Raw genomic sequence first — 55,524 nt, forward strand, 5'->3', positions numbered from 1 at the left:
GCCCCGGTGCTTCCGTCGGTCGTCGCTGTCATGGCTTCCCCTTCGTGCAGTCCTGCAAGGCTTGCGTCTGCTGTGGGTCCGCCGTCGGCCGGCGCCGCGCACGGGTGCGCTGCGCCGGCCGGCGACTACGCGAGGGCTATTCGACCGATAGTGATCATCTCTTTCGTACGACGACGAAGTCCGCGAGCGCCGCGAACCGGTCCCGGACCGGGGCGGGCATGTCCACGGCGTCGAGGGCTTCGATGGCGATGGTGTGCTGGCGTCGTGCTTCCTCGGCGGTCCAGTCGCGGCCGCCGGCCTCCTCGATGAGGGCGGCGCGGGCGGCGAACTCCTCCTCGGAGAAGTTCTCGAACTCGCTGCTCTTGGCGTCGGCGGCGAGCAGGTCGGCGAGCCGCTCGGAGGCGGGGCCGCCCGCGGCGAGCGCGGCGACGACCGGCAGGGACTTCTTGCGCTGGCGCAGGTCGCTCCAGGTCCGCTTGCCGGTGGCCGCCGGGTCGCCCCAGATGCCGAGCAGGTCGTCGACGGCCTGGAAGGCGAGGCCGAGGTGATAGCCGTACTTCTCCAGGGCGTCGGCGGTACGGTCGTCCGCGCCGCCGAGCACGGCGCCGATGGAGCTGGCGCAGGCCAGCAGGGCGCCGGTCTTGTTGCCCTCCATCTCCAGGCACTCCTCGACGCTGACGCGGTCGCGGTGCTCGTAGGAGATGTCCTGGGCCTGGCCGTCGATCAGGGCGCGGGTGGCGGTGGCGAGCCGGCGGGTGGCGCGGCCGGCGTCGATGGTGCCCAGCTCCAGCAGCAGCTCGTTGGCCAGGGCGAACATGGCGTCGCCGACCAGGATCGCCTGGGCGGGGCCGTGCACCTTCCAGACGGTGTCGCGGTGGCGGCGCTGTTCGTCGCCGTCCATCAGGTCGTCGTGCAGCAGGGAGAAGTTGTGCACCAGCTCTACGGCGACCGCGCCGGGCACGCCGGTCTCCGGCGGGGCGCCGGCGACCTCGGCGGAGAGCACCGCGAGGGCCGGGCGCACGGCCTTGCCGCCGTCGCCGTCGGCGGGGTTGCCCAGGGCGTCGATCCAGCCCAGGTGGTAGGCGGCGACCGTGTCCATGGGGGGCGCCAGGCGGTCGACGGCCGCCCGGAGCACCGGGGTGGCCAGGGTCCGGCCGCGCTCCAGAAGCGCGGTCACGTCCACCGTGGTCCGTCGAGCGGCCTCCGGGGCCGGGGGCACAGTGGGCACAGTCTCTCCTCTTGTTGCGGTACCGGAAGTGCGGGCGCCCGCCGCCGTGCCGTGGGGGTGGGACATCAGGCGGCCTCCTCGACATCGAAGAGGTGCCGCGGGCGGGGCCGGCCGAGGGCACGCAGCGCGGCGTCAGCCGCTCCGATACCGCTGCGGACCGCACTTTCCATGGTCGCGGGCCACCCTGTGGCGGTCCACGCTCCGGCCAGGTACAGGCCGGGGGCCTTGGTGCGGGCGCCGGGCCTGAGCCGTCCGACGCCGGGGGCGGGGGCGAACGTGGCCGTGCGCTCCCTGGTCACGAAGAAGTCCTTCACCTCGGCGCCGCGGGTGAGCGGGAGCAGACGCCGCAGTTCGGGCAGGTAGCGTGCGCGCAGCGCGGCCACGGGCGCGTCGATCTCGTCGTGGGCGGCGGACTGCGACAGCGCCAGGTACTGGCCGGCCCGCAGTCCGGAGGCCTCGGTGCGGTCGAAGACCCACTGCACCGGGGTGCCGAGCGCGGCGAGGAAGGGCGTGGCGAGGACCTTGCGGTCGTAGACGACGTGGACGTTGAGGATCGGCGCGACCCCGATCTCCAGGAGCCGGCCGGGGTGGTCGAGGGCGCCGTCGGGCAGCAGGTCGTGCGTCTCGCGCTGCGGTACGGCGAGGACGACCGCGTCCGCCTCGACGCTCTCGCCGGTGGTCCGCACGTCCCAGCGGCCGTCGTCGGCGCGGGAGACGGAGGTGACACGGGCGCGGGTGCGCACGCGCACACCTGCGGCGTCGAGCGCCCGGCGGGCGAGGGCGTCGTGCAGTTCGCCCAGCGGGACGCTCGCCCAGCCGATGTCGGCGGCGCCCGGCTCGGACAGCAGACCGGTCTTGAACACCATCGCGGCGAGCGCCAGCGAGGCGTCGCCCGCGACAGCGTTCAGCGTGGCCACGCCGACCAGGTCCCACAGGGCCGCGACGGCGCGCGGCGACTGGCCGTGCGCCGCCAGCCAGCCGCCGAAGTCCCGCTCGTCCAGGGCGGGGTCGGCGAGGTCGAGGCCCTTGAGGGCGAGCGCGGCCCGGCCGACGCGGGCGCGGTCGGCGAGGGAGAGGTGCGGGTACGCCGCCAGGCTGCGCCCGAGGTGGAGCGGGACCGGCAGCGGGTCGCGCCGCAGCCGGCCGAGCCGCCGTCCCTCGGGCCGGGTGACGTCGACGACGGGCACGTCGAGGCGGCGCTGCAGCGGGGCCAGGTCCGTGCCGCCGATCCGGTCGAGGAACCAGCGGTAGGCGGTGCAGCAGCGCAGGTACACGTGCTGTCCGTTGTCGACGGTCAGCTCGCCGCGGCGGAAGGAGAAGGCCAGTCCGCCCAGGCGCGGGCGGCCTTCGAGGAGGGTGACGCGCACCCCGGCGTCGGCGAGGGCGAGCGCCGCGGTGACGCCGGCGAGGCCGCCGCCGACCACGACGGCGTCGCGGGCCGCCCCGGAACGTGCGGGTCCGCCGGCGGGCGGCCGTGCGGACGGTGTCGCGTCGCTCATCGTGCCCCTTCCCCCGGGCGCCGGCCGCGGTGGGCCGTCACGGTCCGGTGCGCGGCCCCCCGGCGCTCCCCTCCGGTGACGGCGCCCGCAAGCATCATGCCCATCAGGTGCGCCCCCTGATGCTCCGTCGGCTCAGGTTCCGGGCGTCCAGACCGGACAGGCCGCGCACGGCGACGTAGGCCTTCTCGTGTCCGGGCAGCGAGACCCGGCCGCGCAGCACGGCGTGCGGGTCGCGCTCGATGCGGTCCAGCAGCCGGCGGTAGATGCCGGCCATGGCGGCCACGCAGGCGCCGCTGCGCCGGTCGAGCAGGGGCAGGAGCTGGTAACCCTCGGCGAACAGGGCGCGGGCGCGGCGGACCTCGAAGTGGACGAGGCCGGCGAAGTCGGCGCCCTCCGGCGGGTGGGGACCGTCGAACCCGGCCGAGCAGCCGAACTTGGCGAGGTCGTCGGCGGGCAGGTACACGCGCCCGCCCTCGGCGTCCTCGCGGACGTCCCGCAGGATGTTGGTCAGCTGGAGCGCGAGGCCGAGCGTGTCGGCGTACTCCGGCGCTCGCTCGACGCCGCGCGCCCCCGGTGCGGTGCCGAACACGCCGAGCGAGAGCCGGCCGATGGCGCCGGCCACACAGCGGCAGTACGCCTTCAGGTCGTCCCAGGTCTCGTAGGTCTTGCCGCGTACGTCCATCAGGACGCCGTCGATCAGCTCGTCCAGGCCGTCGAGCGGGATGGGGAAGCGCCGGGCGGCGTCGGCGAGGGCCACCCCGACCGGGTCGGTGTCGTCCTCGGCGACGGCGTCCTCGCGGACCCGGGCGAGCAGGGCGCGGGTCTCCTCCAGCCGGGCGGTCTTCACGTCCGGGCCGAGCGCGCCGTCGCCGATGTCGTCGACGCGCCGGGAGAAGGCGTACAGGGCCGACATCGCGCGCCGCTTGGGCGTGGGCAGCAGCCGGATGCCGTAGGCGAAGTTGCGCGCCTGCTGTCCGGTGACGGTCTCGCAGTAGCCGTAGGCGGCGATCACCGGCGCGGACGGCTGGGGCGCGAAGTCCACGGTCCCGATCACCTTTCTCCTCGCAGGGTCACGCCCACCTGGCGCAGCAACCGGAGCCTGCCGGGCCGGGGCGGGCCGGGCAGCACGTCGAAACCGGCGGCGGCTACGGCGTCGAGCGCCGCGCGCCCGCCCCCCACGAACCCGGCGAGCAGCAGCCGCAGCCGGCCGCTCACGCTCGCCACCAGCGGCGCGCCCTCGGCCAGCAGGCCACGGGCGCGCCGGGCCTCGAAGGCGATGAGCGCGCGCACCGACGCGCCGGCGGTGGGCCGGGCGAGGTCGGCCTCGGTCACGTGAAAGCGTTTCATGTCCTCGGCGGGCAGATACACGCGGTCGCGGGCGAGGTCCTCGGCCACGTCCTGGAGGTGCTCCACGATCTGCAGGGCGGTGCAGACCGCGTCCGAGCGGCGGACCCGCTCGGGGGTGCTGGTGCCGGTGACGGCGAGGACGAGCCTGCCGACCGGGTTGGCCGACAGTTCGCAGTACGCGAGGAGGTCGTCGTAGGTCTCGTAGCGGCCGACGAGCTGGTCGCGGCGGTTGGCGGCGATCAGGCCGAGGAACGGCTCGGGGGTCAGCGCGCGGCGGCGGACCGTGGGCTGGAGGCGGCGCAGCAGGGGGTGGCGCGGGGTGGAGTCGAAGACGCGGCGCAGGTCCGCCTCGAAGGCGTCCAGCAGGACCAGCCGGTCCTCGGCGTCCGCGGGCGACACGCCGAGCAGCCGCGCGTCGGCGCCGCCGGGGGCCAGGTCGCCGTCGCCGATGTCGTCGACCAGGCGGGCGAAGCCGTAGACGGCCATGAGGTCGTCGCGCCAGGCCCTGGGCAGGAAGAACGGGGCCACCGGGAAGTTCTCGGCGGCGGCCTTGTCGAGCGTGGCGCGCTCCGGGTCGCCGGGGCGCGCCTGGGCGGTTCGCGTCACCGTTTGCTGCCCGGGGCGGGGACGGCGCATGCCTCTCGGAGCCGGGGAGTTTCCGTAGCCATAGCCGTCATGTCTCCCGTTCTACACTGTTGACTCAAAACGCACTATTTCGGACACGCCGCCCGCGCTCCCCACAGCGGCTCCGGTGAAGGGTGTCGCGCGTTATCGCCCCACTTGCCGTGATTCGGCACCGGTACAGCTTACGTTGTGCAGCGCGCCCCGGACCGTGGGGGTGTCCGGGGCATCACAAGAAAGCACCGATTGGCGTGAAGAGTCCTGCGGGCGACCGCAGTTGACATTCTCTTCGCGGGCGCGACGGCCCTGCGGGAGTTCCGGCGGGAAGGGGCCCTAACGGCTCGTGAACTTCTCGTACTCCTTGAGGACCTCGTCGGTGGGGCCGTCCAGGCGCAGTTCGCCGCGCTCCAGCCACAGGACGCGGTCGCAGGTGTCGCGGATGGACTTGTTGTTGTGGCTGACCAGGAACACCGTGCCCGCCTGCTTGCGCAGCTCGCGGATGCGTTCTTCGGAGCGCTTCTGGAACTTGCGGTCGCCGGTGGCGAGCGCCTCGTCGATCATGAGGACGTCGTGGTCCTTGGCGGCGGCGATGGAGAACCGCAGCCGGGCCGCCATGCCGGAGGAGTAGGTGCGCATCGGCAGGGTGATGAAGTCGCCCTTCTCGTTGATGCCCGAGAAGTCGACGATCTCCTGGTAGCGCTCCTTGATCTGCTCGCGGGACATGCCCATGGCGAGGCCGCCCAATATGACGTTGCGCTCCCCGGTCAGGTCGTTCATCAGGGCAGCGTTGACGCCGAGCAGCGAGGGCTGGCCGTTGGTGTAGACCTTGCCCCGCTCGGCCGGGAGCAGGCCCGCGATGGCCCGCAGCAGGGTCGACTTGCCGGAGCCGTTGGAGCCGATGAGCCCGATGGCCTCGCCGCGGTGGGCGACGAACGACACGCCGCGCACGGCGTGCACCTGGCGCACCCCGCGTTCCTCACCGCGCCGCAGGATGCGGCTGAGGGCGGCGGTGGCGCTGCCCTTGCCGGTGCGGGTGCCGTTGACGCGGTAGACGATGTGCAGGTCGTCGGCGATGACGGTGGGGATCGGGGCCCCGGGGGTCGTGTCAGCCACGGCCGTACCTCTCCTCGGCCTTCCAGAAGTAGACGAAACCGCCGACCGCGAAGAGCACGGCCCAGCCGGCGGCGATGGCCCAGACGTGGTCCGGGAGGTTCTTGGAGCCGTACCCGTCGATCAGGGCGAAGCGCATCAGGTCCATGTAGATCGCCGCCGGGTTCCACTGGAGGATGTTCCCGATCCAGGCCGGCTTGTCGGCCAGCATGATCGGGATGGAGTACATCACGCCGGAGGCGTACATCCAGGTGCGCATCACGAACGGCATCAGCTGCGCGAGGTCCGGGGTCTTGGCGCCCGCGCGGGCCATGATCAGGGCCAGCCCGGTGTTGAACAGGAACTGCAGCGCCAGCACCGGCACGATCAAGGCCCAGGACAGATCGGGGTAGCTGCCGAAGCCCCAGGTCACGGCGAACAGCACGATCATCGAGAACAGCAGTTGCTGGAGCTGCTGGAGCGCGAAGGAGATCGGCAGCGAGGCACGCGGGAAGTGCAGCGCGCGGACCAGGCCGAGGTTGCCGGAGATCGCGCGCACGCCCGCCATCACCGAGCTCTGCGTGAAGGTGAACACGAACACGCCGGTGACGAGGAAGGGGATGTACACCTCGCGGGGCATCCCGCGGTCCGCCTCCAGGATGACGCCGAAGACGAAGAAGTAGACGGCGGCGTTCAGCAGCGGCGTGACCACCTGCCACAGCTGGCCCAGCTTGGCCTGGCTGTACTGGGCGGTCAGCTTCGCCCGGGAGAAGGCGATGATGAAGTGCCGGCGGCCCCAGAGCCGGCGGACGTACTCGACGACGGAGGGCCGGGCGCCGCTCACGGTCAGGCCGTACTTGGCGGCCAGCTCCGCCGCGGTCAGCCCCTCGTCGGGTGACGGGGCCGCGGTCACCGCGACCGTGCCGTCGTCGTGCGTTGTCTCACTCACAAGCGGAAACTTTCGTCTTCGGGATGCGCGGCCGGCGCGGGCCGGCCAGGCGCCGAGCCGAGCGTTACGCCCGCATGCTCTCAGGACCGAGCTTGTCAGATGACAGGAGGGCGTCCCAGTCGGGTCAGCCGCCACACCGTACGCCACTTCATGGGGCGGCGCGGACCGCACGGTGTCGTCCAGCCTTCCCGGAAGCCGCCGAACCACGCCCGCAGCGCCGGCCGCGAGGGCCGGCGGGCCAGGGTGAGCAGCAGCCAGCAGCCGAGGTAGGCCGGGACCAGGGCGGCGGGCAGGTTGCGGCGGGCCAGCCAGACCCGGTTGCGGGCGACCATGCGGTGGTAGACCGCGTGCCGGGAGGGCGCGGTCGTCGGGTGGTACAGCACCATGTCCGACCGGTAGTCGATCAGCCAGCCCGCGTCCAGGGCCCGCCAGGCCAGGTCGGTCTCCTCGTGGGCGTAGAAGAACGCGTCCGGCAGGCCGCCGACCTCGGCGAAGACCCGGGTGCGCACGGCGTTGGCGCCGCCGAGGAAGGTGGTGACCCGCGAGGAGCGCATCGGGTCGGAGGCGCGCAGCCTCGGGACGTGGCGGCGCTGGGTGAGGCCGGTGTCCGGGTCGGCGATGCGGAAGCTGATGATGCCGAGCCTCGGGTCGGCGGCGAAGGCCTCGCGGCACAGCTCGGCGGTGTCGGTGCGGGCGAGCAGTCCGTCGTCGTCCAGGAAGAGCAGGATGTCCACGTCCCGGCCGCTGGGGCCGAAGGCCTCGATGCCGACGTTGCGGCCACCGGGTATGCCGAGGTTCTCGGGCAGCTCCACGGTGCGCACGCCCTCGGGGACCTCGGGCACGGGCGAGCCGTTGCCGACGACGACCACGGATATCGGGTCGCCGTCCTGCTTGGCCACCGACTCCAGCAGGGCGCGCAGTTCGTCGGGGCGGTTGCCCATGGTGATGATCACCGCGCCGACCTTCAGCGGGGAAGCGGTCACGGCGCTCACCGCAGCCGGCTGGAGACGAGGACGGACACCAGGTGCAGCACCGTCTGGAGCAGGGCGATGCCGGCCAGCACCGCGACGCCGAGCCGGGAGAAGAACAGGTCGCCGCGGGCGGCGTCGGCGAGCGCGAGGACCAGGATCAGCAGGGACGCCTCGATGCCGAGGATCAGCCGGTGGAACTTCAGCGCGGCGGCGGCGCGGCGGGCCAGCGCCATGCCGGACGAGCGGGGCTCGGACGCCGACTCCTGCACCGGCGGCAGCCCGCCCTGGTGCCGGGCGACGCCGACCAGGTCGGTCTCGGCCTTGATCAGGATCGCGCCGAGGGCGGCGAGGGTGCCGAGGAAGGCCCACAGCCAGTCGATCCGCCCGCTCCCCCACAGGTCGGCGGCGCGCAGCCCGAAGCCGGTGAGCACGGCGGCGTCGGTGAGGTAGGCGCCGACCCGGTCCAGGTAGACGCCGCCGAGCGAGTACTGCTTCTTCCAGCGGGCGATCTCGCCGTCGACGCAGTCGAGCAGCAGGTACAGCTGGACCATGACAACGCCGAGCACGGCGCCCCAGATCCCCGGCACCAGCAGGGCCGGGGCGGCGAGTACGCCGCAGACGGTCATCAGGTACGTGAGCTGGTTCGGCGTCACCCTGGTGTTCACCAGGTAGCGGTCCACCCGCAGGGACACCTCGCGCATGTAGAGGCGTCCCATCCAGTGCTCACCGCTGCGCCGGTCCTTGACCCCCGCGGGGTGGACGACCGGGCGGAGTTCAGCTACCGATGGCCTTGACATAGTCGGCGTAGACGTCCTTGATCTGGTGGGTTTGCAGGTCGAGGTGTTCGAGGATCGTGTAGCGGCCGGGCCGGGTCCGCGGGGCGAACTCCACGACGCGGACGAACTCGTCCGGGGTGAAGCCGATCTCCTCCGGCAGCACCGGCAGCCCGTGCCGGCGCAGCACCTCGGCCATGTACGCCGACTCCTCGTGGGCCCCGCGCAGGTACATGGCGAAGGCCGCGCCGAGGCCGCACTGCTCGCCGTGGGCGGCGGCGCGCTTCGGGTACAGCAGGTCGAAGGCGTGGTTGATCTCGTGGCAGGCGCCGGAGGAGGGGCGGGAGTCGCCCGAGACGGACATGGCGATGCCGCTGAGGACCAGGGCCTCGGCGAGCACCTGGAGGAAGTCGTTGTCGCCGACGCCGCCGGGGTGGCGCAGCACGGCCTCGCCGGCCTGGCGGGCCATGGCGGCGGCCAGGCCGTCGATCTTCTCGCCCTTGACCCGGTGGGCCAGCTCCCAGTCGCGGATCGCGGAGACGTTGGAGACGGCGTCGCCGATGCCGGCCCGGACGTAGCGGACCGGGGCCTCGCGGACGACGTCGAGGTCGATGACGACGCCGATGGGGTTCGGGACGCCGTACGAGCCGCGGCCGGCGTCGTTGTCGAGGGTGGCGACGGGCGAGCACAGGCCGTCGTGCGCGAGGTTGGTCGGCACGGCGACCAGCGGCAGGCCGACGCGGGCGGCGGCGAACTTGGCGCAGTCGATGATCTTGCCGCCGCCGAGTCCGACGAGGGCGTCGAAGTGGCCCGCCCGTATGTCGGTGGCGAGCCGGACGGCGTCGTCGAGGGTGCCGCCGCCGACCTCGTACCAGGTGGCGCCGGGCAGCTGGGGGCCGACGCGGTCGCGCAGCCGGGCGCCGGAGCCGCCGCTGACGGCCACGGCGAGCTTGCCGGAGTGCGAGATCCGCTCGTCGGCGAGCACGCCGGCCAGGTCGTCGAGGGCGCCGGGGCGGATGTCGACGACGACCGGGGAGGGTATGAGCCTGGTCAGTACCGGCACGCGATCTCCCGTCCCCGGGCGAGATCCTCGTGGTTGTCGATCTCCACCCAGTCGACCTCGCCGATGGGCGCGACGTCGATGCGGAAGCCCCGGTGGACCAGTTCCTGGTAGCCGTGCTCGTAGAACTGCTGCGGGTCGGTCTCCCAGACCGTCTTCAGCGCGTCGGCGAGGTCCGGGGCGGCGTCGCCCTCGATGAGCGTGACGCCGATGTACTCGCCGGTGGCCTCGGCCGGGTCCATCAGCTTGGTGATCCTCTCGACGCCGCCCTCGGCGCCGACGACGACCTTCATCTCCTCGTCGGCCAGGGACTTCACGGTGTCCAGGGCGAGGATGATCTTCTTGCCGTCGCCGCGGGCGGCGAGGAGGGTCCGCTCGACGGAGACCGGGTGGACGGTGTCGCCGTTGGCGAGGATCACGCCGTCCTTGAGGGCGTCCCGGCCGCACCACAGGGAGTAGGCGTTGTTCCACTCCTCGGCCCGGTCGTTGTCGATCATGGTGAGCTTGAGGCCGTACGTCTTCTCCAGGGCCTCCTTGCGCGCGTACACGGCCTCCTTGCGGTAGCCGACGATGATCGCGGCCTCGGTCAGGCCGATCTCGGCGAAGTTGCCGAGGGTGAGGTCGAGAACCGTGGGGCCGTCCTCGGTGCCCGCGGGCCCCACCGGCACCAGCGCCTTGGGCAGGGTGTCGGTGTAGGGGCGCAGACGCCGTCCGGCGCCGGCCGCCAGCACGAGGCCGATCATGCGGGTTCTCCTTCGTCGTGTACGGCGGGTGCTCCGGCCCGGTGGGCCAGGACCCAGAAGCGGATGCTCTCGGCGAGCACCACCACGGCGACGGCCACGGCGAGCACCGTGAGCGCGGCCTCGAACTGCGCGGCGGTCGGCAGGACGGCGAGCGCGGCGACCGCGAGCGTCCGGCCCTCCTGGCCGCCGATCGTCCGCACCAGCCACTGCGGGGGAGCACCCGCGTCGCCGCGGATGCGATAAACCGTGTCGTAGTGATGGTAGGCGACGGCGGCCACCAGGCCGAAAGCCGCCGGAAGCACTCCGTTCACCCCCGCTTTGATTCCGAGGGTCAGAACGGTGCCGTACTCGGCGGCACGCAGCAGCGGCGGGACGAGCCAGTCGAGACCGCCCTTGAGCGGGCGGGCGACCGCGAGGCCCGAGGTCACGGCGTAGAAGAGGGCGGCGGCGACCGGCCAGGGGCCGCCGAAGCCGGTGAGCGCGGCAGTGAGGATCATCACGGCGCCGCCGAGGAACGCGACGGCGGGGGCGGTGAAGCCGGGGAGGCGGCGCGCGGTGCCGCGGAACGCCGCCGCGAAGCCCTGCGCGAGCGGGCCGCCGTCCGCGAGGTCGGCGAGCGCCCGCGCGGCGCGGTCGGTCCTGCTCGCCCGGCGCGTCACCGAGCGCAGCACACGGCCCGCCGTGGTGTACGTCGCGGCGAAGGCGCAGCCGATGAGCAGGGCGTAGAAGGTGACGCGAGGCGTGGTGGCGGCGGTGAGGACGGCGATCATCGCCCAGCGCTCGCCGATCGGCAGCACGATCATGCGCCGCGCCCACACCGTCCAGCCGACGCCGTCGAGGCGGCCGGAGAGAGCGGCGGTGGGGCTGGTGTTGGCCACGGCGTCGTGGTTCGCCTCGTTGAAGGAGAAGTCCACGACGTGCCGGCAGGTCTGGAGCACCATCGCACCGAGCGCCAGCGCCCAGACGTCGTCGCCGCCGCGGGCGGCGCCGAGGGCGAGTCCGGCGTAGTAGGCGTACTCCTTGGCCCGGTCGAAGGTGGCGTCGAGCCAGGCGCCGAGGGTGGAGTACTGCAGGGAGTAGCGGGCGAGCTGGCCGTCGGTGCAGTCCAGCACGAAGGAGGCGATGAGCAGCACGCCGGCCGCGACGAAGCCGCCGCGGGTGCCGGTGGCCGCGCAGGCCGCCGCGATCAGGGCGGTGAGCAGCGAGGCGGTGGTGACCTGGTTGGGGGTCAGTCCGCGGCGGGCGCACCAGCGGGCGAGGTGGCGGGAGTACGGGCTGACGCAGAAGGTGGTGAAGAAGCCGTCGCGGGCCTTGACGGCCGACTTCAGGCGTACGGCCTCGTCGTCGACGGCGGCGACGGCCTGGCGCGCCTCGTTGCGGGCCTGCGGATCGGCGGGCACGACGGCGACGAGGCTGCCGAGGTCGGGGCGGTGCACGGCGGCGCCGTCGGCGTCGAGCGCGGCGGCGACACGGTCGGCGAGTGGGGCGCCGGAGTGCTCGTCGGCAGAGTTCTCGCGGGCCATGGCACGGGTCAGGGCCCCGCGGCCGGCCGGCTGGGCGGTGACGGCGCCGGGGATCGCGGCGAGCGGGAAGCGGGGGTCGGTGAGGCCGAGGCGCAGGGCGTGCGGGTGACCGACGAAACCGGCGTCCACCACCGCGACCCGTTCGTCGCCGGGCGTCCCGGCGAGGAGGGTCTCCGTCTCGGCGGCGTCGGCGGCGGTGCGCACATCGAAGCCGAGGGAGCGCAGATCGCCCTCGAGCGGCGATCCGGGCACCGGCGTTCCGGTGAGGATGGCGGTCGGCAACCGAACTCACTCCCTGGAGGCCGACGCGTGCACGCCGGTCGTGTACATGGTGGGGGCGCCCTCGGCTGCGGCAGGGCCCGTGCACGACCGGCACTCGACCGCACCCGGCGGGCGGCATGTCGGCAGAGGTTATCGGATGACGGGACCCTTGCGTTCACCGGCCGTTCATGGAGTGGTCGGTGGGGCTTGCGCGTGGCGTTGCCGGGGGGCGGGGGCGTCGGGGGCGGCGGGCCGGGCCCCGTGAACCGCTTAGGGTGGGCTGCCATGACGTGGGTGATCACTGGTGGGGCCGGGTACATCGGGGCGCATGTGGCGCGGGTCATGGGCGATGCCGGGGAGCGGGTCGTCGCGCTGGACGATCTGTCGGCCGGTGTGGCCGGGCGGCTGCCCGAGGGCGTGCCGCTCGTGCGGGGCTCCTCCGCGGACGCGGGGCTGCTGCGGCGGGTGTTCGCCGAGTACGACGTGACCGGCGTGGTGCACCTGGCCGCCCGCAAGCAGGTGGCGCAGTCCGTGGCGCGGCCGGAGCTGTACTACCGGGAGAACGTGGGCGGCCTCGCGACGCTGCTGGAGGCCGTGGCCGAGGCCGGGATCGGGCGGTTCCTGTTCTCCTCCTCCGCCGCCGTCTACGGCAACCCCGATGTGGACCTCATCACCGAGGACACCCCCTGCGCCCCGGTGAACCCGTACGGCGAGACCAAGCTCGCCGGCGAGTGGCTGGTCCGGGCGGCGGGCCGGGCGCACGGCATCCGCACGGCGTGCCTGCGCTACTTCAACGTGGCGGGGGCGGCGGCGCCGCAGCTCGCGGACACCGGTGTCTTCAACATCGTGCCGATGGTCTTCGACCGGCTCACCCGGGGCGAGGCCCCGCGGATCTTCGGCGACGACTATCCGACGCCGGACGGCACCTGCGTGCGCGACTACATCCATGTCGCCGACCTCGCCGAGGCCCATCTCGCGGCGGCCCGACGGCTCTGCGGCCCCGGCGGGCCGGACGACCTCACGGTGAACATCGGACGCGGCGAGGGCGTCTCCGTACGGGAGCTGGTCTCGCTGATCGGCGAGGTGACCGGGGACCGGCGGGCGGCCGTGGTGGAGGGGCGCCGCCCCGGGGACGCACCGCGTGCCGTCGCCTCCGCCGCGCGGGCCGCCGAGGAGCTGGGCTGGACGGCCCGCCGGGGGGTGCGGGAGATGGTGGAGTCGGCGTGGGCCGGGTGGCGGCTGCACCACGCCGGGTAAGGGCCGCCCGCCGCTGACCTGCGGTTCGTTTCCGCAGGTCAGCGCATATGACAACGGTGTTCAGTGCCGCGTTGCCCGCCGCCGCCCGCACGTAGTTCACTGTGAGCCGGACCGATCGGGAAGGACGGCTCTCATGGGGGCTGGGCACGGCCACGGGCACGGTCATGCGCATGGTCACGGACACGGGCACGCGCACGGCGCGCCGGTCACCGGCACGGCCGCAGGGGCGTACCGCGGCCGGCTGCGGGTCGCTCTCGCCATCACGCTCACGGTGATGGTGGTCGAGATCGTCGGCGGCGTCCTCGCGGACTCCCTCGCGCTGATCGCGGACGCCGCGCACATGGCGACGGACGCGCTGGGGCTCGGCATGGCGCTGCTGGCGATCCACTTCGCCAACCTGCCCGCGAGCGCCAACCGCACCTTCGGCTACGCCCGCGCCGAGATCCTCGCCGCGCTGGCCAACTGCCTTCTGCTGCTCGGCGTCGGCGGTTACGTCCTGTTCGAGGCGGTCCAGCGGTTCATGACGCCGGCGGGGACCGAGGGCGGGCTCACCGCCGTGTTCGCGCTGATCGGTCTGGCCGCGAACATGATCTCCCTCACACTGCTGATGCGCGGCCAGCGGGAGAGCCTCAATGTGCGCGGCGCGTTCCTGGAGGTCGCGGCCGACGCCCTGGGCTCGGTCGCGGTGCTGATCGCGGCGGTGGTGATCGTCACCACGGGCTGGCAGGCGGCCGATCCGATCGCCTCGCTGGTGATCGGTCTGATGATCGTGCCGCGCACGCTGAAGCTGTTGCGCGAGACCCTCGACGTCCTGCTGGAGGCCGCCCCCAAGGGCGTCGACATGGCCGAGGTCCGGGCGCACATCCTCGCTCTGGACGGCGTCGAGGACGTCCACGACCTGCACGCCTGGACGATCACCTCGGGCCTGCCGGTACTGTCCGCGCACGTCGTCGTCAGCTCCGACGTCCTGAACGCCATAGGGCACGAGAAGATGCTGCACGAACTCCAGGGCTGTCTGGGCGGCCACTTCGACGTGGAGCACTGCACCTTCCAGCTGGAGCCCGGCGGCCACGCCGAGCACGAGGCGCATCTGTGCCACTGAACCGGGAGCGGGCGGTTCCGCCCGGCACGGCCGGGCATGATCACCCACTGGCCCCGCCCGCGCGCGGCGCGGGACATGCGGGCACCCCGCAAGCGCCCGCAGGACCGTACGGGTACGGCAGACTGGGGCGAGGAACGAGGCGAAGGATGGGTATGCCGATCACACCTGCCACCACGACGGACGGTTCGTCGAGCGGCGCCGCGGAAGCGATCTTGCTGGAACTCGTCGACGAGGACGGCAGGACGATCGGCACCGCGGAGAAACTCTCCGCGCACCGGGCTCCGGGGCGGCTGCACCGCGCGTTCTCGGTCTTCCTCTTCGACCACCACGGCCGGCTGCTGCTCCAGCAGCGGGCGCTGGGCAAGTACCACTCCCCCGGTGTGTGGTCCAACACCTGCTGCGGCCACCCCTACCCGGGCGAGGCCCCGTTCGCGGCGGCGGCCCGGCGCACGCACGAGGAGCTGGGAGTCTCGCCGGCGCTGCTCGCCGAGGCCGGCACCGTCCGCTACAACCACCCGGACCCGGCCTCGGGCCTGGTGGAGCAGGAGTACAACCACCTCTTCGTCGGCCTGGTGCAGACCGCTCCCGGGCCCGACCCGCAGGAGGTGCACGACACGGCGTTCGTGACCGCCGCGGAGCTGGCCGAGCGGCACGCGCGCGACCCGTTCTCCGCCTGGTTCATGACGGTGCTCGACGCCGCCCGTCCGGCGATCAGGGAACTGACGGGACCGTCGGCCGGCTGGTGATCCTCACGGCCGGCGCGCCGTGCCGAGCGGCAGGGCGGTCCAGATCACCTTGCCGCCGCCCGCCGTGTGCTCGACGTCGCACACCCCGCCCGCCTCGCGGGTGATCTCCCGCACCAGCAGCAGCCCCCGCCCGCCCGTCCGGCCGTGGTCCGCCTCCAGGGCGGTCGGGCGGTAGGGGTGGTTGTCCTCGACGGACAGCCGCAGCCACTCCGCGCCGACGGCGACCTCCACGGCCAGCATCGGCGAGAGCAGCGCGGCGTGCCGTACGGCGTTCGTGACCAGCTCCGAGACGATCACCAGCAGGCCCTGGAGCAGGTCGTCCGAGACCGGCACGCCCTGGCGCCGCAGCAGGTCGCGGACCGCGTGCCGGGCCTGCGGGACCGAGGCGTCGACGGCGGGGGCGGTGAACCGCCAGACGCCCTCGAACGGCAGCGGTTCGCGCGTTCTGTCCTCGACGGCTGCGTCCGCGCCGCCTGCGGGGCGTGCGGCGGGCCCGCGCCCGTGGTTCTCCATCGTCCGGTCGCCACCCTTGAACTCGATTGTCACCACACGTCGAGTGTTGATAACGAGCCGCTCCGGGCTCGAGAGCTGAACACAAGTCAGCGGGTATCGAACACTTCTGACCGCCTGCGTATGACGCGGGCGGCTGTCAGGACTACTCCTGTCCGACCTGCGCCGACTTTGCGAACTATTCGGGTTGTACGGGTTTGTCGCCGATCGTTCCCGGGCTCCCGGCAGCGCCGCCGGGGGGCGGGAGGCGGCCCTCGGGGGTGCGGTTAGCATCCCGCGCATGGAGCCCCAGCTGCTGCACCGGGTCGCGGACTCGGTCGCCACCGTCGTGATCGCCCACCCGGCCAAGCGCAACGCCATGACGGCCGCGATGTGGCGGGCGCTGCCGCCGCTGCTCGACCGGCTCGCCGCCGATCCGGGGGTACGGGTCCTGGTGCTGACCGGCGAGGGCGGCACCTTCTGCGCCGGGGCGGACATCTCCACGCTGCGCGAGTCGCCCGAGGAGGCGCAGGGTCTGGCCGTGGCCGCCGAGGAGGCGCTCGCCGCGTTCCCGAAGCCGACGCTGGCCGCGGTGCGCGGGCACTGCGTGGGCGGCGGGGCGCAGCTCGCGGCGGCCTGCGACCTGCGGTTCGCGGACGGGGGCGCGCTGTTCGGGGTGACGCCGGCCCGGCTCGGCATCGTCTACCCGGCCTCCGCCACCCGGCGGCTGGTGGCGCTGGTGGGCCCGGCGACCGCCAAGTACCTGTTGTTCTCCGGTGAGTTGATCGACGCCGAGCGGGCGCTGCGCACCGGCCTGGTCGACGAGGTGCTGCCCGGCGGGGAACTGGACGAGCGGGTCGCCGCCTTCGCGCGGGTGCTGGCGTCCCGCTCCCAGTTGACGCAGGCCGCGGCGAAGGAGTTCGCGAACGGCCGCACCGACCGGGACGCCCACTGGGCCGCGCAGGCCCGCGCCGGCGGCGACACCGCGGAGGGCGTCGCCGCCTTCCTGGAGCGCAGGCAGCCCCGCTTCACCTGGACCGCGTCCGGTTAGCGGGGGCCGCACGCGGTACCCGGCGGTCGTCCGGTGCTCGAAAGGCGACACCGGCGAACCGAAAGGGGAATCGACGTGTTCCGTGCCATCGCGGATGTCCTGCGGCAGATCGGCGGCGCCGTCGCCACGGTCGTGACGCTGCCGTTCCGGGCCGTGGCCCGGCTCCTAGGCGGAGCCTCCGGCGCGGGCCGACGGGGTGCGCGCCGCGCTTGAACCGGCGGCGGCGCGCGCGGATCGCGCCCTGCGCCCCGGGTGTCGGCGCCACCTGCCACAATTGCCGCGCAACCCGAAGTGGAGAAGGCGGTACGGGATCGTGACGACACCCCTCACAGGGTCCATCGAAGGCAGGATCGCCGAGGAGCTCGGCGTACGGGAGCGGCAGGTGAAGGCTGCCGTGGAGCTGCTCGACGGCGGTTCGACGGTGCCCTTCATCGCCCGCTACCGCAAGGAAGCGACCGAGATGCTCGACGACGCGCAGCTGCGCACGATCGAGGAGCGGCTGCGTTATCTGCGGGAGCTGGAGGAGCGTCGTACGGCGATCCTGGAGTCGGTGCGCGAGCAGGGCAAGCTCACCGACGAACTGGAGGCGCGGATCCGCGGCGCCGAGACCAAGGCGCGGCTGGAGGACATCTACCTGCCGTTCAAGCCCAAGCGGCGCACCAAGGCGCAGATCGCCCGTGAGGCGGGCCTGGAGCCGCTGGCCGAGGGGCTGCTCGCCGATCCGTCCGTCGACCCCCCGGCCGCCGCCGCGGCCTTCGTGGACGAGGACAAGGGCGTGGCCGATCCGCAGGCCGCGCTCGACGGCGCCCGGGCGATCCTGACCGAGCGGTTCTCGGAGGACGCCGACCTGATCGGCGAGCTGCGCGAGCGCATGTGGGTGCGCGGGCGACTGGTGGCCAAGGTCCGTGAGGGCAAGGAGGAGTCGGGCGCGAAGTTCGCGGACTACTTCGACTTCTCCGAGCCGTTCACGGAGCTTCCCTCGCACCGGGTGCTGGCGATGCTGCGCGGCGAGAAGGAAGAGGTCCTCGACCTCGTCCTGGAGCCGGAGGAGCCGGTCGAGGGCCCGTCGTCGTACGAGGGGATCATCGCGGCGAGGTTCGGGATCGCCGACCGCGGGCGGCCGGCCGACAAGTGGCTGACGGACACCGTCCGCTGGGCCTGGCGCACCCGCGTCCTGGTCCACCTCGGCATCGACCTGCGGCTGCGGCTGCGCACCGCCGCCGAGGACGAGGCGGTGCGGGTGTTCGCGGCGAACCTGCGCGACCTGCTGCTCGCGGCCCCGGCCGGCACCCGGGCGACGCTCGGCCTGGACCCCGGCTTCCGCACGGGCGTGAAGGTGGCCGTCGTGGACGCCACCGGCAAGGTCGTCGCCACGGACGTGATCCACCCGCACGTCCCCGCCAACCGTTGGGACGAGGCGATCGCCCGGCTGGCCCGGCTCGCCGAGGAGCACGCGGTCGAGCTGATCGCCATCGGCAACGGCACGGCGTCGCGCGAGACGGACAAGCTGGCCGGTGAACTCATCGCGAGGCACCCGGAGCTGAACCTCACCAAGGTGATGGTGTCGGAGGCGGGCGCCTCGGTGTACTCGGCCTCCGCGTTCGCGTCGCAGGAACTGCCCGACATGGACGTGTCGCTGCGCGGCGCGGTGTCGATCGCGCGCCGCCTGCAGGACCCGCTCGCCGAGCTGGTGAAGATCGACCCGAAGTCGATCGGCGTCGGGCAGTACCAGCACGACCTGTCCGAGGTGAAGCTGTCGCGCTCGCTGGACGCGGTGGTGGAGGACTGTGTGAACGGCGTCGGCGTCGACGTCAACACCGCGTCCGCGCCGCTCCTCGCCCGGGTGTCGGGCATCTCCTCGGGGCTCGCGGAGAACATCGTCACGCACCGGGACGCCAACGGCCCGTTCCGGTCCCGCGCGGAGCTGAAGAAGGTGGCCCGGCTGGGCCCGAAGGCGTACGAGCAGTGCGCGGGCTTCCTGCGCATCCGCGGCGGCGACGACCCGCTGGACGCGTCCAGCGTGCACCCGGAGGCCTACCCGGTGGTGCGGCGGATGGTGAAGACCACCGGGCAGGAGGTGGCCTCGCTCATCGGCAACACCGGCGTGCTGCGCTCGCTGCGTCCGCAGGACTTCGTCGACGAGACGTTCGGTCTGCCGACCGTGACCGACATCCTCAAGGAGCTGGAGAAGCCGGGGCGCGACCCTCGCCCGGCCTTCAGGACCGCCGCTTTCAAGGAGGGCGTGGAGAAGATCTCCGACCTGGAGGCGGGGATGGTCCTGGAGGGGGTCGTCACCAACGTCGCCGCGTTCGGCGCGTTCGTGGACGTCGGCGTCCACCAGGACGGTCTGGTGCACGTCTCCGCGATGTCGAAGACGTTCGTCAAGGACCCGCGGGACGTGGTCAAGCCGGGCGACATCGTGAAGGTGAAGGTCCTCGACGTCGACATCCCGCGCAAGCGGATCTCGCTGACGCTGCGCCTGGACGACGAGGCCGCGGCGCAGGACCGCGCTCCCGGCGAGCGCCGGCCGCAGCGGGGCGGGGGGCGTCCGCCGCAGCAGCGGCAGGGCGGACGGTCGGGCGGCGGCCGTCAGGCGGCGGCTCCGGCCCCGGCGGGCGGCGCGATGGCCGACGCCCTGCGCCGGGCCGGTCTGCTGGACCCGAAGAAGGGCGGACGGGGCTGAGGCACGCGCCGGCGGGGCCGTGCCGTCCCGCCGGCGCCCGGGCCTCAGCGCTCGGTCACCTTGCCGCCGGCGACCTCCACACGGCGGGTCACATGGACCGCGTCCAGCATCCGCCGGTCGTGCGTCACCAGGAGCAGGGTGCCGGTGTAGGCGTCCAGGGCCGACTCCAGCTGCTCGATGGCGGGCAGGTCGAGGTGGTTGGTCGGCTCGTCCAGGACCAGCAGGTTGACGCCCCGGCCCTGGAGGAGGGCGAGGGCGGCGCGGGTGCGCTCGCCCGGCGAGAGGGTGGCGGCGGGGCGCAGGACGTGGTCCGACTTCAGCGCGAACTTGGCCAGCAGGGTGCGCACGTCGACCGGTTCGGTGTCGGGTACGGCGGCCTGGAAGGCGTCGAGCAGCGACTCGGGACCGTGGAACAGCCGACGGGCCTGGTCGACCTCGCCGACCAGGACGCCCGAGCCGAGAGCGGCGTGGCCGGCGTCCACGGGGACCCGGCCGAGCAGGGCGCCGAGCAGGGTGGACTTGCCGGCGCCGTTGGGGCCGGTGACCGCGACCCGGTCCGCCCAGTCGATCTGGAGGGTGACCGGGCCGAGGACGAAGCCGCCGCGGCGCACCTCGGCGTCGCGCAGGCTCGCCACGACCGCGCCCGATCGGGGGGCGGCGGCGATCTCCATCCGCAGCTCCCACTCCTTGCGCGGCTCCTCGACCACCTCAAGCCGCTCGATCATGCGCTGGGTCTGGCGGGCCTTCGCGGCCTGCTTCTCGCTGGCCTCGCTGCGGAACTTGCGGCCGATCTTGTCGTTGTCGTTGCCCGCCTTGCGCCGGGCGTTCTTCACGCCCTTGTCCATCCAGGACCGCTGCATCTGGGCGCGGTCGTGGAGGGCGGCCTTCTTGTCGGCGAACTCCTCGTACTCCTCGCGGGCGTGCCGGCGGGCCACCTCGCGTTCCTCCAGGTAGGCCTCGTAGCCGCCGCCGAAGAGGGTGATCCGCTGCTGGACCGGGTCGAGTTCGAGGACCTTGGTGACCGTGCGGGCGAGGAACTCGCGGTCGTGGCTGACGACGACCGTGCCGGCGCGCAGGCCGCTCACGAAGCGTTCGAGGCGCTCCAGGCCGTCCAGGTCGAGGTCGTTGGTCGGCTCGTCGAGCAGGAAGACGTCGTAGCGGGAGAGCAGGAGGGAGGCGAGGCCCGCGCGGGCGGCCTGGCCGCCGGACAGGGAGGTCATGGCCTGGTCGAGGCCGACGGCGAGACCCAGCGCGTCGGCGACCTCCTCGGCGCGCTCCTCCAGGTCGGCGCCGCCGAGGGCGAGCCAGCGCTCCAGGCTCGTGGCGTAGGCGTCGTCCGCGCCCGGGGCGCCGTCGACCAGGGCCTGGGTGGCCTCGTCCATGGCCCGCTGGGCCTCGGCGACGCCGGTACGGCGGGCCAGGAACTGCCCGACGGTCTCGCCGGGCCGGCGCTCGGGTTCCTGCGGCAGATGCCCGACGGTGGCCGTCGGCGGGGACAGGCGCAGATCGCCCTGCTCGGGGGCGTCGAGGCCGGCCAGCAGACGCAGCAGCGTGGACTTCCCGGCACCGTTGGCGCCGACCAGCCCGATCACGTCTCCGGGCGCGACGACGAGGTCGAGCCCGCTGAACAGGGCACGGTCGCCGTGCCCGGCGGCGAGGTTCTTGGCGACGAGGGTGGCAGTCATCAGACCGCCGATCCTAACGGCCCCGGAGGAAGGGCTCGCGGGCTCGTCGTCCCCGGTGAGGGACCGACGCGCGGAGCGTCGCCCGAGCGCCGGAAATCCGGTGGGCCGCGTGCGGGGCGATCCCTACGCTGGGCCCATGGCCAACGGGAAGACCTCCGGCGTCTGCCTCGGTTGCAGGGTCTCCTACAAGCAGCCCCACGACCCGGCGCGGCAGCGGAACTGTCCGCGCTGCACGCAGCCGATGATCCACGCCGGCTCGGCGTTCGCGGCGCCTCGGCGGCGGGACGTCGCGGCGTGGCGGACGTTCACCGTGCTGCTGAACGCCGGCGTCGGCTTCCACAAGAGCTGCTGCGGCGGGCCCGGCCACCGGCCCAGGACCCTGCGCGAAGTGCGGGCGCGGTCGGCGTACGCGCGGCGCGGCGGCTCGTCCGTCGCCGAGGCGCTCGCGCGGCGGGACGTGGCGTGACGGGCGGTGGGCGGTGGGCCCGGTGAGTTTCGCGGGGCGGGTGCGGCGGCGATACTGCTGCGCATGACGACCGACGCCGAGGAGCCGTGGCTCACCGTGGACGAGTTGGCCGCGCGGGCCGGGGTCACCGTGCGCACCGTGCGGTTCTACGGGACCAGGGGGCTGCTGCCGCCGCCGGTGATCGGGGCGCGTCGGGTCGGGCACTACGGGGCGGAGCATCTCGCGCGGCTGGGGCTGATCGAGGAGTTGCAGCGGCAGGGCATGACGCTGGCGGCGATCGAGCGGTATCTGCGGCAGCTGCCCGAAGGGCTGAGCCCGCACGATCTCGCCATCCACCGGGCCGTGGTGGCCTCCTGGGCGCCGGAGTCGGTGGAGACGGTGACGCGCCGGGAGCTGGAGCGGCGGGCGGGGCGGGCGCTCGGCGACGAGGAGCTGGAGCGGCTGGTCGCGATGGACGTGGTGGAGCGGGACGGCGAGGACCGCTTCCGCGTCGACGCCGGGCTGCTGCGGCTCGGCGTCGGACTGCTGGACGTGCCGCTGTCCCAGGAGGCGATCCTCGCGGCGCGGACCGTGCTGGTGGAGCACGCCCGGGCGGCGGCGCGCGAGCTGTCGCGGCTGCTGCGCGGGGAGGTGGCCGAACGCGGCCCGTCCGAAGTGCGGTCGCTGTCGGCGCACATGCAGCCCATCGTGGTGCAGGCGCTGCTGACGGCGTTTCAGCGGTCGTTGCGGGAAGAGGTGCGGGCGTGGGCGACGGAGGCGGACGGCGTCCGGTGAGGGGACGTCCGCCTCCGTCGCCGTGGGTCAGCGGGCGTCGGTGAAGGTCTCGCCCTTCTCGGCCTTCTCCAGAAGCAGCGCCGGGGGCGTGAACCGGTCGCCGTAGCGCTCGACGAGTTCCCGTGCGCGGGCCACGAAGCCGGGCAGGCCGCCGTCGTAGCCGTTGATGTACTGGAGGACGCCGCCGGTCCAGCCGGGGAAGCCGATGCCGAGGACGGAGCCGATGTTGGCGTCGGCGACCGAGGTCAGCACGCCCTCCTCCAGCAGTCGGACGGTGTCCAGCGCCTCGGCGAACAGCATCCGCTCCTGCATGTCGCGGAACGGGATCTCGTGTCCCGGCCGGGTGAAGTGCTCGCGCAGGCCGGGCCACAGGCCGGCGCGCTCGCCGGACTCGTCGTAGTCGTAGAAGCCGGCGCCGCCGCTGCGGCCGGTGCGGCCGAACTCCTCCACCATGCGGTCGATGACGGCCTCCGCCGGGTGCGGGGTCCACTCGCCGCCCGCCTCCTCGACCGCGCGGCGGGTCTCCTGGCGGATCCTGCGGGGCAGGGTGAGCGTCAGCTCGTCCATCAGGGACAGCACCTTGGCCGGGTAGCCCGCCTGCGCCGCCGCCTGTTCGACGGACGCGGGCTCGATGCCCTCGCCGACCATGGCCACGCCCTCGTTGATGAACTGGCCGATCACCCGTGAGGTGAAGAAGCCGCGCGAGTCGTTGACGACGATCGGCGTCTTGTTGATCTGCCGGACCAGGTCGAAGGCGCGGGCCAGCGCCGCCTCTCCGGTCCGCTCGCCCTTGATGATCTCGACCAGCGGCATCTTGTCGACCGGCGAGAAGAAGTGCAGCCCGATGAAGTCCGGCTGCCGCTCGACGCCCTCGGCCAGCGCGGTGATGGGCAGGGTGGAGGTGTTGGAGCACAGCAGCGCGTCGGGCGCGACGATCTGCTCGATCTCCTGGAACACCTTGTGCTTGAGCGCGGTGTCCTCGAACACGGCCTCGATGACGGCGTCGCAGCCCGCGAGGTCGCCCGCCTCGGCGGTGGGCGTGATCCGGGCGAGCAGCGCGTCGGCCTTCTCCCGCGTCGTACGGCCCCGCGAGACGGCCTTGGCGCACAGCTTCTCGGAGTACCCCTTGCCCTTGACCGCCGCTTCCAGGGACACGTCCTTGAGCACGACCTCGATCCCGGCGCGGGCGCAGGAGTAGGCGATGCCGGCGCCCATCATCCCGGCGCCGAGGACGGCGACCCTGCGGACCGTGCGCGGCTCGACGCCCTTCGGCCGGCTCGCACCCGAGTTGACGGCCTGGAGGTCGAAGAAGAACGCCTGGATCATGTTCTTCGCGGTCTGGCCGGCCGCCAGCTCCACGAAGTAGCGGGCCTCGATGACCTGGGCGGTCTCGAAGTCGACCTGCGCTCCCTCGACGGCGGCGGCGAGGATGTTGCGCGGCGCGGGGTAGGGCGCGCCGCCCGTCTGCTTGCGCAGGTTGGCCGGGAAGGCGGGCAGGTTGGCGGCGAACTTGGGGTGGGCCGGGGTGCCGCCGGGGATGCGGTAGCCGGGCCGGTCCCAGGGCTGGGCGGACTCGGGGTGGGCGTCGATGAAGGCGCGCGCCTTGGCGAGCAGTTCCTCGCGGGTCTCGGCGACCTCGTCGACCAGGCCGTTCTCCAGGGCGCGGCGCGGGTTGTACTGGGTGCCCTGGAGGAGGACCTTCAGCAGGGCGTCGGTGATGCCGAGCAGCCGGACGGTGCGCACCACGCCGCCGCCCCCGGGGAGCAGGCCGAGGGTGACCTCGGGGCAGCCGATCCTGGAGCCGGGCGCGTCGAGGGCGATCCGGTGGTGGCAGGCGAGGGCGATCTCGTAACCGCCGCCGAGGGCCGCGCCGTTGATCGCGGCGACGACCGGCTTGCCGAGGGTCTCGATGCGGCGCAGGTCGCGCTTGAGGGCGAGGCCGCCGTCGAAGAGTTCCCGGGCGGTGTCGGGGGTGACGCGGATGAGGTCGCGCAGGTCGCCGCCGGCGAAGAAGGTCTTCTTGGCGGAGGTGACGATGACGCCGCGCACCGAGTCCTTCTCGGCCTCCAGGCGGTCGGCGATCACGGAGAGGGAGGCGCGGAACGCCTGGTTCATGGTGTTCGCGGACTGGGCGGGGTCGTCCAGGACGAGGGTGACGACGCCGGTGTCGTCCTGCTCCCAGCGGATGGCGGTGCTCTCGGTCATGAGTGGGTCTCCGTCGTAGAAGTCGCGGGCGGTCGCTGGGAGGGGGTCAGATGCGCTCGACGATCGTCGCGATGCCCATGCCGCCGCCGACGCACAGCGTGGCCAGGCCGTAGCGCTTGTCCTGGCGTTCGAGTTCGTCCACGAGGGTGCCGAGGATCATCGCGCCGGTCGCGCCGAGCGGGTGGCCGAGGGCGATGGCGCCGCCGTTGACGTTGACCTTGTCCAGGGACAGGCCCATGTCCTTGACGAAGCGCAGCACGACGGCGGCGAAGGCCTCGTTGATCTCCACGAGGTCGATGTCGTCGATGGTCAGCCCGGCCTTGGCGAGTGCCTTGCGGGTGGCCGGGGCGGGGCCGGTGAGCATGATGGTGGGCTCGGAGCCGGAGACGGCGGCGGAGACGATCCGCGCGCGGGGGGTGAGCCCGGCCCGCTCGCCGGCCTCCCTGGAGCCGATGGCGACGAGGGCGGCGCCGTCGACGATGCCGGAGGAGTTGCCCGCGTGGTGGACGTGGTCGATCCGCTCCACCCAGTGGTACTTCTGCAGCGCGACGGCGTCGAAGCCGCCGAGGTCGCCGATGTCCGCGAACGACGGCTTGAGCCCGGCGAGGGAGTCGGCGGTGGTGCCGGGGCGCATGTGCTCGTCGCGGTCGAGGACGACCAGCCCGTTGCGGTCCCGCACGGGGACGACGGAGCGGTCGAAGCGGCCGTCCTTCCAGGCGGTGGCGGCGCGTTCCTGGGAGAGCGCGGCGTATTCGTCCACGTCCCGGCGGGAGAAGCCCTCGATGGTGGCGATCAGGTCGGCGCCGATGCCCTGGGGGACGAAGTTGGTGGCGAGGTTGGTCATCGGGTCGTTGAACCAGGCGCCGCCGTCGGAGGCCATCGGCACCCGGGACATCGACTCGACGCCGCCCGCGAGGACGAGGTCCTCCCAGCCGGAACGGACCTTGGCGGCGGCCATGTTGACGGCCTCCAGACCGGAGGCGCAGAAGCGGTTCTCCTGTACGCCGGCGACCGTGTCCGGCAGCCCGGCGGCGACGGCGGCGATCCGGGCGATGTCGGAGCCCTGGTCGCCGACGGGGCCGACGACGCCGAGCACGATGTCGTCGACGGCGGCCGGGTCGAGGCCGGGGAAGCGGGCGCGGATCTCGTGGATGAGTCCGACGACGAGGTCGACGGGCTTGGTGCCGTGCAGGGCGCCGTTCGCCTTGCCGCGTCCGCGCGGGGTGCGGATCGCGTCGTACACATACGCTTCGGTGGTCACGGGGAGGCCTTTCGACGAGGGCGGTTTCGAGGGCTCATGCGGGGGCAGGGCGCGTGAGCGCCGGCACGTCCCAGTCGCGGGCGACGTCGGAGGTGTCGGCGCCCGGCCGGGCGGGGCCGCGCCGGACGGCGGTGGGCGTGGCGGAGAAGCGGGGGGCCGGGACCGGCTGGGTGACGCCGGCGTGGTCGGCGAAGGTGCCGCGGGCGGCGAGGTGGGGGTGGTGGGGGGCCTCGCGCAGTGACAGGACGGGGGCCACGCAGGCGTCGGAGTCCTCGAACAGGGCCGTCCACTCGTCGCGGGTACGGGTCCGGAAACGGGCGGCGACCGTCTCCCGCAGCTCCGGCCAGCGCGTGACGTCGGCCCGGTCCGGGACTTGGTCCGCGACGCCGAGCAGCCGGACGAACTCGTCGTAGAACCGCTCCTCCAGCGCGCCCACCGCCATGTACCGACCGTCCGCCGTCTCGTAGGTCCCGTAGAACGGGCAGCCGCCGTCGAGCAGGTTGGCGCCGCGCCGGTCCTGCCAGGCGCCGGCGGCGAGCATGCCGTGGATCATCGCCGACAGGTGGGCGGCGCCGTCCACGATGGCCGCGTCCACGACCTGCCCGGCGCCGGTCGCGCGGGCGTGGTGCAGGGCGGCGAGGACGCCGGTGACCAGGTAGAGGGAGCCGCCCGCGTAGTCGCCGAGGAGGTTGGCGGGGACGGCCGGGGGCTCGCCGTCGCGGCCGATCATGCCGAGGGCGCCGGTGACGGCGAGGTAGCCGATGTCGTGGCCGGCGCGCGGGGCGAGGGGGCCGTCCTGGCCCCAGCCGGTCATCCGGCCGTAGACGAGGCGCGGGTTGCGGGCGTGGCAGGCGCCGGGGCCGACGCCGAGGCGTTCGGCGACGCCGGGGCGGTAGCCCTCGATCAGGATGTCGGCGCGGGCTGCCAGGTCGAGGACGCGGGCGGGGCCGTCGGGCGCCTTGAGGTCGACGAGGACCGAGCGCTTGTTGCGGTTGGTCACGTCGACGGCCGGGTCGATGCCGAGGCCGGGGCCGCCGGGGCGGTCCACGCGGACGACGTCGGCGCCGAGGTCGGCCAGGAGCATGGCGGCGAAGGGGCCCGGTCCGATGCCGGCCAGCTCCACCACGCGCACGCCGGTGAGCGGTCCGTGCGGCGGCGAAGTCGCCGTGGTCATCGCAGCCCCCTTGCTGTGACACAACCGATGTAACACCAGTGATGGTAAGAACACGTTCCAGTCGGCACAAGGCCCGGACGAGCAAGCGCTTAGCCGGTTTCAGTGTGCCACTCGCGCGTCCAGTTCCGCCGTCAGCCGTTTCGGCGCGATCGTGCGGTAGCTGTCCTCGACCCAGTCGCAGAACAGCTCCGCCGAGGGCGCGCCCTTCCCCTCCAGCGGGACGGCCACCCAGCCGGCCCGGCCCAGCCCGTACCCGGCGGGCTCGGCGCCCGGTGCGGTGAGCGCGTGGGCGTGGCTGTCGCCGTCCGTGAGCTTGACGGTGACGCCGAGGGGATGGCTGCCGTCGGTCGCGCCGAGGAACACGAAGACCTTCCCGTTCACCTTGGCGACCGACTCGCCCCAGGGGAACTCCTCCCGCGTGCCCGGCAGCCCCAGGGCGAAGGCCCTCACCCTCTCCCATTTCCGCAGGGCGTTCCTCGGTGCCGCCACCGTTCACCTCCGGGCTCGTCTTCGGGCTCCGCCCTCCTCACGCTAGCCTCGGCCACCGACAGCCGCGCGGGCTGCGGGAGCGAGGAATGTCATGAGCAGGCTGAAACGGGCGGAGCGTCCGTACGACATCGTGCTCTTCGGGGCCACGGGCTTCGTCGGCACACTGACCGCGGAGTATCTCGCCGCCCACGCGCCGAGGGACCTGCGCTGGGCGCTGGCCGGCCGCAGCGAGCTGAAACTGGCGCGGCTGCGCGAGCGGCTGCGGGAGGGGACGCCCGGCGGCACGGAGATCGGCGTGCTGCGCGCCGACGTCGGCGACCCGGCCTCACTGCGCCGGCTCGCCGAGCGGGCGCGCGTGGTGGCGACGACGGTCGGCCCCTATGTGACGTACGGCGAGGAACTGGTGGCCGCCTGCGCGGACGCGGGGACGGACTATCTCGACCTGACGGGCGAGCCGGAGTTCGTGGACCTGACGTACGTGCGTCACGACGCCCGCGCGCGGGAGACCGGCGCCCGGCTGGTGCACGCCTGCGGCTTCGACTCGGTGCCGCACGACCTGGGCGTGCACTTCACGGTGCGGCAGCTGCCGGAGGGGGTGCCGCTGCGGGTGGACGGGTTCGTGACGGCCGAGGGGGCGCTGTCGGGCGGGACGCTCGCCTCCGCGCTCAACCAGTTCGCGCGCGTGCCGCACCTGGCGTCCGCCGCGCGCGAGCGGCGGCGGCACGAACCGCGGCTGGTGGGGCGCCGGGCGACGACGCCGGCCGGGACGCCGCGGTTCGCCCCGGAGGTCGGCGCGTGGGCGCTGCCGCTGCCGACCGTCGACCCGCAGATCGTGCGCCGCTCGGCGCGGGCGCTGCAGCGCTACGGCCCCGACTTCCGCTACCGGCACTACGCGGCCGTACGCCGGCTGCCGGTGGCGATCGGCGGGGCCGCGGGCGTCGGCGCGCTGATCGCGGCGGCGCAACTGCCGCCGGTGCGCGGGTGGTTGTCGGCGCGGCTGAAGCCCGGCGAGGGCCCGGGCGAGGAGAAGCGGGCGCGCAGCTGGTTCCGGGTGCGGTTCGTCGGCGAGGGCGGCGGGCGCCGGGTGTACACGGAGGTGGCGGGCGGCGATCCGGGGTACGGCGAGACGGCGAAGATGTTCGCCGAGTCGGCGCTGTCGCTGGCCTTCGACGACCTCCCGCCGACCGCCGGCCAGGTCACCACGGCGCAGGCCATGGGCGACGCGCTCACCGGGCGGCTGCGCCGGGCGGGCATCGTGTTCCGGGTGGCGGCCACCCGCTGAGCGCACGGGCCCGCCAGGAGGCTCACATCGACCAGTCGGCCAGTGTGTAGACCATCCCGCCGATCCAGCCCAGCGCCGCCAGGGCGGCCAGCGCCAGCCCCAGGACGACGGCGCGCTCCACGGGCCGGTTCGGCGGGGCGAGGGACTCGGGTGCGCGGCGCGTCGTCATGCGCCCAGCCTGCCGACCGGGGCGGGGCGCCGGCATCCGTGCGGCTACTCAGGTGACGTACTCAGAACGCCGGGGCGCGCGTGCCCGGGGGGCGCTTCCCGGACGGCCGGCCGTCGGACCGGGCCGGGGCGAACGGGGTACGGGCTCGCCGCCCCGGGCGATGGCCGCACCGCGCGACCGACGAGGCCCTCGGCTGCGCCCGGCCGGCGCACCCGCCCCGCGCGGCCGCGGCAGCGGCTCGCCCCGGGCGACCGCGGCACGGGCCGGTGGCCGGCAGTGCGGCGCCGCCCGGACCAGGACCTCCGACGACGACGCGCGTGCCCGGCCCGCCCGCTCATCGCCCCGTGTGCTCCCGCAGCGCGCCGCGGCACAGGGCGTCGGCGCGGCGGGTCGTCTCCGGGAGGCGGAAGCGCGGGGTGAGGCGCAGGACGTGGGCGCACGCCGTGTCGAGCGTGATGCGGTGGCCGACGGAGACGAACACCGGTTTGACGCCCTCTCGGGTGCGCAGGGCGCGGCCGACCTCCTCCGTGCCGTCCAGCAGGGGGGAGCACGAGCCGCGCGGGACGTCCGGGTCGTCGTACGAGAAGACGAAGGGGTTCTTGGCGACGCCGATGGTGGGCAGGCCGGTGAGGACGCCGAGGTGGCTGGCGAGGCCGAAGCGGCGCGGGTGGGCGAGGCCGTAGCCGTCGCAGACGACCAGGCCGGGCGGGACCGGCAGGGCGTCGAGGGCGTCGAGCACCGTGGGGATCTCGCGGAACGCCAGCAGGCCGGGGACGTAGGGGAAGGCGACCCGCCCGACGGCGGTGGCCTCGGCGACGACGTCGAGGGTCGCCGCGTCCAGGACCACGGCCGCGGCGGCCACCACGTCCCGTTCGTCGTCATAGGCGACGTCGACGCCGGTCACCCGGCCGCTGCCGGGCGGCGGGCCGGGTTCGTCGAGCACCACCCGCTTGCGCAGCTCGTCCTGCACGGCGCGGGCCTGTTCCTCGGTCGCGGGCGGCGGGCCCGCGGTAGCGCGTTCGGTCGTCATGGTGGGACGAGCGTAGGACGCGCCCCCGGGCCGCCGCTCGGCCGGGTGCGGAACGGCCGCCCGCGCCCGGCCCTGCGGTCACTTGTCCAGCGCGCGCTGCAGCTGTGCCTTGTTCATGTCCGAACGGCCGTGGACGCCACGCCGTTTGGCCTCTTCGTAGAGCTGGTCGTAGGTGGGCCCCTGGGAGCCCCGGCCCGAGCGCCGGCCGCCCCGCTCGCCGGACGACTCGTCCTTGGTCGAGGTGCGGCTCGAGGTCTTCGCCTCACCCGACCGGGCGCGTTCCTTGTTCACCGTGCGCGCCGCGATCTCCTTGGCGCGCCCCGGGCTCTCGCCCCGGTCCTCGGCGCTCTCCTTGATGTGCTCGTACTGGCGTTCCCGCTTGGGGCTGGAACCGCGTGGCATCTCCGGTCACTTCCTCTCACGTTCCGTGAACGGGTACCCCCATCGTGCGCCGTCACGGCACACCGGGCGCGGCCGGCCGGTCCGTCGGGCCGCGCGGGGATCCGCTGCCGGGGTGTGTGAGGCACGGTGACGTAGGTCACCCGCTGCGGAGGTGCACGAAGGGGCCGGTTCCGTCGTCTCTCCCAGTGCCCGGCCGCGTCCCGTACGAAGTCCGTCCCAGCCGTCAACGAGGGAGCCAAGGTTGTCCACCGTCATCGAGCAGCCCGTCGAGGCACGACTCGTCGCCGCCGCACCGCGGATGCAGACCATCCCGGCCACCCTGCGCTACGACCTGAGCGACCCCTTCGCCATCCGCATGACCTTCCCCGCCCAGGCGACGCTGGAGGACGAGGAGGTCTGCTGGACCTTCTCCCGCGAGCTGCTCGCGGCCGGCCTGCACGAGGCCGAGGGGCACGGCGACGTCCGGGTGCGGCCGTACGGCTACGACCGCACCGTCCTGGAGTTCCACGCCCCCGAGGGCACCGCCGTCGTGCACGTCCGCTCGGGCGAGCTGCGCCGGTTCCTCGCGGCGACCCGGGACCTGGTGCCGGACGGCCTGGAGCACGCCCACCTCGACCTGGACCGCGACCTGGCCGAACTGATGCGGGACGCGTAGATCCGGCCAGCGCCCCCGGGGCTCGTAAATGCTTTGACGCCCGCGAACGCGTCCTCCTACGGTGTAAGGGCTTCTGCTGCCGTCGATTGGAGAAGGACGTTGCTCGTCTGAGGTCCTGAGACACCGCGTCCCACCGCCACCGCCCTCGTCCGGGCCCCGGTGCGGACGTCGCGTGCGACCTCGGCGTTCGCCGTCCTCCGTGAGCAGCCGTCCTCCGTGATGACCGGCTGTCCCCGGTGAGCAGCCGCCTCCCGTGAGCGGACGACGCCTCCCCCGCCCGGTCGCCGCCCCTCGGTGTCTCGACACGCGTTGCCCCTGACCGCATCACGCAACCGCGAGGCCCGTATGCATACCTTTGTCACCTGCACCTCCCTCTCCTTCGCCTGGTCCGACGGCACCCCCGTCTTCGAGGACCTCGACACCTCGTTCGGCCCCGGCCGGACGGGCCTCGTCGGCGTCAACGGCAGCGGGAAGTCGACCCTGTTGAAGCTGATCGCCGGGGAACTCGTCCCGGCCGACGGCGCCGTGCGCGTCACCGGCGAGATCGGTTACCTCCCGCAGAACGTCACCCAGGACACCGCCCTGCGGGTCGACGAGGCGCTCGGCATCGCGGGCCGGCGGGCGGCGCTGCACGCCATCGAGGCGGGCGACGCGTCCGTGGAGCACTTCGAGACCGTCGGCGACGACTGGGACGTGGAGGAGCGCGCCCTGGCCACCCTCGGCGAACTCGGCCTCGGCCACGTCACGCTGGACCGCACGGTCGGCGAGGTGTCGGGCGGCGAGTCGGTGCTGCTGCGGCTCGCGGCGCTGCTGCTCGCCCGCCCGGACGTGCTGCTGCTGGACGAGCCCACCAACAACCTCGACCTGTACGCCCGCCGGCGGCTGTACGCGGCCGTGGAGTCCTGGCCCGGCGTGCTGATCGTGGTCAGCCACGACCGTGAACTCCTGGAGCGGGTCGACCAGATCGCCGAACTGCGCTCCGGCTCGATCGCCTGGTACGGCGGCAACTTCTCGGCGTACGAGGAGGCCCTGGCCGTCGAACAGGAGGCGGCGGAACGCATGGTGCGCGCCGCCGAGGGCGATCTGCGCAAGCAGAAGCGCGAGTTGACCGAGGCCCAGGTCAAACTGGCCCGCCGCAGGCGGTACGGCCAGAAGATGTGGGACCAGAAACGGGAGCCGAAGATCGTCATGGGCGCCCGCAAACGCGCGGCCCAGGAGTCCGCGGGCAAGCACCGCATCCTGCACGAGGAGAAGCTCGCCGAGGCCCGCGAGCGGCTCGACGAGGCGGCGCAGGCCGTACGGGACGACGACGAGATCCGCGTCGACCTGCCGCACACCGCCGTCCCCGCGGGCCGGACCGTGCTCACCCTGCGCGACCTCGAACTGGCCCACGGGGCACGCGTGGAGGGCGGCCTCGATGTGCACGGGCCCGAGCGGATCGCGCTGATCGGGCGCAACGGCGCCGGCAAGACGACGCTGCTGCGCACCGTGGCCGGTGAGCTGGCGCCGGTGGCGGGCGAGGCGACGGCGCATGTGCCGCTGCGGTTCCTGCCGCAGCGCCTCGACGTGCTGGACGACGGGCTCACGGTCGCCGAGAACGTCGCCCGGTTCGCGCCGGGAGCCACCGACAACCGGATCCGGGCGCGGCTGGCCCGCTTCCTGTTCCGGGGCGCGCGGGCCGACCAGAGGGCGGCGACGCTGTCGGGCGGCGAGCGGTTCCGGGCGGCGCTGGCCGCGCTGATGCTGGCCGAGCCCGCCCCGCAGCTGCTGATGCTGGACGAGCCGACGAACAACCTCGACATGGCGAGCGTCCGGCAGCTCACCACGGCCCTGGAGTCGTACGAGGGGGCGCTGATCGTGGCCGGCCACGACCTGACGTTCCTGGAGTCGATCGGCATCACCCGGTGGCTGCTGCTGGAGGACGGGCGCCTGACCGAAGCGGAAGGAGCGATTCTGTCCGAGAATGGTCCCGCGTAGGACCCGCCCGACGACCGATGCGATACGGAGACCCACTCGTGCCCAGCAAGAAGGCCCTGGTCCGCCGTCCCGGCCCCCGACTGGCCGAAGGACTCGTCACCCACGTCGAGCGGACGGAGGTGGACGCCGGCCTCGCGCGGGAGCAGTGGGAGGCGTACGTCGGGGCCTTGGCCGACCACGGCTGGCAGACCGTCGAGGTCGAGCCGGCCGACGACTGCCCGGACGCCGTGTTCGTGGAGGACACGGTGGTCGTGTACCGCAACGTCGCACTGATCGCCCGCCCGGGCGCCGAGGCGCGGCGCGCGGAGACGGCGGGCGTGGAGGAGGCGGTGGCGTCCCTCGGCTGCTCGGTCAACTGGATCTGGGAGCCGGGCACCCTCGACGGCGGCGACGTGCTGAAGGTCGGCGACACGGTGTACGTCGGCCGCGGCGGGCGCACCAACGCGGCCGGCGTGCAGCAGGTGCGGGCGGCCTTCGAACCGCTCGGGGCGCGGGTGGTGGCCGTGCCGGTGAGCAGGGTGCTGCATCTGAAGTCGGCGGTCACGGCGCTGCCCGACGGGACGGTGATCGGGCACGTCCCGCTGACGGACACGCCGTCGCTCTTCGGCCGTTTCCTGCCGGTGCCGGAGGAGTCCGGGGCCCATGTGGTGCTGCTCGGCGGCGACAAGCTGCTGATGGCGGCGAGCGCGCCGAAGACGGCGGAACTGTTCGCCGACCTCGGCTACGAGCCGGTCGTCGTCGACATCAGCGAGTTCGAGAAGCTGGAAGGCTGTGTGACATGTCTCTCGGTGCGGCTGCGGGAGCTGTACGCCTGACCGGGTGAAACCGATGCGTCGAAGCCCCGGGACCTGCGTGCCCCGGGGATTTTCGGCATACCCGCGCGCGTGGGGGAAACCCGGTCGACGACTCGGGCAAGGTCCTTTACAGCGCACTTAACCTACGGCAACGTAACCTACGGGTTCGTAGCCTACGATCCCGTAGGTTCCCGGCGCCTCCCGCCGGACTGTTCGACGTAGTCCCACGTCCCACTGGAGTATCTGTGACGATCACCTCTCCTCACCTCGGCAGCTCTTCCGCCTGGACCGACGCGCGGCTGCTGTACGCCCTGGAGGAAGTGGTCGAGAACGAACTCAACCGGCATCTGAAGGTCGCCAAGGACTGGATGCCGCACGAGTACGTTCCCTGGACCGACGGCCGCAACTTCCCCGGTTTCTTCGAGGACGGCGAGGCCTGGGAGAAGGAGCAGTCCAAGGTCACCGAGATCGGCCGCATCGCGCTCGTGGTCAATCTCCTCACCGAGGACAACCTGCCCAGCTACCACCACGAGATCGCCAGCCTCTTCGGCCGCGACGGCGCCTGGGGCACCTGGGTGCACCGCTGGACCGCGGAGGAGGGCCGGCACGGCATCGTGATGCGCGACTACCTGCTCACCTCGCGCGCGGTGGACCCGGACAAGCTGGAGCAGTTCCGGATGTCCCACATGAGCGAGGGCTTCGAGTCGGACAACCGCCACTCGATGCTGCACTCGGTCGCCTACGTCGCCTTCCAGGAGCTCGCCACCCGCATCTCGCACCGCAACACCGGCCACCAGTCGGGCGACCCGGTGTGCGACCGGATGCTGGCGCGCATCGCCACCGACGAGAACCTGCACATGGTGTTCTACCGCAACCTGCTCAAGGCGGCGTTCGAGCTGGCGCCGGACCTGACGATGCAGGCGGTGCGGGACGTGGTGGTCAACTTCCGGATGCCCGGCCACGGCATTCCCGGCTTCGAGCGGGCCGCCGCGCAGATGGCCATCGGCGAGGTCTACAACCTGCGCATCCACCACGACGACGTGCTCCAGCCGGTCCTGCGCCACCTGAAGGTCCTGGAGATCGACGGTCTCGGCCCGGAGGGCCTGCAGGCCCAGGAGGAGCTGGGGCTGTACATGGGCGGCCTGGACGCGGAGGCCCGGAAGTTCGACGAGAAGCTCGCCGCGCGCAAGGCGCGGATGGCGGCGCGCGCCGCGCTGTGACCCCGGGTCGCGGGGCCGCGGCCCGGTGACCTCAGCGGGAGGCGCGGCGCAGCTGGAGGCGTTCCTTCTCGGACAGGCCGCCCCAGACGCCGAAGCGCTCGTCGTTCTCCAGGGCGTACTCCAGGCAGGCGGGGCGCATCTCGCACAGGGCGCAGATGCGCTTCGCCTCGCGTACGGAGCTGCCCGGCTCGGGGAAGAAGAAGTCGGCCCCCGTCTGGGCGCACAGGGCCTGGGCCCGCCAAGGGGCGTCGGCCGGGGTGAGGGTGTCGAAGTGCATGTCCGACATCGTGCCGGGCGGCGAAAAACGTTCGCTCAACGCGGGATCAACGCCCGTCGATGACCCCCGGCCGCTCGATCATGCCCGGGCGGTGCGGTGCGGCGCACGGCGGCGCGCGGAAGTGTGCGGGACCGCGGGCGGTGCGAGACTCGGCAGTGCAGGCAGACCGGCCCGCTTCCGAGGAGGGCGACGATGCTCACCACCCGTTTCGCCGACGGCGCCCCGAACTGGATCGACCTGGGCACCTCCGACCTCGACGCCGCCACCGCCTTCTACGGCGCCCTGTTCGGCTGGCGGTTCCGGTCGGCGGGGCCGCAGGCGGGCGGGTACGGCTTCTTCGACCTGGACGGCAGGACGGCCGCGGGCGGCATGGGGCTGCCGCCGGACCAGGGCTCGCCGTCCTGGACGGTGTACTTCCGCAGCCCCGACGCGCAGGGGACGGCCGAGGCGGTGCGGCGGGCGCACGGCAGTGTCCCGGTCGAGCCGGTGGACGTGCTGGACCGGGGCCGTATGGCGGTCCTGGCCGACCCGGCCGGTGCGGCCTTCGGGGTCTGGCAGCCGGGCCGGCTGGAGGGCCTGGACGTGCTGCGGGAGCCGGGCGCGCTGTGCTGGGTCGAGCTGTACACGCCGGACGTCGCGGCGGCGGCCGCCTTCTACCAGGCGGCGCTGGGCCTGGAGACGGCGGCCGTGACGTTCCCCGGCGGCACCTACACCACCGTCAATCCGGCCGGCGCCGGCGAGGACGCCATGTTCGGCGGCCTGGTCCCGTTCGCGGACGACCCCGCCGGGGCCGAGGCCGGACCGCACTGGCTGCCGTACTTCGAGGTGCTGAACCCGGACGCGACGGTTGCTCTGGCACGGGAGCTGCACGGCACGGTCCACCTGCCCCCGACCGACATCCCGGACGTGGGCCGCATCGCCCGCCTCGCCGACCCGTCCGGCGCCCGCTTCGCGGTGATCCGCAGCGAACCCGGGCAGGGCTGAGGGACGCCGGCAGGCCTACGCCGAGGAGCGCTGCACCAGGGTGGTGGGCAGGACCACGCCCGTCCCGGCGGGCTCAGGAGGCTCGGCGGGGCTCTGGCGGGCCAGGCGGCGCAGGAGCAGGCGGGCCATCAGCCGGCCCATCTCCTCGATGTCCTGGCGGACCGTGGTGAGCGGGGGGTCGGTCTGCTCGGCGACGGTGACCATGTCGTCGAAGCCGATCACGGCGACGTCGCCGGGCACCCGGCGGCCGTGCTCGCGCAGCACCCGCAGCGCGCCCGAGGCCATCAGGTCGTTGGCCGCGAAGACGGCGTCGAGATCGGGGCGGCGCCGCAGCAGTTCGCGCATCGCCCGCTCGCCGCCGGCGGGCGTGAAGTCGCCCTCGGCGACCAGCTGCGGGTCGGCGTCGCCCACGACGTCGCGGTAGCCGTCGAGCCGGTCCACCGCCGAGGTCTGGTCGAGGGTCCCGGCGATGTGCGCGATCCGGGTGCGGCCGAGGCCCGCCAGATGGCGCACCGCCGCGCGCGCCCCGCCCCGGTTGTCGCTGTCGACGTACACCGCGTCGCCGGGGCCGTCGCCCCAGCCAGGCCGCCCGCCGAACACGGTCGGCAGTCCCGCGCCCCGGATCAGTCCGGGCAGTGCGTCGTCCAGGTGCAGGGAGAACACCAGCACCCCGTCGACGTGCCCGCCGGCCAGGTAGCGGCCGACGCGGGCGTGGTCGTCGCGGCCCTCGGTCAGCAGCAGCACCAACTGGTTGTCGTGGGCGGTCAGTTCCTTGCTGATGCCGCGCAGCTGGAGCCCGAAGAACGGGTCGGCGAAGACCCTGGACTCCGGTTCGGCGATGACCACGGCGACCGCGTCGTGCCGCCTGGTGACCAGACTGCGCGCCGCCTGGTTGGGGACGTACCCGAGTTCCTCGACCGCGCGCCGCACCCGCTGGGCCAGCGGCTCGCGCACCCCGTCCCCGCCGTTGACGACCCGGGACGCGGTGGCCCGGGACACTCCCGCGCGCTCGGCCACGGCCTCCAGCGTGGGACGCGACACTGCCTCGGTCACTTCGGGACTCCTCATCGGCGGCTGCGGATCAGGATAGCCGCGGGCGGGAGGAGCGGTGGGGGGAGCCGGCGTTCAGGACCCCTCGGTGGGCGCCCCGCCCTTGCGGGCCCGGCTCGGCTGGACCCGGGTCGGCTCGCCCGGCATCTTCGGGTACTCGGGCGGATACGGCAGATCCCCGAGGCCGTGGTCGTGCTCGTCGCGCCGGGCCAGCTCCAGCAGGGCGTCGAGGGAGAAGGCGTGGTCGTCCATGTCGGCGTGCACGTCGCCGAGTTCGGCGAAGCGCCCCGGCATCGTCGCCAGGTCGAAGTCCTGCGGGTGGGCGACGCCGACCTCGTCCCAGCGCAGCGGCGCGGAGACGGGGGCGTGCGGGCGGGGCCGTACGGAGTAGGCGGAGGCGATGGTCCGGTCGCGGGCCGTCTGGTTGTAGTCCAGGAAGATCTTCCGACCGCGTTCCTCCTTCCACCACTTGATGGTGACCAGGTCCGGCATCCGGCGCTCCATCTCGCGGCCCACGGCGATGGCGGCGCGCCGGACCTGGGTGAAGGTCCAGCGCGGCTCGATGGGCACGAAGACGTGCAGTCCGCGCCCGCCGGAGGTTTTGGGCCAGCCGCGCAGTCCGCCGAACTCCTCCAGCACGGCGCGCAGTTCGTGCGCGGCACGGGCGGCGTCGTCGTAGTCGGTGCCGGGCTGCGGGTCGAGGTCGATGCGCAGTTCGTCGGGGCTGTCGACGTCGCCGCGGCGGACCGGCCACGGATGGAAGGTCAGCGTGCCGTACTGGGCGGCCCACACCACGGCGCCCTCCTCGGTCGGGCACATCTCGTCGGCGGTGCGTCCGCTGGGGAAGGTGATGTGCGCCGTGGGGATCCAGTCGGGCATGTTCTTCGGGGCGCGCTTCTGGAAGAAGGACTCGCCGGTGACGCCGTCCGGGTAGCGCTCCAGCGTCGTGGGCCGGTCGCGCAGGGAGCGCAGGATGCCGGGGCCGACGGCCCGGTAGTAGAGCGCGAGGTCCAGCTTGGTGAATCCGCGTTCCGGGAAGAACACCTTGTCCGGGCTGGACAGCCGTACCGTCCGCCCGCCCACGTCGAGTTCCACCGCGTCACCCATGCGAGCCACGGTAGGCGCGGCGGGCACACCTCGCACACCGGGCGAAGCGGACGGACCGGGCGCAGAATCGAGCCATGGATCTGCCGGTGATGCCGCCCGTCAAGCCGATGCTCGCCAAGTCCGTGGCGAAGATCCCGCCGGGCATGCACTACGAGGCCAAGTGGGACGGGTTCCGGGCGATCGTGTTCCGGGACGGGGACGAGGTGGAGCTGGGCAGCCGCACCACGAAGCCGCTGACCAGGTATTTTCCCGAGCTGGTGGCGGCGCTGAAGGAGCGGGTGCCCGAGCGGTGCGTGCTGGACGGGGAGATCGTGATCGCCCGGGAGGGACGGCTGGACTTCGACGCGCTGACCGAGCGGATCCACCCGGCCGAGTCCCGGGTGCGGACGCTGGCCGGGCGGACGCCGTCGTCCTTCGTCGCCTTCGACCTGCTGGCGCTGTACGACGAGCCGCTGCTGGACGTGCCGCTCACCGACCGGCGGGCGCTGCTGGTGCGGGCGCTGGCGGGGGTGACGGCGCCGGTGCACGTGGCGCCCGCGACGACCGACGTCGAGGTGGCGCGGCGGTGGTTCGAGCAGTACGAGGGGGCCGGCCTCGACGGGGTGGTCGCCAAGCCGCTCGACCTGCGCTACCGGCAGGACGAACGGGCCATGTTCAAGGTCAAGCACGAGCGGACGGCGGACGTCGTGGTCGCCGGGTACCGGCTGCACAAGAGCGGCCCCGTCGTCGGCTCGCTGCTGCTCGGGCTGTTCGACGAGGGCGGCAGGCTGCAGCACGTCGGGGTGTCCGCCGCGTTCCCGATGAAGCGGCGGGCGGAGCTGGTGGAGGAACTGGAGCCGCTGCGGATGGAGGACGTGGCGGGGCATCCGTGGGCGGCGTGGGCCGAGGAGGCGGCGCACGAGTCGGCGCGGCTGCCGGGCGCGCCGAGCCGCTGGTCGGGCAAGAAGGACCTGTCGTGGGTGCCTCTGCGGCCGGAGCGGGTCGCGGAGGTGGCGTACGACCACATGGAGAACGGGGCGCGGTTCCGGCACACGGCCCGCTTCCGCCGCTGGCGGCCGGACCGTGCGCCGGAGAGCTGCACGTACGCCCAGCTGCAGGAGCCGGTGCGCTACGACCTGGCGGAGATCCTCGCCCCGCCGCGGTGACGCCCCCGTTCCCAAGGCAGGCCCTGGTCCGCGGGGCGCCTCGGCGCGTCCGACCGGACGCCCGGCCCCGACCGCGCACCCGGCCCCGTATCGTCCCGTGGCCGGCCGGCTCGGGGTCCGCCCGGCTCACGGCCGCATGATCACCTTGACCGCGCCGTCCTGCTTGCGCTGGAACATCTCGTACGCGCGCGGGGCCTCGTCGAGCGGCACCCGGTGGGTGGCGAAGTCGTCGACGCCGAGCGGGTCCTCGTCGGTGAGGTAGGGGATGATCTCGTCGCTCCAGCGGCGGACGTTGGCCTGGCCCATGCGGATCTGCAGCTGCTTGTCGAACATGGTGAGCATCGGCAGCGGGTCGGCCATGCCGCCGTACACCCCGACGAGGGACAGTGTGCCGCCGCGCCGCACCAGCTCGATGGCCGTGTAGAGGGCGGCGAGCCGGTCGACGCTGAAGCGCTCGGCGAGCGGGCCGCTCAGCTTGCGGGGCAGCATCGAGGCGGCCTGCTGGGTGAACTTGGCGGCGACGCTGCCGTGCGCCTCGGTGCCCACCGCGTCGATCACGGCGTCGGGGCCGCGCCCGTCGGTCTGGTCGCGGATGGCGGCGATCAGCTCCTTCTCGCTGTCGAAGGACCGCAGGTCGAAGGTCTCCACTCCGCGCGCCCGCGCCCGCTGCAGCCGCTCCGGCACCAGGTCGACGCCGAACACCCGGCCGGCGCCGCGCACCTGGGCGACCCGGCAGGCCATGTCGCCGATCGGACCGAGGCCGAGCACGGCGACGCTGCCGCCCTGCGGGACGTCGGCGTAGGCGACCGCCTGCCAGGCGGTCGGCAGCACGTCGGAGAGGTAGAGGAAGCGGTCGTCCGGCGGGCCCTCGGGGAGCTTGATCGGCCCGTACTGGGCCTGCGGCACCCGCAGGTACTCGGCCTGGCCGCCGGGCACCGCGCCGTACAGCCGGGTGTAGCCGAACAGGGCGGCCCCCATGCCCTCGCCGGTGACCTGCGTCGTCTCGCACTGCGTCGGCAGCGAGTTGAGGCACATCCAGCAGTTGCCGCACGCGATCTGGAACGGCACCACGACCCGGTCGCCGGCCTGGAGGTCGGGCACGCCCGCGCCGACCTCCTCGACGATGCCCATGGGTTCGTGGCCGAGGATGTCGCCCGGCGTCATGAACGGGGTGAGCACCTCGTACAGATGCAGGTCGGAGCCGCACAGCCCGGTCGAGGTGACGCGGATGACGGCGTCGGTGGGTTCCTCGATCCGTGGATCGGGCACGTTCTCCACCCGCACGTCCCGCTTGCCCTGCCACGTCACTGCCCTCATCGTCCCGTGCTCCCTCCGTCGGGTACCGGTCGTGTCGGCGGTGCGGCCCGGGTACCCGGGCCGCTTTCCGTGAACCGCCGATGAGCCGATCGGCCCACCCGAAGCGAGAAATCCTTTTTGTTCGGGTATGGCCACCGATGAAGTGATCAGCGCACAATCGATGACACGGACGGGACGGGTGGCGACGGTGGGCATGGGACGAAGAGCGCGCGTGCGGCGCGCCGCCAGGACGGCGGCGCTGCTGGCCGTCGCGACGACGGCCGTCCTGACGGCGGGCTGCACCCCGGGCGGCGGCTCCGCCGACGACGGCCGGGCCCCCGACGCCCAGCGGCGGGAGACCGCGCGGACCGCGCACTCCGTGCTCGCCGTGAAGCTGGACAACGTCCGCCGGGCCCGCCCGCACACCGGCCTGAACGCAGCGGACCTCGTCTACGTCGAGCAGGTCGAGGGCGGGCTGAGCCGGCTCATGGCGGTGTACGGCACCCGGCTGCCGGGCGCGGTCGGACCGGTGCGCAGCGCCCGGGAGACCGACCTGGAGCTGCTGCGCCAGTTCCACCGGCCGACCCTCGCCTTCTCGGGCGCGCAGCGCAAGCTGCTGCCGCTGATCGACGGGGCGCCGCTGCGCGCCGAGCCGCCCGGCCGCACGTCCGGCGCCTTCGAGCGGTCCGCCGAACGGCCCTCGCCGCACAACCTCTACGTGCGCCCCGACCGGCTGCTGCCCGCCGTGCCCGGACCGGCCGCGCTGACCACCGGCTTCACCTTCGGTCCCCCGCCCGCGGGCGGCAGGCCCGAGCCGGAGCGGACGGTGCGCTATCCGGCGGCCCGCTTCACCTTCACCTGGTCGCCGGACCACGGGCGCTACCGGGTCGCGATGGACGGCACGGACGCGGAGACCACCGACGCCGGTCCGGTGGCGGCGGGGACGGTCGTCGTGCAGTACGTGCGGATGCGGGAGTCGGAGTACCACGACTCGCTCGGCAACCGCACGCCGTATCTGGAGACGGTGGGCGAGGGCAGGGCCGAGGTGCTGCGGGACGGGCGGACGTACGAGGCCCGCTGGCAGCGACCGGATGCGGACGGCGGCACGCGGTTCACGGCGCCGGACGGCTCGCCGCTGGACTTCGCCCACGGGCAGGTGTGGGTGGTGTTCGCCGACGCCGGGTGAGGCGGCCGGGACGGCCCCGGACGGTCGTCCCCGGGCGGGTTCGCCGTGGCCGGCCACCCCGATCGGTCCGCCCCGGGCCGGTCAGCCCCGCACGGCGAAGGGCTCGGCCGGGTTGCGGAGCCCCTCGGCCGCGTCCGCGACCCGGCGCAGCAACTGGAGGAACTGGGCCTGCTCCGGCACCGAGAGCGGGGCGAGGAAGAGTGCCCGGAGGCCGTGCTGGCCGCGCTGCGGGCCCACTTCGGCCCGGCCGCGGGGCGGGGCATGGAGGTACGGCGGCAGGTGCTCGGCGACGCCCACGTGGACCGGGCCCAGGCGCGGCAGACGCCCTTCACCGCCCGTTTCCAGGACTTCGTCTCCCGCTACGCCTGGGGCGAGATCTGGACCGACCCGACGCTCAGCCGCCGCGAGCGCAGCATGATCACGCTGACCGCGCTGGTGGCGCACGGCCACGACGAGGAGCTGGCCATGCACGTCAGGGCGGCGCGCCGCAATGGGCTGACCCCCGAGGAGATCGGCGCGGTGCTGCTGCAGACGGCCGTGTACTGCGGGGTGCCCGCGGCCAACTCGGCGTTCGCGGCGGCCCAGCGGGTGCTGGCCCAGGAGAACGACGGCCGGCCGTGAGCGCGGTCAGACGAGGCCGGGGACGCCCTCCAGCTCGGCCAGTCCCTCGCGGGCCCGGGTGACCAGGCCGTCCGCCCCGCACGAACGGGCCAGGGTGAGGCCGCGGTTGAGTTCGGCGCCGGAGCGGGCGGCCAGGCCGTACTCGATGCGGGCGGCGGCGTGCTCGTACTGGCAGGGCGAGGCCTCCAGGTAGGTGACCGCCTAGGCGGCCAGGCGCACCTTGCGCGGGCCGGTCTCCAGGGCGGCGGCGCAGCGCAGGGCCTCGCCTATCGCGGTGTCGGTGCCGAACCGCTCGGCCTGGCGGCGGGCGTCGGCCGCGAGGCCGGCCGCGCGGGCCGGGTCCTGCCCGGCGAGGGCGAGCGCGAGGTCGACGGCCCAGGGCGCCAGGACCGGATTGTGGCCGCCGCGGGCCGTCGCCGCCTTCTCCGCCGCCTCCAGTTCGTTGATCCCGTCCTCGGTGCGGCCCACGGCGAGCAGCAGCCTGCCGCGCACGCAGTGGGTGTCGGGCAGCACGATCGTGGACGGGTAGGGCGGGGCGAAACCGTAGGTCTCGGCGGTCTCCCACGCCTCCTGGACGCGCCCGCGGGCCAGCAGCACGTCGACCAGCCCGCACGTCGCCGACCAGTACAACGGCAGTCCCCGCCCGACGCGTTCGGCGAGCCGCACCGACTCGCGCAGCACGCTCTCCGCGTCCTTCAGCCGGCCCTGGCGGCGGAAGGCGAGGCCGAGGAAGGCGTTGGCCAGCGCGAGGTGGCCGCCGCTCCAGCCGGCGGTGGTGTAGACGCGCAGGGCCTCGGCGAAGAGGTTCTCGGCGCGGTCGAGCCGGTCGGCGTAGGCATAGCAACTGCCGAGCATCATCAGCAGTTCCACGCCCCACTCGGTGTCGGTCCAGCCGAGCCCGGGCGCCAGCCGGCCGTTGACCAGGGCGCGGTCGCAGACCTGGGCGACCTCTTCCGCGTTCTCGCCGTGGGTCATGGCGTCGAAGCCGCGCAGGATGAGCAGGGCGCGCTCGGAGTTGTCCCGGCCGGTGCAGGTGGCGGCGAGCGCGGCGAGCCGCTCGGAGCGGGCCGGGGTGGCGCACTCGCCGGCGTGGATCCCCTCCCACATGTACTGAACGGCCCGCAGCCGCAGCCGGTCGGGCCCCTCCTCCAGCCGCGCGGCCTCGGCCTCGACCGTGCGCACGGCCTGGTCCAGCTGGTTGTTGTGGACCAGGGCCTGGGACAGGCGGAAGACGGCGTCGACGCGGGCGTGGCCGTCGAGGCCGGGCACGGCGAGCGCGCTGCGCAGGTGCTCGATGGTCGTGGCGGGCGCGGTCAGCAGGGTGGCGCAGCCCAGTTCGTAGAGCACACGCGCGCGGACCTCCGCACGCGGCGGCTCCTCCAGGGCGCGCTCCAGGCAGCGCCGGGCGGCGTCCGGCGCGCCGACGGCGAGGTGTTCGCGGGCGGCCTCGCGCAGTTGGTCGACGACGTCGGCGTCGTCGTCGGGGTGGACCTTGAGCAGATGGCGGGAGGCCGCCGCCGCGCCGAATCCGGAGTCGGCGACGATCTGGGCGGCGATGCCGTGCATGGCGGTGCGCAGCGCCTCGGGGATGGAGTTGTAGACGGCGGTGGCGATCAGCGGGTGGACGAACTCCAGGTCGCCGTCGCCGCGGCGGGAGGTCGCCGGGTCGGGCGTGGTCAGGATGCGGGCGCGGCGCAGGAGTTCGGCGCAGCCGACGGCCTCCTCGCGGCCCATGGTGGCGAGCCGGGCGACCAGGTCGACGGAGATGCCGGCGCCGAGGATGGCGGCGGCCCAGGCGAACCGGGTGGCGTTGATGCCGAGTTCCTCGAGCCGCTCGACGAGGCCGCCGCCGCGGGCCGAGCGGTTGAGTGCGCGCAGTTCGCCGGCCGAGCCCTCGGTGGGCTGCATCTCGCTGTCGCGCACCTTGGCGAGGAGTTCGACGGTGTCGTAGGGGTTGCCCGCGGTGACGGCCCACACCTCGCGGCAGAACGCGTCGTCGGCGTGCTCCCCGACGGTGGCGCGGGTGAGCCCCGCGGTGGCGGCCGGGGTGAGGGCGTTCAGGTCGGTGACGGAGCGGCCCGCGGCGGCGACCGCCTCCAGGTGGGCGGCGCACTCGCCGGCGGCCTCGCCGGGCCTGCGGGCCACCACGAGCAGCACGGACAGGTCGGCGGGCCGTTCGGCGAACGCCGCGAGCCAGCGCAGCGTCTCCTGGTCGGCCCAGTGGGCGTCGTCGACGAGCAGCACCAGCGGCCAGTCCCGCTCGGCGAGCCGGCGCACCGCGGCGACCAGACCGTCGCACACGCCCTGCGGGTCGGCCCGCCGCTCGCCGGGGTCGGCGATGCCGAGGGCGGGGCCGGCGATGTCGTACCAGTCGCCGAGGTACTCGCGGGCCTCCTCGGGGTGCAGCGACACCAGCGCGGGCTGCAGCAACTGCCGTACGACGTTGAAGGGGACGGACCGCAGGGTCTCGCCGCCGCGCGCCCACCACACGGTGCAGCCGCGCTCCTCCGCCATCCGGCGGGTCTGCGCGAGCAGCGCGGTCTTGCCGAGGCCGGCCTCGCCGGTGAACATCAGCAGGCCGCCCGAGGAGGAGCGGTCGGCGCACAGGTCGTCGACCGCCCGGGCGATCACGGCCAGTTCCTGCTCCCGCTCCCACAGGGAAGCCGAGGCGGCCGCCACCGGCCCTGCCTCCGTCATCCCGCTACCTCCCCGAGTCGCCCGAACGACGTACAGGGCGAGCGTAGCCCTCCGGACCGGCCGTGGGAGGGTCCTCGCGGCGAGTCTTGCCATCTCGGGTGACCTGCGGTAGACACCGCGCCACGCCGGACTCAACGGCCCCCCGTGCGGCCGGAGTCCGGTCGGCGGGGCATCCCTCTCATCCGGCTTTCACCGACGCCTCATACGGTGGGCACATGACGCAGGCGACTCCTCCCGGGTGGTACCCCGACCCCGGGCAGACAAGTGACGGTCCCGCCACCGAGCGCTGGTGGGACGGCAAGGCATGGACGGACCAGGTCCGTCCCTCGGGGCAGGCCTCCCCCTGGAGCGCCCCGGCGGGCACTCCGGCGAGTCCTCCGGCGGGTTCTCCCGCGGGCTCCCCGGCCTCGGCCGGGACGGCTCCGGCCCACCCGGCGTACTCCGCCCAGCCGGGGACCCCCGCCCAGCCCGGGACGCCCGCACAGCCGGGGGCTCCGACCCTGCCGGGCCATCCGGGCCACCCCGCCCATCCGGCGGCCGGTTCCGCCTACCCGGGAGGTCCCGCATTTCCCGGGGGACCCGCGTATCCCGGGGGCCCCGCCTACCCCGGCGGTCCCGCCCAGCCCGGCTACCCGGGGGCCCCGGAGTACCTGTCGGGGTATCCGGGGCAGCCGCAGGGCTCGGGCAAGCGGGGGCTGCGCACCGGCATAGCCGCGGCGGTGGCCGTCGCGGTGCTGGCGAGCATCGGCGTCGGCGTGTTCGTGCTGACCCGTGACGACGGCGACGACGCGAACCGCGCCGACTCCGCGCAGAGCCAGGACCGGGACCGCCCGGACGGGTCGGGCGGGCAGGAGGACGGGCCGTTCGGCGACCCGGGCGGCCCGGACGGCGGCGACGGGTCCGAGGAGGAGTCGCCCGACTCCGAGGACCCGGACACGGGGCCGCAGGTCGAGGGCGGCGGCACGGTCTCCGACGGGACCAACGGCATCAGCATCACGGTGCCGGACGGCTGGACCGGCACCTCCATGGCCATGGGCGCGCAGCTCAGCTCCGACGACACCTACGACTGCCCCGGCGACACCTCCAAGACCTGCACCAAGGGCGGCGCCTACTCGGCGCCCGCCGAGGCGCTGGGCGCGAAGGGCTCCACGGCCGAGGCGATCGCCAAGGGCGACATCGCCGCGAACGCCGAGGAGTCCTACGGCGGCACCACCTACGGCGCGATCACCTCGCACGAGGTGCTGGCCTCCAAGGCGGTGACGGTCGCCGGGCAGAAGGGCTACCTGGTCCGCTGGAAGGCGATCACCAGCAAGGGCGCCGACGGCTACGTCCAGTCGCTCGCGTTCCCGTCGCCGACGAACCCCGACCGGATGGTGCTGCTCCGCGTCGGTCTGGACGCCGACCAGAAGGTGTCCCTGATCGACGACATGGTCAAGGGCATCAAGACGTACTCCGGCGGCGGCAGCGGCCAGAACGTCTGACGCCCGCCGGCACGGTCCCCGGCCCGCTCGGTTCGGCCGGGTGGGACGCTCCCGCGCTCACGGAGGGTCCCACCCGGCCGGGGGTGCGCCGCCCCCGTCCCCACGGTGCGGCGCCGGCGGGCCGGCCGTCCGGTCATCCCTCGGACGACGGCCCACGTTCGGTACGGGCCGTCCGACTCACCCGGGTCGTGCGAGGCCCAGCGCCGGCAGTACGGCGGCCTCCACGAAGCGCAGCAGATAGTCCTCGTCGGCGTCCCTGCCCTCCAGCACGGGCCTCACCCGCACCATGGCGAGGATCTGCGCGGGAACGTACGGCAGCGCCGGGTGGTCGGCGGCGATCTCCCCGCGCTCCGCCCCGCGCCGCAGGATCCGCTCGATCTCGCCGACCTCGGGCTCCACCAGCGCCTCGCGCAGCGCCTGGGCGAGCTCCCGGTCCTCCAGCACCGCCAGCCCCAGCGCCTGGAGCAGCCGCGTGTCCCGGGCCGCCAGCTCGCCGGCCCGCCGCGCCGCCTCCCGCAGGTCCCCGGCCAGGCTGCCCGTGTCGATGCCCTCGAAGGTGGCCCGGCGGCGGGAGCGCAGGGCCGCCGCGACGAACTGCGGCTTGGTCCGCCACTGCCGGTACAGCGTGGACTTGCTGCACCGTGTGCTGGCGGCGATGCCGTCCATGGTGACGGCGTCGTAGCCGCACGCGCGGATTTGTTCGAGGACGGCGTCGAAGAACTCCTGCTCGCGCTCGCGCGTCAGCTTGGAGCGGCGCGAGGCGCCGACCGTCTCCGGTCGGTCCGCGGCCCGCGGCGTCATCGCTCCGTCCCCTCGCTCGCGTCCTGTGTCCCACGTCATCGATACGCCAGTGTACCGGTACACGAACGTATCGGTACACTCCCGTATCGGAACGAGTTCGTATCGGAACGAGGTCGTACCGGTACGCACCACCGTCAGCGAAGGGGCCGGGATGAATGCCCGCACCGATTCCGCGCGGCCACGCCTGATCCCCGAGTTCTTGCTGGTCGCAGGGCTCTTCCTGGTCTACAAGCTCGGCCGGCTGGCCGCCGTGGGCCAGCACGGCGAGGCCTACCGCAACGCACACCGCGTCTGGGACCTGGAGCGGGCACTGCGGCTGCCCGGCGAGGGCGCGGTGCAGTCGGCTCTGCTGCACGGCGACGCCCTGACGCACCTGGCGAACGCCTACTACGCCGCCGTCCACTTCCCGGCGACCGCCGCCTTGCTGGTCTGGCTGTACCTCCGGCGCCCCGGCCACTACCGCTGGGCCCGCCGCGCCCTGGCCGTCCTGACCGCCGCCGCGCTGGTGCTGCATCTCGTGTTCCCGCTGGCCCCGCCCCGGCTGCTCGCGGCGACGGGACTGGTGGACACGGCGCGGGTGTACGGGCCGTCGGTGTACGGCTCCCCGTCCGCGGACACGCTGTCGAACCAGTTCGCCGCGATGCCCTCGCTGCACTTCGGCTGGGCCCTCATGCTGGCGATCGGCCTGATCGTCGCCACCCGGTCGCGGTGGCGGTGGCTGTGGCTGCTGCATCCCCTGGTGACGCTGCTGGTGATCGTGGGGACGGCGAACCACTTCTGGCTCGACGCGGTGGCGGCGGCGCTGCTGCTGGGCGGGGCGCTGGCCGTGGTCGGCCCGCCGCGGCGCACGGCACGGGACACGACGGGCCGTGCGCGGACGGCCGTACCGGCGCGCCGACGGCCGCTTTCCGAGGCGGCGCTCTCGGGCCGGGCGCCTTCGGAAGCGGCGGTGTCCCCGGTGACGGTCACGGAGGCCGGGCGGTGAGCGCCACGGTCGTCGCCGTCGTGCTGTCGCTGTTCTCGGCGGTCGCGTACGCGTGCGCCGCGGTCGCCCAGGAGCGGCTGGCCGCCCGCACCGCCGGGACCGGGCTGCGGCGGGTGCTCGGGCGCGGCGCGTGGTGGCTGTCGGTGCTGCTCAACGCCGCCGGCGCGGTGCTGCACGTCGTCGCCCTGCGGTTCGGGCCGCTGACGGTGGTCCAGCCGCTGGGGGCGCTCACGCTGGTCGCGGCGGTGCCGATGGGGGCTCGGCTCGCGGGGCGGCGGGTCGGCGCGGTGGAGTGGCTCGGGACCGCGTTCACGCTCGCGGGGCTGGGGGCGCTGCTCGTCACGGCGTCCGCGCCGGCGCCCGAGGACGTGCTGACCGTGTCCGAGGCGCTGCTGGTCGCGGGTGCGGCCGCGGTGCTGGTCGGCGCGCTGGCCCGGCCCGGCGCTCGCCCCGCCCTGCGCCACGCCACCGCCTCGGGGCTGGCGTCCGGGGTCGGCTCGGCGCTGACCCAGACGGTGACGGTGGCCGCGACGGACGCGTCCGGCCCGGTGCCGAGCGGCGCGGTCGTCGTGGTGGCTGTGCTGGTGGCGGTGTTCGCGACGGGCGGCCTGCTGCTGGCGCAGACCGCCTACCGGGGCGGGCTCGGCGCGCCGCTCGCGATGGTGACCCTGACCAATCCACTGGCCGCCGCGGTGATCGGCGCCGCCCTGCTGGGCGAGCGGCTCCGGGGAGGACCGCCCGGGGTGCTGCTGGCCCTCACGGGAGCGGCGCTGGCCTCCTGGGGCGTCCTGCTGCTGTCCCGGGCGGCCCCGGATCCGCCCGCGCCCGCGTCACCGGACCCGGCGCCCGTACCGGTGGCGGCACCCGCCCGGGGGTCGACGGTCCGCAAGATGTCGTGCAGAGCCTGAAACTCCCCGACATCGGTCAGTCGCGGGGCGCCTGCGCGGTGGACCCGCGGACCACCAGCTCGGGTTCGAACAGCAGCTCGTCGGCCGGTACGGCGCTCCCGCCGATCTGCGCGTTGAGCAGCTCCACGACGGCCCGGCCCATGGCCTCGATGGGCTGGCGGACCGTGGTCAGGGGCGGCTCGGTGCAGGTCATGAAGGCGGAGTCGTCGTAGCCGACGACGGAGATGCGCCCCGGCACGTCCAGGCCCTTGCGACGCGCGGCCCGCACGGCGCCGAGGGCGAGCGGGTCACTGGCGCAGATCAGCCCGGTGACGCCGCGGTCGATGAGGCGGGACGCCGCCGCGTGCCCGCCCTCCAGGGAGAACATCGCCCGGGCGACGAACTCCTCGGGCAGCTCTCCGGCGATCGCGCGCGCGGCGTTCAGCTTGCGCGCCGAGGGCATGTGGTCGGCGGGTCCGAGCACCAGCCCGATCCGCTCGTGGCCGAGCGAGGCCAGATGGCGCCAGGCCTGCTCGACGGCGACCGCGTCGTCGCAGGACACCGCCGGGAAGCCGAGGTCCTCGATGGCCGCGTTGACCAGCACGACGGGGATGTGGCGTTCGGCGAGCAGCCGGTAGTGGTCGTGCGGGGCGTCGGCCTGGGCGTACAGACCGCCTGCGAAGACGACGCCGGAGACCTGCTGCTGCAGCAGCAGTTCCACGTAGTCGGCCTCGGAGACGCCGCCCTTGGTCTGGGTGCACAGCACCGGGGTGAGCCCGAGCTGGGCCAGCGCGCCGCCGATGACCTCGGCGAACGCGGGGAAGATGGGATTCTGCAGCTCGGGCAGGACCAGACCGACGAGGCGGGCGCGCTCGCCGCGCAGCAGGGTGGGCCGCTCGTAGCCGAGGACGTCCAGCGCGGACAGCACCGCCAGCCGGGTGGCCTCGGAGACCCCGGGCTTGTTGTTGAGCACCCGGCTGACCGTGGCCTCGCTGACCCCGACCTTCTTGGCCACTTCCGCAAGTCGTCGTGTCATGGGGCGCAAGCGTAGCGCAAATTACGCAAACAGCTTGCGTACAGGCGGTCGCAGCCGACGTCACGACATCCGAGCCGGCCCGGCCCGACCGTGGCGCCGCCGGCGACCTGAACGCCGACGGTGCCCGGTCGGTCAGGCCTCGGGGGCGGGAACCACGCTCAGGTGGCTCGCCGCGCGGCGGTCGGTGGAGCGGCGGCGCGGTGCGGGGGCCGGGCGGCGCGCCTCGCGCAGGACCATGGTCAGCCGCGTGTACCCGAGGTCCTGGAGGGTCTTGGGCGTATCCCCGACGAGACGGCACTCGGTGGGGCCGCGGCGCGGATCGGGGTGGAACAGGACGCGGACCGCGCCGTCGTGCTCGACGGCCGCCTCGCCGACGGTGCGGACCCAGTGCGGCAGCCCCTGGCGGAAGGCGGCCTCCATGATGGGGTCCTGGGCGATGTCCCGGCGGATCGCCTGGAGGGCGGGGTCGTGACCGTGGCGGTCCAGCGCGGCGGCGAACTGGGCCAGCATCGGCAGGCACCAGCCCGGCTCGTGCTCGCCCAGCACGCTCGCCGCGTCCGGGTGGAACAACACGAACCTGAGCAGGTTGTCGCCCGGCATCGCGGTCGGGTGCGGGCCGACTGTGCGGAACAGCGCGGCGTAGGCGCTGTTGGCCAGGACGACGTCCCAGCACCGGTCGAACACGACGGAGGGAAAGGGGACGGCCTCCAGCAGCGTCTCGTAGTCCTGGAGGTACGACTGGGCCTCGGGAGTCTCGGGGACGGACCGCAGTACGGCCCGCTGCCCTCCTGCCTGATGCGCCATCGGGAGGTCACCCCTCTTGCCTCTGCGGCCTTCTCGCGGCGCCCCGATCCTGGTGCCCCGCGGGGAGCGATGTCAACTATCGTGGCATTCGACGGCTGTTGACGGCTGAAATTGGCCACAGTTGTGGCGGGACCTGGATGTAAGTTCGAGGCACCCGCTACTCTCCGGGAAGTTCACACCCCCCACTCGTGAGAAGCGTGTGAGAGACGTAGGAGACGTGTCGGTGACCGATGGCTACGAGGTTTCGGACGCCACGGCGACGTCCGCGCTGCCGGCCGTCGTCGCCCGCGTCACCGCGCTCGCCGACCGGCTCGGCGTCCCGCACGCCGAGGTCTTCGACACCGCCCGGCTGTCCGTCGCCTGCGGCGTCCCCGAGCCCGTCGTCAAGGACCTGCTGAGCGGCCTTCCCGCGGGCGAGCCCGACGTGCAGGCGCGGTTCCTGCAACGCCTGGACCTGCTGCGCCGCACGCGGCTCAAGCCGAACGGGCGCAAGTACACGCAGCAGGAGATCGCCGACGGGGCGGGCATGTCCCGCCAGCAGGCCGGCGCCCTGATCAACGGCGACCGCCGGCCCACGATGGAGCACTGCGACGCCATCCAGCGGTTCTTCCGGGTGCACGCGGGTTTCCTGACCGCGGAGGACCCCGAGGCGCTCGCGGGCGCGCTCCAGCGCACCGAGCAGGAGTTGCTGCAGAAGCTCGCCGACCGTGAGCGGGCGGCGGCGCAGGCGGCCGACGACCCGCTGGAGCGGCTGCTCCAGGACCACGGCGTGCGCGGCATCGCCTGGCGCGCCGCCCAACTGCCCACCGACCAGCACCGCGACAAGGTCGCCGAGTGGCTGGACATGCTCCTGGAGAGCGTCAAGCGGCCCGAGTCGTGATCCTCGGGAGGACCGTGGCCTCGACAAGGACATGCGCCGCCTGTGCGGCGAATCGGTCGCGGCGCTGACGGCGCCGGCCCCGGCCCGGCCCGAGGACCTGTGAGGGGCGCTGCGCCGCGGCCGGCCGGCGGGCCGGACCGAGGCGTCGCCGGGGTGTCCGGGCCGAGAGCCGAAGCGCTGAAGCCGCCCTTCCCGACCCCGGAACCGTCGATGCCGTGCGGGAGTTCCCGCCCCGCTGCCCGCCGTTGCCGGCGTGACGCGCCCCGGAGGCGTTCTGGGCACCGGGATTGTCAGTGGGGGACGGCAAGCTGGTGGGTCGCGCCGTTCGCTGAGGCGGCGTCATGTCGCGACGTTCGGGAGACGACCATGCCCACAGCCCTGCCGACCGACCGGGAACGCACCGCCGTACAGGCGTATCTGCGGCTGCTGCACACCGTGCGGGCCTCGCTCGACAGCGCGCCGCCCCACGGCCCGCTGCCGCCCCTCGTGCCGCCCGGCGTGCTCGCCGAAGCGGAGCGGGCCCTGGCGGACGCCGGTCTCGCCGGGAACGAGGAAGAGTTCTTCCGGCTGCTGCACCACTGGTGCCCCGAGCCCTGACCGCGGCCGGTGCGGGTCAGTCGTGCGGCACCGCCACCGCCGTCGCGGCGAGCCCGCGGGCGACCGTCCAGCGGCCGTCGAAGGCGTCGATCCGCCGCCCGGCGACCACCGGCCCCGGCACGAGGAGCCGGGCCCGGAAGCGCCCCGACGCCGCGGCGGGGTCCGCCGCGATCTCGATGTCGGCCTCGGAGAAGTCCAGCCACAATCGCGTGAGGGGGAACCACGCCTTGTAGACGGACTCCTTGGCGCTGAACAGCAGACGGTCCCAGTGGACGTCGGGCCGGGCGGCGGCCAGCTCCGCCAGCCGGCCCCGTTCGCCCGGCAGCGAGACGGCGTCCAGCACGCCCTCGGGCAGCTCCGCGTGCGGTTCGGCGTCGATGCCGAGGGAGGCGAGGTCGTCGGCGCGGACCAGGGCGGCGGCGCTGTAGCCGTCGCAGTGCGTCATGCTGCCGGCGATGCCGTCGGGCCACTGCGGGGCGCCGCGCTCGCCGGGCAGCACCGCCTGCGGCGGCACGCCGAGCTTCGCCATGGCGCGCCGGGCGCACGCGCGCACCGCGGCGAACTCGCGGCGCCGCTTGGCGACGGCCTTGACGATCAGCTCCGCCTCCCGCGGATCGAGGGCGGCCTCCTCGCCCGGGTCGTAGCCGAAGGTCTCCACCGAGACCACCGACGGCGGCAGCAGTTCCTCGATCACCGGTCCGTGACCTCTCCGGGCAGGATGCGGCGCAATTGCCCCGGCGGCTGCGGGCGTTTGCGCCACTCGCGGGGATAGCCGACCGACACCTCTTCGAAGCGGACGCCGTCGTGCCAGGTGGTGCGCGGAATGTGCAGATGGCCGTAGACCATGGTCTCCACGCGGAACCGGCGGTGCCAGTCGGCGGTGAGCCGGGTGCCGCACCACATGGCGAACTCCGGGTACCACAGGATGTCGGTCGGGTGCCGGTCCAGCGGGTAGTGGTTGACCAGGACGGTCGGCAGGTCGGCGGGGATCGCGGCGAGCCGGCGCTCGGTCTCCTCGACGCGGGCGCGGCACCAGGCCTCGCGGCTGGGGTAGGGGTCGGGGTGCAGCAGGTACTCGTCGTTGCAGACGATCCCGGTGGAGTGGGCGTACGCGAGCCCTTCCTCCTTGGTGGCGCAGCCGGCCGGCAGGAAGGAGTAGTCGTACAGCAGGAACAGGGGCGCGACGGCGACCGGGCCGCCGGGACCCTCCCAGACGGGGTAGGGGTCCTCGGGGGTGAGCACGCCGAGTTCGCGGCACATGGCGACCAGGTGCTCGTAGCGGGCGACGCCGCGCAGGGTGACGGTGTCGGAGGGGTGGGTCCACAGCTCGTGGTTGCCGGGCGCCCACACCACGCGGCGGAAGCGGCTCGCGAGGGTCTCCAGCGCCCAGCGGACGGCGGAGACGGTCTCGGCGACGTCGCCGGCCACGAGCAGCCAGTCGTCGTCGGTGACGGGGCGCATCTTCTCGACCAGGTCGCGGTTCTCGGCGTACCCGATGTGCAGGTCGCTGATGGCCAGCAGCTGCCCGGCACCACCGGCCGTCGATGTCACGGTCGCCCCCTTCGACGTTCGACCGACTGTTGATCGATCGGGACCCACGACAGCACATGCGCGCCGCCCGCGGCAAGGGCCCGCCGGGACGGCCGGGGACCGGCAGAGGGGCGGCACGGGGGCGGGACGGGCGAGGACCCGCGCGAGACGGGGTACGGGCGGGGCGCGCGGTGCCAGGGCCACGGGTGGGTGTGCGCGGGAATTCCGTAACACGCGCGTTGCACGCGTCGGGCGCGGGAAGCCGTATGATCGCCCCGACACCACCGCCCCGGACTCCCTTCCACGGGAGCGGTTTGGTGTACCTCCAACCCACCCAGGCCGGGCCGGCCCTGCTCCGCCGTGCCCGCGACCCGTGAAAGGCGGCCTGCATGGTCTCTCGCGTACGCGTCTGGCTCAACCGCACGTACGCGGAGAACGTCTTCTTCATGGATCAGCTGCGGAGAAATCCCAGCGACCGCGCGGTCGAGATCCACGCCACGCACGGCGACCCGGACTCCCCCGTGCTCGCCGCCGCCGACACCGCCGAGCTGGAGCCGGAGGGCCTGTCCCCGGCCGCCTACGTCGAGTACGCGCTGGACCAGTGCGCGCGGCGTGGCATCGATGTCTTCGTGCCGCGGCTGCACCAGGCGGCGATCGTCGCGCACCGCGCGGAGTTCCAGGCGAACGGCACGGCGCTGCTGGCGCCGCCGCCCGAGGCCGTGGCCGTCTTCCACGACAAGGTGATCGCCTACGAGGCCGTGCAGGCGATCGGCGTCCCGGTGCCGCCGTGGTGGCGGGTGCGCGGCGCGGACGAACTGGTCGCCGCCGTCGAGGAGTTGGAGGCGGCCGGGCACAAGGCGTGCTTCAAGCCCGCGTCGGGTGCGGGCGGGGTCGGCTTCCGGGTGATCACCCGCGCGCCCTTCTCCCTGACGCAGCTGAGCGGGTTCCCCTCCCCGTACGTGCCGCTGGACCTGGTGCTGGAGGCGCTGAAGCAGACGGACGAGCCGGTCGACTGGCTGGTGATGCCGCGTCTGGAGCAGCCGGAGGTTTCCGTCGACTGCCTCACCGGCACGGACGACGTCGTCCGGCTGTCCGTGGGCCGGGTGAAGAACGGCCGCCGGCGCGCGTTCACACTGGACGAGCGGTGGCTGGAGCCGGCGCGGAGGATCGCGGAGGGCTTCGGGC

Annotated in this window: 52 protein-coding genes and 3 pseudogenes (2 of these 55 only partly in view); 23 read left to right on the plus strand and 32 right to left on the minus strand. The window is 73.9% G+C overall.

Annotation, left to right across the window (positions count from 1 at the left end; all coding sequences use genetic code 11):
- From shc to ACZ6KF_RS24370, 12 genes are all read right to left on the minus strand, one after another.
- Positions 1-32: the 5' end (the start) of a squalene--hopene cyclase gene (gene shc, locus ACZ6KF_RS24315; RefSeq protein WP_469240311.1), read on the minus strand. Its footprint begins 2,035 nt before the window's first position; only the first 32 of its 2,067 coding nucleotides appear in the window; its start codon is at positions 30-32; the stop codon falls past the left edge of the window.
- 122 nt (positions 33-154) lie between these two features.
- Positions 155-1,219, minus strand: a complete 1,065-nt coding sequence (locus ACZ6KF_RS24320; RefSeq protein WP_356634249.1) for a polyprenyl synthetase family protein — start codon at positions 1,217-1,219, stop codon at positions 155-157.
- 74 nt (positions 1,220-1,293) lie between these two features.
- Positions 1,294-2,727: a hydroxysqualene dehydroxylase HpnE gene (gene hpnE / locus ACZ6KF_RS24325; RefSeq protein ID WP_469240313.1), complete on the minus strand. Its 1,434-nt coding sequence runs from the start codon at positions 2,725-2,727 to the stop codon at positions 1,294-1,296.
- Between the two features lie 103 nt (positions 2,728-2,830).
- Positions 2,831-3,781 (minus strand): presqualene diphosphate synthase HpnD, encoded by a 951-nt coding sequence (gene hpnD, locus ACZ6KF_RS24330; RefSeq protein ID WP_356634126.1) that lies wholly within the window; start codon positions 3,779-3,781, stop codon positions 2,831-2,833.
- Complete coding sequence (gene hpnC, locus ACZ6KF_RS24335) at positions 3,778-4,710, minus strand: squalene synthase HpnC (protein ID WP_469159696.1); 933 nt, start codon at positions 4,708-4,710, stop codon at positions 3,778-3,780. The genes hpnD and hpnC overlap by 4 nt, the downstream gene beginning before the upstream one ends.
- A gap of 318 nt (positions 4,711-5,028) precedes the next feature.
- A complete protein-coding gene (locus ACZ6KF_RS24340) occupies positions 5,029-5,808 on the minus strand; it encodes an ABC transporter ATP-binding protein (protein ID WP_356634130.1) in 780 nt (259 codons plus the stop codon).
- Positions 5,801-6,733 carry an ABC transporter permease gene (locus ACZ6KF_RS24345; protein WP_356634132.1) on the minus strand — a complete coding sequence of 311 codons (933 nt, stop codon included), beginning with the start codon at positions 6,731-6,733 and terminating at the stop codon, positions 5,801-5,803. Before ACZ6KF_RS24345 ends, ACZ6KF_RS24340 begins: the two co-directional genes overlap by 8 nt.
- 95 nt (positions 6,734-6,828) lie before the next feature.
- Positions 6,829-7,701: a glycosyltransferase family 2 protein gene (locus tag ACZ6KF_RS24350; RefSeq protein ID WP_356634251.1), complete on the minus strand. Its 873-nt coding sequence runs from the start codon at positions 7,699-7,701 to the stop codon at positions 6,829-6,831.
- Between the two features lie 20 nt (positions 7,702-7,721).
- Positions 7,722-8,501 (minus strand): CDP-alcohol phosphatidyltransferase family protein, encoded by a 780-nt coding sequence (locus ACZ6KF_RS24355; RefSeq protein ID WP_356634134.1) that lies wholly within the window; start codon positions 8,499-8,501, stop codon positions 7,722-7,724.
- Entirely contained in the window at positions 8,479-9,540 is a 1,062-nt protein-coding gene (locus ACZ6KF_RS24360) for an iron-containing alcohol dehydrogenase family protein (protein ID WP_356634136.1), read from the minus strand. Before ACZ6KF_RS24360 ends, ACZ6KF_RS24355 begins: the two co-directional genes overlap by 23 nt.
- Positions 9,528-10,280, minus strand: coding sequence for a phosphocholine cytidylyltransferase family protein (locus ACZ6KF_RS24365; RefSeq protein ID WP_469240315.1), 753 nt, complete (start codon positions 10,278-10,280; stop codon positions 9,528-9,530). The genes ACZ6KF_RS24360 and ACZ6KF_RS24365 overlap by 13 nt, the downstream gene beginning before the upstream one ends.
- Positions 10,277-12,085 carry a DUF5941 domain-containing protein gene (locus tag ACZ6KF_RS24370; RefSeq protein ID WP_469240318.1) on the minus strand — a complete coding sequence of 603 codons (1,809 nt, stop codon included), beginning with the start codon at positions 12,083-12,085 and terminating at the stop codon, positions 10,277-10,279. The genes ACZ6KF_RS24365 and ACZ6KF_RS24370 overlap by 4 nt, the downstream gene beginning before the upstream one ends.
- A gap of 264 nt (positions 12,086-12,349) precedes the next feature.
- Here ACZ6KF_RS24370 and galE point away from each other — a divergent pair, with 264 nt between their 5' ends.
- The 3 genes from galE (at position 12,350) to idi (ending at position 15,169) form a co-directional block, all read left to right on the plus strand.
- Positions 12,350-13,321 carry a UDP-glucose 4-epimerase GalE gene (gene galE / locus ACZ6KF_RS24375; protein WP_469177541.1) on the plus strand — a complete coding sequence of 324 codons (972 nt, stop codon included), beginning with the start codon at positions 12,350-12,352 and terminating at the stop codon, positions 13,319-13,321.
- A 133-nt stretch (positions 13,322-13,454) separates the two neighbouring features.
- Positions 13,455-14,423 (plus strand): cation diffusion facilitator family transporter, encoded by a 969-nt coding sequence (locus ACZ6KF_RS24380; RefSeq protein ID WP_356634144.1) that lies wholly within the window; start codon positions 13,455-13,457, stop codon positions 14,421-14,423.
- Between the two features lie 152 nt (positions 14,424-14,575).
- Positions 14,576-15,169, plus strand: a complete 594-nt coding sequence (gene idi, locus ACZ6KF_RS24385; protein ID WP_356634146.1) for an isopentenyl-diphosphate Delta-isomerase — start codon at positions 14,576-14,578, stop codon at positions 15,167-15,169.
- A 3-nt stretch (positions 15,170-15,172) separates the two neighbouring features.
- Here the strand turns inward: idi and ACZ6KF_RS24390 are convergent, their stop codons facing one another.
- The gene (locus tag ACZ6KF_RS24390) at positions 15,173-15,682 is read right to left on the minus strand and encodes an ATP-binding protein (RefSeq protein ID WP_356634253.1); all 510 of its coding nucleotides are present in this window, start codon (positions 15,680-15,682) and stop codon (positions 15,173-15,175) included.
- Between the two features lie 277 nt (positions 15,683-15,959).
- Here ACZ6KF_RS24390 and ACZ6KF_RS24395 point away from each other — a divergent pair, with 277 nt between their 5' ends.
- The 3 genes from ACZ6KF_RS24395 (at position 15,960) to ACZ6KF_RS24405 (ending at position 19,392) form a co-directional block, all read left to right on the plus strand.
- Positions 15,960-16,709: an enoyl-CoA hydratase/isomerase family protein gene (locus ACZ6KF_RS24395; protein ID WP_469159700.1), complete on the plus strand. Its 750-nt coding sequence runs from the start codon at positions 15,960-15,962 to the stop codon at positions 16,707-16,709.
- A gap of 75 nt (positions 16,710-16,784) precedes the next feature.
- A complete protein-coding gene (locus tag ACZ6KF_RS24400) occupies positions 16,785-16,922 on the plus strand; it encodes an LPFR motif small protein (protein WP_189698035.1) in 138 nt (45 codons plus the stop codon).
- 100 nt (positions 16,923-17,022) lie between these two features.
- On the plus strand, positions 17,023-19,392 hold the full coding sequence (locus ACZ6KF_RS24405) for a Tex family protein (RefSeq protein WP_469240320.1): 2,370 nt from the start codon (positions 17,023-17,025) through the stop codon (positions 19,390-19,392).
- 44 nt (positions 19,393-19,436) lie between these two features.
- On the opposite strand, the gene ACZ6KF_RS24410 is transcribed toward ACZ6KF_RS24405, so the two are convergent.
- Positions 19,437-21,077, minus strand: coding sequence for an ABC-F family ATP-binding cassette domain-containing protein (locus tag ACZ6KF_RS24410; RefSeq protein ID WP_469177547.1), 1,641 nt, complete (start codon positions 21,075-21,077; stop codon positions 19,437-19,439).
- A 136-nt stretch (positions 21,078-21,213) separates the two neighbouring features.
- Between ACZ6KF_RS24410 and ACZ6KF_RS24415 the strand changes: the two genes are divergently transcribed.
- The gene (locus tag ACZ6KF_RS24415) at positions 21,214-21,543 is read left to right on the plus strand and encodes a deoxyxylulose-5-phosphate synthase (RefSeq protein ID WP_469240322.1); all 330 of its coding nucleotides are present in this window, start codon (positions 21,214-21,216) and stop codon (positions 21,541-21,543) included.
- Between the two features lie 63 nt (positions 21,544-21,606).
- Positions 21,607-22,317 carry a MerR family transcriptional regulator gene (locus ACZ6KF_RS24420; protein ID WP_356634157.1) on the plus strand — a complete coding sequence of 237 codons (711 nt, stop codon included), beginning with the start codon at positions 21,607-21,609 and terminating at the stop codon, positions 22,315-22,317.
- 27 nt (positions 22,318-22,344) lie between these two features.
- Here the strand turns inward: ACZ6KF_RS24420 and ACZ6KF_RS24425 are convergent, their stop codons facing one another.
- The 4 genes from ACZ6KF_RS24425 to ACZ6KF_RS24440 form a co-directional block, all read right to left on the minus strand.
- Entirely contained in the window at positions 22,345-24,522 is a 2,178-nt protein-coding gene (locus ACZ6KF_RS24425) for a 3-hydroxyacyl-CoA dehydrogenase NAD-binding domain-containing protein (RefSeq protein WP_356634159.1), read from the minus strand.
- A gap of 46 nt (positions 24,523-24,568) precedes the next feature.
- Positions 24,569-25,783 (minus strand): acetyl-CoA C-acetyltransferase, encoded by a 1,215-nt coding sequence (locus ACZ6KF_RS24430; RefSeq protein ID WP_356634161.1) that lies wholly within the window; start codon positions 25,781-25,783, stop codon positions 24,569-24,571.
- Between the two features lie 34 nt (positions 25,784-25,817).
- Positions 25,818-26,957, minus strand: coding sequence for a CaiB/BaiF CoA transferase family protein (locus ACZ6KF_RS24435; protein ID WP_469177553.1), 1,140 nt, complete (start codon positions 26,955-26,957; stop codon positions 25,818-25,820).
- Positions 26,958-27,056: 99 nt separating this feature from the next.
- Positions 27,057-27,446, minus strand: a complete 390-nt coding sequence (locus ACZ6KF_RS24440) for an MmcQ/YjbR family DNA-binding protein (RefSeq protein ID WP_469240325.1) — start codon at positions 27,444-27,446, stop codon at positions 27,057-27,059.
- Between the two features lie 91 nt (positions 27,447-27,537).
- On the opposite strand from ACZ6KF_RS24440, the gene ACZ6KF_RS24445 reads away from it, so the two are divergent.
- Complete coding sequence (locus tag ACZ6KF_RS24445; protein WP_469159707.1) at positions 27,538-28,728, plus strand: saccharopine dehydrogenase family protein; 1,191 nt, start codon at positions 27,538-27,540, stop codon at positions 28,726-28,728.
- A 22-nt stretch (positions 28,729-28,750) separates the two neighbouring features.
- Here ACZ6KF_RS24445 and mmpA read toward each other — a convergent pair whose 3' ends face one another.
- The 3 genes from mmpA to ACZ6KF_RS24460 all read right to left on the minus strand — a co-directional run bounded on the left by mmpA (position 28,751) and on the right by ACZ6KF_RS24460 (position 30,329).
- Positions 28,751-28,897, minus strand: a complete 147-nt coding sequence (gene mmpA, locus ACZ6KF_RS24450; protein WP_356634169.1) for a morphogenic membrane protein MmpA — start codon at positions 28,895-28,897, stop codon at positions 28,751-28,753.
- A gap of 334 nt (positions 28,898-29,231) precedes the next feature.
- Positions 29,232-29,927, minus strand: a complete 696-nt coding sequence (locus ACZ6KF_RS24455; protein ID WP_469240327.1) for an endonuclease V — start codon at positions 29,925-29,927, stop codon at positions 29,232-29,234.
- 78 nt (positions 29,928-30,005) lie between these two features.
- Entirely contained in the window at positions 30,006-30,329 is a 324-nt protein-coding gene (locus ACZ6KF_RS24460) for a plasmid stabilization protein (RefSeq protein ID WP_356634173.1), read from the minus strand.
- 241 nt (positions 30,330-30,570) lie between these two features.
- On the opposite strand from ACZ6KF_RS24460, the gene ssgD reads away from it, so the two are divergent.
- The 4 genes from ssgD (at position 30,571) to ACZ6KF_RS24480 (ending at position 34,975) form a co-directional block, all read left to right on the plus strand.
- A complete protein-coding gene (ssgD, locus tag ACZ6KF_RS24465; protein ID WP_356634175.1) occupies positions 30,571-30,984 on the plus strand; it encodes a spore wall synthesis regulator SsgD in 414 nt (137 codons plus the stop codon).
- A 345-nt stretch (positions 30,985-31,329) separates the two neighbouring features.
- Positions 31,330-32,961, plus strand: coding sequence for an ABC-F family ATP-binding cassette domain-containing protein (locus tag ACZ6KF_RS24470; protein WP_469240330.1), 1,632 nt, complete (start codon positions 31,330-31,332; stop codon positions 32,959-32,961).
- 38 nt (positions 32,962-32,999) lie between these two features.
- A complete protein-coding gene (gene ddaH / locus ACZ6KF_RS24475) occupies positions 33,000-33,776 on the plus strand; it encodes a dimethylargininase (protein WP_356634179.1) in 777 nt (258 codons plus the stop codon).
- 224 nt (positions 33,777-34,000) lie between these two features.
- Positions 34,001-34,975 (plus strand): acyl-ACP desaturase, encoded by a 975-nt coding sequence (locus ACZ6KF_RS24480; RefSeq protein ID WP_356634181.1) that lies wholly within the window; start codon positions 34,001-34,003, stop codon positions 34,973-34,975.
- A gap of 31 nt (positions 34,976-35,006) precedes the next feature.
- On the opposite strand, the gene ACZ6KF_RS24485 is transcribed toward ACZ6KF_RS24480, so the two are convergent.
- Complete coding sequence (locus ACZ6KF_RS24485; protein ID WP_469177557.1) at positions 35,007-35,252, minus strand: WhiB family transcriptional regulator; 246 nt, start codon at positions 35,250-35,252, stop codon at positions 35,007-35,009.
- Positions 35,253-35,444: 192 nt separating this feature from the next.
- Here ACZ6KF_RS24485 and ACZ6KF_RS24490 point away from each other — a divergent pair, with 192 nt between their 5' ends.
- Positions 35,445-36,236, plus strand: coding sequence for a VOC family protein (locus ACZ6KF_RS24490; protein WP_356634185.1), 792 nt, complete (start codon positions 35,445-35,447; stop codon positions 36,234-36,236).
- Between the two features lie 15 nt (positions 36,237-36,251).
- Here ACZ6KF_RS24490 and ACZ6KF_RS24495 read toward each other — a convergent pair whose 3' ends face one another.
- A complete protein-coding gene (locus tag ACZ6KF_RS24495) occupies positions 36,252-37,289 on the minus strand; it encodes a LacI family DNA-binding transcriptional regulator (RefSeq protein ID WP_356634187.1) in 1,038 nt (345 codons plus the stop codon).
- A 72-nt stretch (positions 37,290-37,361) separates the two neighbouring features.
- Positions 37,362-38,393 carry a non-homologous end-joining DNA ligase gene (gene ligD / locus ACZ6KF_RS24500; RefSeq protein ID WP_469159710.1) on the minus strand — a complete coding sequence of 344 codons (1,032 nt, stop codon included), beginning with the start codon at positions 38,391-38,393 and terminating at the stop codon, positions 37,362-37,364.
- A gap of 74 nt (positions 38,394-38,467) precedes the next feature.
- Between ligD and ACZ6KF_RS24505 the strand changes: the two genes are divergently transcribed.
- Positions 38,468-39,538 carry an ATP-dependent DNA ligase gene (locus ACZ6KF_RS24505; protein WP_469240332.1) on the plus strand — a complete coding sequence of 357 codons (1,071 nt, stop codon included), beginning with the start codon at positions 38,468-38,470 and terminating at the stop codon, positions 39,536-39,538.
- Between the two features lie 126 nt (positions 39,539-39,664).
- On the opposite strand, the gene ACZ6KF_RS24510 is transcribed toward ACZ6KF_RS24505, so the two are convergent.
- The gene (locus ACZ6KF_RS24510; RefSeq protein ID WP_356634193.1) at positions 39,665-40,855 is read right to left on the minus strand and encodes a zinc-dependent alcohol dehydrogenase; all 1,191 of its coding nucleotides are present in this window, start codon (positions 40,853-40,855) and stop codon (positions 39,665-39,667) included.
- Between the two features lie 193 nt (positions 40,856-41,048).
- Here ACZ6KF_RS24510 and ACZ6KF_RS24515 point away from each other — a divergent pair, with 193 nt between their 5' ends.
- Positions 41,049-42,020, plus strand: a complete 972-nt coding sequence (locus ACZ6KF_RS24515) for a DUF3048 domain-containing protein (protein ID WP_469177561.1) — start codon at positions 41,049-41,051, stop codon at positions 42,018-42,020.
- Between the two features lie 81 nt (positions 42,021-42,101).
- Here ACZ6KF_RS24515 and ACZ6KF_RS24520 read toward each other — a convergent pair.
- A pseudogene (locus ACZ6KF_RS24520) lies at positions 42,102-42,230 on the minus strand (MarR family winged helix-turn-helix transcriptional regulator); the annotation flags it as partial.
- On the opposite strand from ACZ6KF_RS24520, the pseudogene pcaC reads away from it, so the two are divergent.
- Positions 42,219-42,641, plus strand: a pseudogene (pcaC, locus tag ACZ6KF_RS24525) (4-carboxymuconolactone decarboxylase); the annotation flags it as partial. The pseudogenes ACZ6KF_RS24520 and pcaC overlap by 12 nt on opposite strands.
- Positions 42,642-42,647: 6 nt before the next feature.
- Here pcaC and ACZ6KF_RS24530 read toward each other — a convergent pair.
- Positions 42,648-45,338: pseudogene (locus ACZ6KF_RS24530) on the minus strand (ATP-binding protein).
- Between the two features lie 215 nt (positions 45,339-45,553).
- On the opposite strand from ACZ6KF_RS24530, the gene ACZ6KF_RS24535 reads away from it, so the two are divergent.
- Positions 45,554-46,819: a DUF2510 domain-containing protein gene (locus ACZ6KF_RS24535; protein ID WP_469240334.1), complete on the plus strand. Its 1,266-nt coding sequence runs from the start codon at positions 45,554-45,556 to the stop codon at positions 46,817-46,819.
- Between the two features lie 177 nt (positions 46,820-46,996).
- Here ACZ6KF_RS24535 and ACZ6KF_RS24540 read toward each other — a convergent pair whose 3' ends face one another.
- Entirely contained in the window at positions 46,997-47,620 is a 624-nt protein-coding gene (locus tag ACZ6KF_RS24540) for a TetR/AcrR family transcriptional regulator (protein ID WP_356634255.1), read from the minus strand.
- A 151-nt stretch (positions 47,621-47,771) separates the two neighbouring features.
- Between ACZ6KF_RS24540 and ACZ6KF_RS24545 the strand changes: the two genes are divergently transcribed.
- Both ACZ6KF_RS24545 and ACZ6KF_RS24550 read left to right on the plus strand, forming a co-directional pair.
- Complete coding sequence (locus ACZ6KF_RS24545; RefSeq protein ID WP_469240336.1) at positions 47,772-48,605, plus strand: phosphatase PAP2 family protein; 834 nt, start codon at positions 47,772-47,774, stop codon at positions 48,603-48,605.
- Positions 48,602-49,513, plus strand: a complete 912-nt coding sequence (locus ACZ6KF_RS24550; protein ID WP_356634203.1) for a DMT family transporter — start codon at positions 48,602-48,604, stop codon at positions 49,511-49,513. Before ACZ6KF_RS24545 ends, ACZ6KF_RS24550 begins: the two co-directional genes overlap by 4 nt.
- 16 nt (positions 49,514-49,529) lie before the next feature.
- Here the strand turns inward: ACZ6KF_RS24550 and ACZ6KF_RS24555 are convergent, their stop codons facing one another.
- Both ACZ6KF_RS24555 and ACZ6KF_RS24560 read right to left on the minus strand, forming a co-directional pair.
- The gene (locus ACZ6KF_RS24555) at positions 49,530-50,528 is read right to left on the minus strand and encodes a LacI family DNA-binding transcriptional regulator (protein WP_356634205.1); all 999 of its coding nucleotides are present in this window, start codon (positions 50,526-50,528) and stop codon (positions 49,530-49,532) included.
- Positions 50,529-50,660: 132 nt separating this feature from the next.
- A complete protein-coding gene (locus tag ACZ6KF_RS24560) occupies positions 50,661-51,332 on the minus strand; it encodes an MmyB family transcriptional regulator (RefSeq protein ID WP_469240361.1) in 672 nt (223 codons plus the stop codon).
- Positions 51,333-51,555: 223 nt separating this feature from the next.
- Between ACZ6KF_RS24560 and ACZ6KF_RS24565 the strand changes: the two genes are divergently transcribed.
- Together ACZ6KF_RS24565 and ACZ6KF_RS24570 are read left to right on the plus strand one after the other, a co-directional pair.
- A complete protein-coding gene (locus ACZ6KF_RS24565) occupies positions 51,556-52,212 on the plus strand; it encodes a helix-turn-helix domain-containing protein (RefSeq protein ID WP_356634257.1) in 657 nt (218 codons plus the stop codon).
- A 366-nt stretch (positions 52,213-52,578) separates the two neighbouring features.
- The gene (locus ACZ6KF_RS24570; RefSeq protein WP_356634209.1) at positions 52,579-52,809 is read left to right on the plus strand and encodes a hypothetical protein; all 231 of its coding nucleotides are present in this window, start codon (positions 52,579-52,581) and stop codon (positions 52,807-52,809) included.
- Positions 52,810-52,825: 16 nt separating this feature from the next.
- Here ACZ6KF_RS24570 and ACZ6KF_RS24575 read toward each other — a convergent pair whose 3' ends face one another.
- Positions 52,826-53,503, minus strand: coding sequence for a 4'-phosphopantetheinyl transferase family protein (locus tag ACZ6KF_RS24575; protein WP_356634211.1), 678 nt, complete (start codon positions 53,501-53,503; stop codon positions 52,826-52,828).
- Complete coding sequence (locus tag ACZ6KF_RS24580) at positions 53,500-54,360, minus strand: metallophosphoesterase family protein (RefSeq protein ID WP_469159717.1); 861 nt, start codon at positions 54,358-54,360, stop codon at positions 53,500-53,502. Before ACZ6KF_RS24580 ends, ACZ6KF_RS24575 begins: the two co-directional genes overlap by 4 nt.
- A 368-nt stretch (positions 54,361-54,728) precedes the next feature.
- On the opposite strand from ACZ6KF_RS24580, the gene ACZ6KF_RS24585 reads away from it, so the two are divergent.
- Positions 54,729-55,524: the 5' portion of an ATP-grasp domain-containing protein gene (locus ACZ6KF_RS24585; protein WP_356634215.1), read on the plus strand. The gene runs 311 nt beyond the window's last position; 796 of the gene's 1,107 nt are visible here — the first part of the coding sequence; it begins with the start codon at positions 54,729-54,731; its stop codon lies off the right edge, out of view.

The sequence above is a fragment of the Streptomyces sp. NPDC046379 genome (genome assembly GCF_055587785.1).

Excerpts from the sequence above, each read along its gene's own strand:
- hpnE (WP_469240313.1), bottom strand. The coding sequence starts at position 2,727 with ATGAGCGACGCGACACCGTCCGCACGGCCGCCCGCCGGCGGACCCGCA.
- hpnC (WP_469159696.1), bottom strand. The coding sequence starts at position 4,710 with ATGCGCCGTCCCCGCCCCGGGCAGCAAACGGTGACGCGAACCGCCCAG.
- ACZ6KF_RS24355 (WP_356634134.1), bottom strand. The coding sequence starts at position 8,501 with ATGTCAAGGCCATCGGTAGCTGAACTCCGCCCGGTCGTCCACCCCGCG.
- ACZ6KF_RS24365 (WP_469240315.1), bottom strand. The coding sequence starts at position 10,280 with ATGATCGGCCTCGTGCTGGCGGCCGGCGCCGGACGGCGTCTGCGCCCC.
- galE (WP_469177541.1), top strand. The coding sequence starts at position 12,350 with ATGACGTGGGTGATCACTGGTGGGGCCGGGTACATCGGGGCGCATGTG.
- ACZ6KF_RS24380 (WP_356634144.1), top strand. The coding sequence starts at position 13,455 with ATGGGGGCTGGGCACGGCCACGGGCACGGTCATGCGCATGGTCACGGA.
- idi (WP_356634146.1), top strand. The coding sequence starts at position 14,576 with ATGCCGATCACACCTGCCACCACGACGGACGGTTCGTCGAGCGGCGCC.
- ACZ6KF_RS24390 (WP_356634253.1), bottom strand. The coding sequence starts at position 15,682 with ATGGAGAACCACGGGCGCGGGCCCGCCGCACGCCCCGCAGGCGGCGCG.
- ACZ6KF_RS24395 (WP_469159700.1), top strand. The coding sequence starts at position 15,960 with ATGGAGCCCCAGCTGCTGCACCGGGTCGCGGACTCGGTCGCCACCGTC.
- ACZ6KF_RS24410 (WP_469177547.1), bottom strand. The coding sequence starts at position 21,077 with ATGACTGCCACCCTCGTCGCCAAGAACCTCGCCGCCGGGCACGGCGAC.
- ACZ6KF_RS24415 (WP_469240322.1), top strand. The coding sequence starts at position 21,214 with ATGGCCAACGGGAAGACCTCCGGCGTCTGCCTCGGTTGCAGGGTCTCC.
- ACZ6KF_RS24420 (WP_356634157.1), top strand. The coding sequence starts at position 21,607 with ATGACGACCGACGCCGAGGAGCCGTGGCTCACCGTGGACGAGTTGGCC.
- ACZ6KF_RS24425 (WP_356634159.1), bottom strand. The coding sequence starts at position 24,522 with ATGACCGAGAGCACCGCCATCCGCTGGGAGCAGGACGACACCGGCGTC.
- ACZ6KF_RS24435 (WP_469177553.1), bottom strand. The coding sequence starts at position 26,957 with ATGACCACGGCGACTTCGCCGCCGCACGGACCGCTCACCGGCGTGCGC.
- ACZ6KF_RS24445 (WP_469159707.1), top strand. The coding sequence starts at position 27,538 with ATGAGCAGGCTGAAACGGGCGGAGCGTCCGTACGACATCGTGCTCTTC.
- mmpA (WP_356634169.1), bottom strand. The coding sequence starts at position 28,897 with ATGACGACGCGCCGCGCACCCGAGTCCCTCGCCCCGCCGAACCGGCCC.
- ACZ6KF_RS24455 (WP_469240327.1), bottom strand. The coding sequence starts at position 29,927 with ATGACGACCGAACGCGCTACCGCGGGCCCGCCGCCCGCGACCGAGGAA.
- ACZ6KF_RS24460 (WP_356634173.1), bottom strand. The coding sequence starts at position 30,329 with ATGCCACGCGGTTCCAGCCCCAAGCGGGAACGCCAGTACGAGCACATC.
- ACZ6KF_RS24470 (WP_469240330.1), top strand. The coding sequence starts at position 31,330 with ATGCATACCTTTGTCACCTGCACCTCCCTCTCCTTCGCCTGGTCCGAC.
- ACZ6KF_RS24485 (WP_469177557.1), bottom strand. The coding sequence starts at position 35,252 with ATGCACTTCGACACCCTCACCCCGGCCGACGCCCCTTGGCGGGCCCAG.
- ACZ6KF_RS24490 (WP_356634185.1), top strand. The coding sequence starts at position 35,445 with ATGCTCACCACCCGTTTCGCCGACGGCGCCCCGAACTGGATCGACCTG.
- ligD (WP_469159710.1), bottom strand. The coding sequence starts at position 38,393 with ATGGGTGACGCGGTGGAACTCGACGTGGGCGGGCGGACGGTACGGCTG.
- ACZ6KF_RS24505 (WP_469240332.1), top strand. The coding sequence starts at position 38,468 with ATGGATCTGCCGGTGATGCCGCCCGTCAAGCCGATGCTCGCCAAGTCC.
- ACZ6KF_RS24510 (WP_356634193.1), bottom strand. The coding sequence starts at position 40,855 with ATGAGGGCAGTGACGTGGCAGGGCAAGCGGGACGTGCGGGTGGAGAAC.
- ACZ6KF_RS24515 (WP_469177561.1), top strand. The coding sequence starts at position 41,049 with ATGGGACGAAGAGCGCGCGTGCGGCGCGCCGCCAGGACGGCGGCGCTG.
- ACZ6KF_RS24535 (WP_469240334.1), top strand. The coding sequence starts at position 45,554 with ATGACGCAGGCGACTCCTCCCGGGTGGTACCCCGACCCCGGGCAGACA.
- ACZ6KF_RS24540 (WP_356634255.1), bottom strand. The coding sequence starts at position 47,620 with ATGACGCCGCGGGCCGCGGACCGACCGGAGACGGTCGGCGCCTCGCGC.
- ACZ6KF_RS24545 (WP_469240336.1), top strand. The coding sequence starts at position 47,772 with ATGAATGCCCGCACCGATTCCGCGCGGCCACGCCTGATCCCCGAGTTC.
- ACZ6KF_RS24555 (WP_356634205.1), bottom strand. The coding sequence starts at position 50,528 with ATGACACGACGACTTGCGGAAGTGGCCAAGAAGGTCGGGGTCAGCGAG.
- ACZ6KF_RS24560 (WP_469240361.1), bottom strand. The coding sequence starts at position 51,332 with ATGGCGCATCAGGCAGGAGGGCAGCGGGCCGTACTGCGGTCCGTCCCC.
- ACZ6KF_RS24570 (WP_356634209.1), top strand. The coding sequence starts at position 52,579 with ATGCCCACAGCCCTGCCGACCGACCGGGAACGCACCGCCGTACAGGCG.